The sequence below is a fragment of the Oscillatoria sp. CS-180 genome, assembly GCF_028330965.1.
Lineage (GTDB): Bacteria > Cyanobacteriota > Cyanobacteriia > Phormidesmidales > Phormidesmidaceae > Halomicronema.
Window position 1 is genome coordinate 1 of record NZ_JAQMUB010000021.1, and the last position, 57671, is coordinate 57671.

Annotated in this window: 47 protein-coding genes and 2 tRNA genes (1 of these 49 running past the window's edge); 31 read left to right on the top strand and 18 right to left on the bottom strand. The window is 48.8% G+C overall.

All coding sequences use genetic code 11. The features are described 5' to 3' along the window. Positions 1 to 250: 250 nt before the first annotated feature. Positions 251 to 958, bottom strand: coding sequence for a ribose-5-phosphate isomerase RpiA (gene rpiA / locus PN498_RS03235; protein WP_272061242.1), 708 nt, complete (start codon positions 956 to 958; stop codon positions 251 to 253). A gap of 104 nt (positions 959 to 1062) precedes the next feature. Then, on the bottom strand, positions 1063 to 1455 hold the full coding sequence (locus PN498_RS03240; protein ID WP_272061243.1) for a nuclease A inhibitor family protein: 393 nt from the start codon (positions 1453 to 1455) through the stop codon (positions 1063 to 1065). Positions 1456 to 2258: 803 nt separating this feature from the next. Here PN498_RS03240 and PN498_RS03245 point away from each other — a divergent pair. From PN498_RS03245 to PN498_RS03260, 4 genes are all read left to right on the top strand, one after another. Then, positions 2259 to 3278: a chlorophyll a/b binding light-harvesting protein gene (locus tag PN498_RS03245; RefSeq protein WP_272061244.1), complete on the top strand. Its 1020-nt coding sequence runs from the start codon at positions 2259 to 2261 to the stop codon at positions 3276 to 3278. Positions 3279 to 3658: 380 nt separating this feature from the next. Next, complete coding sequence (locus tag PN498_RS03250) at positions 3659 to 3793, top strand: hypothetical protein (protein WP_272061245.1); 135 nt, start codon at positions 3659 to 3661, stop codon at positions 3791 to 3793. Positions 3794 to 4083: 290 nt separating this feature from the next. Continuing rightward, the gene (locus tag PN498_RS03255) at positions 4084 to 4839 is read left to right on the top strand and encodes an alpha/beta fold hydrolase (RefSeq protein ID WP_272061246.1); all 756 of its coding nucleotides are present in this window, start codon (positions 4084 to 4086) and stop codon (positions 4837 to 4839) included. Positions 4840 to 5008: 169 nt separating this feature from the next. Continuing rightward, positions 5009 to 5362 (top strand): hypothetical protein, encoded by a 354-nt coding sequence (locus PN498_RS03260; protein WP_272061247.1) that lies wholly within the window; start codon positions 5009 to 5011, stop codon positions 5360 to 5362. Positions 5363 to 5393: 31 nt separating this feature from the next. On the opposite strand, the gene PN498_RS03265 is transcribed toward PN498_RS03260, so the two are convergent. Further along, positions 5394 to 6728 (bottom strand): TrkH family potassium uptake protein, encoded by a 1335-nt coding sequence (locus PN498_RS03265; RefSeq protein WP_272061248.1) that lies wholly within the window; start codon positions 6726 to 6728, stop codon positions 5394 to 5396. Between the two features lie 274 nt (positions 6729 to 7002). Between PN498_RS03265 and gcvT the strand changes: the two genes are divergently transcribed. Both gcvT and gcvH read left to right on the top strand, forming a co-directional pair. Next, the gene (gene gcvT, locus PN498_RS03270) at positions 7003 to 8109 is read left to right on the top strand and encodes a glycine cleavage system aminomethyltransferase GcvT (protein ID WP_272061249.1); all 1107 of its coding nucleotides are present in this window, start codon (positions 7003 to 7005) and stop codon (positions 8107 to 8109) included. 238 nt (positions 8110 to 8347) lie between these two features. After that, positions 8348 to 8743 carry a glycine cleavage system protein GcvH gene (gcvH, locus tag PN498_RS03275; protein WP_272061250.1) on the top strand — a complete coding sequence of 132 codons (396 nt, stop codon included), beginning with the start codon at positions 8348 to 8350 and terminating at the stop codon, positions 8741 to 8743. A gap of 199 nt (positions 8744 to 8942) precedes the next feature. Here the strand turns inward: gcvH and PN498_RS03280 are convergent, their stop codons facing one another. Beyond that, positions 8943 to 10004 (bottom strand): Gfo/Idh/MocA family protein, encoded by a 1062-nt coding sequence (locus PN498_RS03280; protein ID WP_272061251.1) that lies wholly within the window; start codon positions 10002 to 10004, stop codon positions 8943 to 8945. Positions 10005 to 10616: 612 nt separating this feature from the next. On the opposite strand from PN498_RS03280, the gene PN498_RS03285 reads away from it, so the two are divergent. From PN498_RS03285 to fba, 6 genes are all read left to right on the top strand, one after another. Beyond that, positions 10617 to 11651 carry a polysaccharide deacetylase family protein gene (locus PN498_RS03285; RefSeq protein ID WP_272061252.1) on the top strand — a complete coding sequence of 345 codons (1035 nt, stop codon included), beginning with the start codon at positions 10617 to 10619 and terminating at the stop codon, positions 11649 to 11651. Positions 11652 to 11781: 130 nt separating this feature from the next. Continuing rightward, positions 11782 to 12894: a glycosyltransferase family 2 protein gene (locus PN498_RS03290; RefSeq protein ID WP_272061253.1), complete on the top strand. Its 1113-nt coding sequence runs from the start codon at positions 11782 to 11784 to the stop codon at positions 12892 to 12894. 592 nt (positions 12895 to 13486) lie between these two features. Continuing rightward, the gene (locus PN498_RS03295; protein ID WP_272061254.1) at positions 13487 to 17497 is read left to right on the top strand and encodes a S8 family serine peptidase; all 4011 of its coding nucleotides are present in this window, start codon (positions 13487 to 13489) and stop codon (positions 17495 to 17497) included. Positions 17498 to 17774: 277 nt separating this feature from the next. Next, positions 17775 to 19673, top strand: coding sequence for a glutamine--fructose-6-phosphate transaminase (isomerizing) (gene glmS / locus PN498_RS03300; protein ID WP_272061255.1), 1899 nt, complete (start codon positions 17775 to 17777; stop codon positions 19671 to 19673). 29 nt (positions 19674 to 19702) lie between these two features. Next, on the top strand, positions 19703 to 19837 hold the full coding sequence (locus PN498_RS03305; RefSeq protein ID WP_272061256.1) for a hypothetical protein: 135 nt from the start codon (positions 19703 to 19705) through the stop codon (positions 19835 to 19837). A 319-nt stretch (positions 19838 to 20156) separates the two neighbouring features. Then, entirely contained in the window at positions 20157 to 21236 is a 1080-nt protein-coding gene (gene fba, locus PN498_RS03310; RefSeq protein WP_272061257.1) for a class II fructose-bisphosphate aldolase, read from the top strand. A 219-nt stretch (positions 21237 to 21455) separates the two neighbouring features. On the opposite strand, the gene PN498_RS03315 is transcribed toward fba, so the two are convergent. Next, positions 21456 to 21947: a DUF427 domain-containing protein gene (locus PN498_RS03315; RefSeq protein WP_334312219.1), complete on the bottom strand. Its 492-nt coding sequence runs from the start codon at positions 21945 to 21947 to the stop codon at positions 21456 to 21458. A 155-nt stretch (positions 21948 to 22102) separates the two neighbouring features. On the opposite strand from PN498_RS03315, the gene PN498_RS03320 reads away from it, so the two are divergent. Beyond that, complete coding sequence (locus PN498_RS03320; RefSeq protein ID WP_442951396.1) at positions 22103 to 22690, top strand: lysostaphin resistance A-like protein; 588 nt, start codon at positions 22103 to 22105, stop codon at positions 22688 to 22690. Here the strand turns inward: PN498_RS03320 and PN498_RS03325 are convergent. The 3 genes from PN498_RS03325 to lysA all read right to left on the bottom strand — a co-directional run bounded on the left by PN498_RS03325 (position 22687) and on the right by lysA (position 25931). After that, positions 22687 to 23436, bottom strand: a complete 750-nt coding sequence (locus PN498_RS03325; protein ID WP_272061258.1) for an isoprenyl transferase — start codon at positions 23434 to 23436, stop codon at positions 22687 to 22689. The two genes, PN498_RS03320 and PN498_RS03325, sit on opposite strands and share 4 nt — an antisense overlap. Continuing rightward, on the bottom strand, positions 23433 to 24362 hold the full coding sequence (gene cdaA / locus PN498_RS03330; RefSeq protein WP_272061259.1) for a diadenylate cyclase CdaA: 930 nt from the start codon (positions 24360 to 24362) through the stop codon (positions 23433 to 23435). Before cdaA ends, PN498_RS03325 begins: the two co-directional genes overlap by 4 nt. 147 nt (positions 24363 to 24509) lie before the next feature. Then, positions 24510 to 25931, bottom strand: a complete 1422-nt coding sequence (gene lysA / locus PN498_RS03335; protein ID WP_272061260.1) for a diaminopimelate decarboxylase — start codon at positions 25929 to 25931, stop codon at positions 24510 to 24512. A gap of 108 nt (positions 25932 to 26039) precedes the next feature. Here lysA and rimI point away from each other — a divergent pair, with 108 nt between their 5' ends. From rimI to PN498_RS03350, 3 genes are all read left to right on the top strand, one after another. Next, a complete protein-coding gene (rimI, locus tag PN498_RS03340; RefSeq protein ID WP_272061261.1) occupies positions 26040 to 26627 on the top strand; it encodes a ribosomal protein S18-alanine N-acetyltransferase in 588 nt (195 codons plus the stop codon). A 228-nt stretch (positions 26628 to 26855) separates the two neighbouring features. Beyond that, on the top strand, positions 26856 to 29321 hold the full coding sequence (locus tag PN498_RS03345; protein WP_272061262.1) for an ATP-dependent Clp protease ATP-binding subunit: 2466 nt from the start codon (positions 26856 to 26858) through the stop codon (positions 29319 to 29321). Between the two features lie 207 nt (positions 29322 to 29528). Continuing rightward, positions 29529 to 30008 carry a hypothetical protein gene (locus PN498_RS03350; RefSeq protein ID WP_272061263.1) on the top strand — a complete coding sequence of 160 codons (480 nt, stop codon included), beginning with the start codon at positions 29529 to 29531 and terminating at the stop codon, positions 30006 to 30008. Positions 30009 to 30111: 103 nt separating this feature from the next. On the opposite strand, the gene PN498_RS03355 is transcribed toward PN498_RS03350, so the two are convergent. Then, positions 30112 to 30516: a ribosomal maturation YjgA family protein gene (locus PN498_RS03355; RefSeq protein ID WP_272061264.1), complete on the bottom strand. Its 405-nt coding sequence runs from the start codon at positions 30514 to 30516 to the stop codon at positions 30112 to 30114. Between the two features lie 306 nt (positions 30517 to 30822). On the opposite strand from PN498_RS03355, the gene ispG reads away from it, so the two are divergent. Continuing rightward, positions 30823 to 32049 carry a (E)-4-hydroxy-3-methylbut-2-enyl-diphosphate synthase gene (ispG, locus tag PN498_RS03360; protein WP_272061265.1) on the top strand — a complete coding sequence of 409 codons (1227 nt, stop codon included), beginning with the start codon at positions 30823 to 30825 and terminating at the stop codon, positions 32047 to 32049. Between the two features lie 235 nt (positions 32050 to 32284). Further along, positions 32285 to 33568, top strand: a complete 1284-nt coding sequence (gene ctpC / locus PN498_RS03365) for a carboxyl-terminal processing protease CtpC (protein WP_272061266.1) — start codon at positions 32285 to 32287, stop codon at positions 33566 to 33568. A gap of 39 nt (positions 33569 to 33607) precedes the next feature. Here the strand turns inward: ctpC and PN498_RS03370 are convergent, their stop codons facing one another. The 4 genes from PN498_RS03370 to PN498_RS03385 all read right to left on the bottom strand — a co-directional run bounded on the left by PN498_RS03370 (position 33608) and on the right by PN498_RS03385 (position 36105). Beyond that, positions 33608 to 33790, bottom strand: a complete 183-nt coding sequence (locus PN498_RS03370; RefSeq protein WP_272061267.1) for a hypothetical protein — start codon at positions 33788 to 33790, stop codon at positions 33608 to 33610. Positions 33791 to 33820: 30 nt separating this feature from the next. Further along, positions 33821 to 34381: a GspH/FimT family pseudopilin gene (locus PN498_RS03375; RefSeq protein WP_272061268.1), complete on the bottom strand. Its 561-nt coding sequence runs from the start codon at positions 34379 to 34381 to the stop codon at positions 33821 to 33823. 64 nt (positions 34382 to 34445) lie between these two features. Next, positions 34446 to 35828, bottom strand: coding sequence for an AtzE family amidohydrolase (locus PN498_RS03380; protein ID WP_272061269.1), 1383 nt, complete (start codon positions 35826 to 35828; stop codon positions 34446 to 34448). Between the two features lie 73 nt (positions 35829 to 35901). Continuing rightward, complete coding sequence (locus PN498_RS03385) at positions 35902 to 36105, bottom strand: DUF4089 domain-containing protein (RefSeq protein ID WP_272061270.1); 204 nt, start codon at positions 36103 to 36105, stop codon at positions 35902 to 35904. 245 nt (positions 36106 to 36350) lie between these two features. Between PN498_RS03385 and PN498_RS03390 the strand changes: the two genes are divergently transcribed. The 6 genes from PN498_RS03390 to PN498_RS03415 all read left to right on the top strand — a co-directional run bounded on the left by PN498_RS03390 (position 36351) and on the right by PN498_RS03415 (position 45790). Then, on the top strand, positions 36351 to 38195 hold the full coding sequence (locus PN498_RS03390; RefSeq protein WP_272061271.1) for a hypothetical protein: 1845 nt from the start codon (positions 36351 to 36353) through the stop codon (positions 38193 to 38195). A 222-nt stretch (positions 38196 to 38417) separates the two neighbouring features. Next, positions 38418 to 40175: a hypothetical protein gene (locus tag PN498_RS03395; RefSeq protein WP_272061272.1), complete on the top strand. Its 1758-nt coding sequence runs from the start codon at positions 38418 to 38420 to the stop codon at positions 40173 to 40175. Positions 40176 to 40659: 484 nt separating this feature from the next. Continuing rightward, positions 40660 to 41121: a type II secretion system protein gene (locus tag PN498_RS03400; protein ID WP_272061273.1), complete on the top strand. Its 462-nt coding sequence runs from the start codon at positions 40660 to 40662 to the stop codon at positions 41119 to 41121. 213 nt (positions 41122 to 41334) lie between these two features. Further along, complete coding sequence (locus PN498_RS03405) at positions 41335 to 41784, top strand: DUF4399 domain-containing protein (RefSeq protein ID WP_272061274.1); 450 nt, start codon at positions 41335 to 41337, stop codon at positions 41782 to 41784. A gap of 450 nt (positions 41785 to 42234) precedes the next feature. Then, a complete protein-coding gene (locus tag PN498_RS03410; RefSeq protein ID WP_272061275.1) occupies positions 42235 to 44907 on the top strand; it encodes a TIGR03960 family B12-binding radical SAM protein in 2673 nt (890 codons plus the stop codon). Between the two features lie 115 nt (positions 44908 to 45022). Then, positions 45023 to 45790, top strand: a complete 768-nt coding sequence (locus PN498_RS03415; RefSeq protein WP_272061276.1) for a hypothetical protein — start codon at positions 45023 to 45025, stop codon at positions 45788 to 45790. Here the strand turns inward: PN498_RS03415 and PN498_RS03420 are convergent. Then, positions 45773 to 46927, bottom strand: a complete 1155-nt coding sequence (locus tag PN498_RS03420; RefSeq protein WP_272061277.1) for an extracellular solute-binding protein — start codon at positions 46925 to 46927, stop codon at positions 45773 to 45775. The genes PN498_RS03415 and PN498_RS03420 overlap by 18 nt on opposite strands. Before the next feature lie 1014 nt (positions 46928 to 47941). Between PN498_RS03420 and PN498_RS03425 the strand changes: the two genes are divergently transcribed. Further along, positions 47942 to 48310: a hypothetical protein gene (locus PN498_RS03425; protein WP_272061278.1), complete on the top strand. Its 369-nt coding sequence runs from the start codon at positions 47942 to 47944 to the stop codon at positions 48308 to 48310. Positions 48311 to 48947: 637 nt separating this feature from the next. Next, positions 48948 to 49214 (top strand): hypothetical protein, encoded by a 267-nt coding sequence (locus PN498_RS03430; protein ID WP_272061279.1) that lies wholly within the window; start codon positions 48948 to 48950, stop codon positions 49212 to 49214. Between the two features lie 10 nt (positions 49215 to 49224). Here PN498_RS03430 and PN498_RS03435 read toward each other — a convergent pair whose 3' ends face one another. Beyond that, positions 49225 to 50001: a TrmH family RNA methyltransferase gene (locus PN498_RS03435; protein WP_272061280.1), complete on the bottom strand. Its 777-nt coding sequence runs from the start codon at positions 49999 to 50001 to the stop codon at positions 49225 to 49227. A 167-nt stretch (positions 50002 to 50168) separates the two neighbouring features. Further along, positions 50169 to 50252, bottom strand: a tRNA-Leu gene (locus tag PN498_RS03440). 258 nt (positions 50253 to 50510) lie between these two features. Here PN498_RS03440 and murA point away from each other — a divergent pair. The 3 genes from murA (at position 50511) to PN498_RS03455 (ending at position 52953) form a co-directional block, all read left to right on the top strand. Further along, positions 50511 to 51857, top strand: coding sequence for a UDP-N-acetylglucosamine 1-carboxyvinyltransferase (murA, locus tag PN498_RS03445; protein WP_272061281.1), 1347 nt, complete (start codon positions 50511 to 50513; stop codon positions 51855 to 51857). 157 nt (positions 51858 to 52014) lie between these two features. After that, complete coding sequence (locus PN498_RS03450) at positions 52015 to 52893, top strand: M48 family metallopeptidase (protein ID WP_272061282.1); 879 nt, start codon at positions 52015 to 52017, stop codon at positions 52891 to 52893. Next, positions 52872 to 52953: transfer RNA gene (locus tag PN498_RS03455), tRNA-Leu, on the top strand. Before PN498_RS03450 ends, PN498_RS03455 begins: the two co-directional genes overlap by 22 nt. 279 nt (positions 52954 to 53232) lie before the next feature. On the opposite strand, the gene PN498_RS03460 is transcribed toward PN498_RS03455, so the two are convergent. Further along, positions 53233 to 54756 carry an alpha-amylase gene (locus PN498_RS03460; protein WP_272061283.1) on the bottom strand — a complete coding sequence of 508 codons (1524 nt, stop codon included), beginning with the start codon at positions 54754 to 54756 and terminating at the stop codon, positions 53233 to 53235. A gap of 164 nt (positions 54757 to 54920) precedes the next feature. Beyond that, positions 54921 to 55166, bottom strand: coding sequence for an NAD(P)H-quinone oxidoreductase subunit L (locus PN498_RS03465; protein WP_272061284.1), 246 nt, complete (start codon positions 55164 to 55166; stop codon positions 54921 to 54923). Between the two features lie 883 nt (positions 55167 to 56049). Between PN498_RS03465 and PN498_RS03470 the strand changes: the two genes are divergently transcribed. Together PN498_RS03470 and PN498_RS03475 are read left to right on the top strand one after the other, a co-directional pair. Continuing rightward, positions 56050 to 57420: a hypothetical protein gene (locus PN498_RS03470; protein WP_272061285.1), complete on the top strand. Its 1371-nt coding sequence runs from the start codon at positions 56050 to 56052 to the stop codon at positions 57418 to 57420. 102 nt (positions 57421 to 57522) lie between these two features. Then, positions 57523 to 57671: the start of an esterase/lipase family protein gene (locus tag PN498_RS03475; RefSeq protein ID WP_272061286.1), read on the top strand. It continues 442 nt past the right edge of the window; 149 of the gene's 591 nt are visible here — the first part of the coding sequence; its start codon is at positions 57523 to 57525; its stop codon lies beyond the right edge, outside the window.

The following is a 57671-nucleotide window of genomic DNA, read 5'->3' on the forward strand; positions in this document are numbered from 1 at the left end:
CAACATGACTTGGAAGGGGATTTCACCCCTGGTACAACTGGTTGACGGGATTTACCCAAAACACGTTTCTGTGCCGAAAGAGGAATTGGCCGAGTATGAACAATACTGGCAACGCTCAGCAATCTTGCCGAAATGGGACGTCTTGGTTGCTCCTTCTTAGCTGGTATTTTATTTCTTGGCTTATCCCTAAGTCCTTAGGCGCTATTAGGTGCATAAGTTTGAACGACTAACGCTATCAATTCTTGCGTAATTACAAGCTGCGAACCGAAGCTTCGCCGTCTTTGACTTCGCCAACCAGTACATCGGACGCAACCCCGACAAACAGACCGTTTTCAAGAACACCTGGAATGTTGTTAAGGTTCTTTTCTAAACCCGCTGGATCGGTGATGGCATCAAACTTAGCGTCTAGCACCATGTTGCCTTGGTCTGTGATGACAGGACCGTCCTTGTTAACGCCCATGCGGAGTTCTACGGTAGCGCCTAGCGTCTCTAGCGCACGAGTTACTGGAGAGACTGCCATGGGTAAGACTTCGACAGGTAAGGGAAACGTAGACCCTAACGGATCAACCAGCTTAGAGCTGTCCACAACCACAATGAATTTCTCTGCCAGACTATCAACAATTTTTTCGCGAGTGTGGGCGGCACCACCACCTTTGATCAGGTTGAATTTGGGATCGACTTCATCCGCACCATCGATCGCAATATCAATGTGATCAATTTCATCTAGCGTGACAAGGGGGATGCCATACTTTTTCGCTAAGACGGAAGCCTGGAAGGATGTGGGCACACCTTTGATGTTCTTCAAGTCGCCCGATGCCAAGCGATCGCCCAAAAACTGAATGGCAAAAGCAGTGGTGGAGCCTGTGCCTAGCCCGATAATGCTGTCAGACTGAACCTCGGCTGCTGCTGAGCGTCCCACTGCTTGCTTCATCAGCTTAACTGCATCCATCTCCGCCATAACGTTGTCTCCCGAAAATGACTAAGTCCGGTAATAGCATGACCTAAAGCGGTTACGGTTTCTAGTGCTAGCAGAGAATTTGTAGAGCAATGACGGATGGGCAGTCAGGTTTCAACGCTTTGGGTTTGTAGAACGATGTACTGTGAAGCGACGTCGCTGACGATCAGAATATCGACAGTGATAGTGCCAATGCGGAACACTCGGACGCGATCGCACTCTTTTTCCAAAAGCTCTAGTAAGGTCTGATGCTGTTGGGCGATCGCTTGGCCATCGCTACCATACCCTCGACAGCGCCGTTGAATTTGCTGCATGAGATCCTGGACTGAACTCTCACGAATAGGCGCGTCACTTTCTCGCCGGAGCCGCTGCCGAATTTCGGTTTCGCGATCGGTTTCTAAAGTCCAAGTTGGCAATGTCCAGGGAGCTTCCGTTTCACTGGGAAACCAAAGGCCTTGAATAAGGGTTCTGATACGGTTAGTCAACCTGTCGATAGACATGGAAAAAAGGAGCAACGATAGCGCTAGATCCAGAGTTTTCAAGGTTACGGAAGTTGTAACACAGTCTGCGGATTTCCATATAATCGTTGACCAAAGGGATAAAAAGCAAAGGATGTTCGAGAATTGGCAAAACTGACATCTTGTATGCCGATACGGCATCTGCTGCTTTAGGTCGCTGTTTATCCTAAGCCTGGTGCCGCTACACAGAATTCAAACTGCAAAATACTCTACTCTTCGAGAACGGAGGCGAACGAGAAGAGCAAAGCTCTACAAAATTCAAAACTAAGGTGAAAAAGCTTTCTCAGGGTTTTGAAGGGTGAGCCTATTTATGCCGTAGTGTGCTACTCGCCCATAATGCCGAGCCATCACGATTTTGGTATGAGCAGTTGCTGCCATACGGGTACTGCTCTGATGCAATAGCACTGCTCTAATGCAATGACTTTCTATTAACGATTGTCTAGAAACCATTTTGAAAGAATTGCTTATTAACTTTATTTCTCAACTAGCATTACGAATAGTTGACGAAATTTCATGAGCTTTGCGCACAGCGTAGAAGCTGTGATGAACCTATCCTTTCCTCTGGTTACGAAGATGTTGATTGCTTAACCTCTGTTCTGTAAGCTTTTCTGTGCCCTCAGTAGAATCGCGTAGAAATGACTTCATCTCTTTCGAAGGCGGGATGACATAAAAATTCATTTTTCACTATTGAGAACAACTTTGATCTATTCTATGGTGAGCTTGTTGGGAATTGAATTCAATAAGCTCTCTCAGTTGGACTTTTGTTGTTAAGGATTCAGCTTGCTATGCAAACCTATGGCAATACAGATGTCTCGTATGATTGGTGGGCCGGAAATGCCCGCTTTGCTAATCAATCCGGGCTGTTCATCGCAGCCCACGTTGCTCAAGCCGCATTAATTACTCTTTGGGCTGGCGCATTCACACTCTTCGAACTTTCTCGGTTCGATCTCTCCATTCCGATGGGCGAACAGGGGCTTATCTTGCTGCCACATTTAGCCACCTTAGGGTTTGGTGTGGGCGATGGTGGTCAGGTCGTTGATACTTACCCTTATTTCGTCATTGGCGCACTCCATTTGATTTCTTCAGCAGTGCTGGGAGCGGGCGCACTGTTTCATGCCTTCAAAGGGCCCGCTAATTTGAAGAATGCAAAGGGTCAAGCTCGTAAGTTTGATTTTGACTGGGACGATCCGGCCCAGTTGGGACTGATTCTAGGCCACCATCTTTTGTTTTTAGGAGTTGGTGCGTTGCTGTTAGTTGCCAAGGCTACTACCTGGGGTGGTTTGTATGATGCCACCACTCAAACCGTGCGGTTAGTTCAGCCAACACTTGATCCACTGGTCATCTATGGCTACCAGACGCATTTTGCTAGCATCTCTAGCTTAGAAGATCTTGTCGGTGGGCACGTTTATGTCGGAACTTTGCTCATTTTGGGTGGGGTGTGGCACATTCTAGTACCGCCGCTTAAGTGGGCTAGAAATGTCCTTGAATTCTCCGGAGAAGCTATTTTGTCTTACTCCTTGGGAGGTATCGCACTGGCTGGTTTCGTTGCGGCCTACTTCTGTGCAGTGAATACGCTGGCGTATCCAGTCGAATTTTACGGTCCACCTCTGACAATCAAGTTGGGCATTGCTCCCTATTTCGCGGATACGGTTGCTTTACCGCTTAATGTCCATACGTCACGCTGCTGGTTGGCTAATGCCCACTTCTATCTAGCGTTCTTCTTCTTACAAGGACACTTATGGCACGCTCTGAGAGCAATTGGTTTTGACTTTCGCCGAGTCGAAAAAGCGCTTAGTGTGGAATAACTAAATGGCAACTATAGCCGTCGCCAGTTCCATTAGAACAAAACGGCGAGCCATCGGGCTATGGGCTAAGCACTCGGATGCTATGGGGTGAATAAGCCTAGATGGCTAAAGCTATAGTTCGTTGCCCTAAGCCTTATGGGGGCATTTTAGTTCCAACCTGACTACCTGACAAAGCCAGTGCCCCCTTTCCTAATACTCACCCAATTTTATGTTTGATTCGAGTTGTTGCCCCTGCTGTTCTGACCGTCTGCTCCATCATGCCACCAGAGCCGGAACCTATTGGTTTTGTCCCACTTGTCGGCAGGCGATGCCACGATCTCGCTCTAGCCTTGGCACGCCCTCAGAGGCCTCTAGAGGCACGATGGTTTTGCAGGATCTCAATGATTGAAAAGCAAGTGGTCTTGCTAGGTGCCTGGAGTCGTGTTGAGTGTTGCGATCGCCCAATCAAACTCGTTCATCTCACGGTCAATAGCGTCAAAACCGATCTTGAGCTGATTATCCTGCTGGCGTCCTAAGCCTTGTCGAGAAACTTATAGCGGCGTGCATTTGAGTCAAGCACACCTTATTCCCTGTTCCCTTAAAACATTGAGATGTACTTGACCCAGCTGCACAGGGCTATTAATGCCTTCAGTCTTGCGGTATAGCCGTCGCCAGTTCCGTTAGGACAAGACAGCGAGCCATCTGGCTATGGGCCTAAGGACCTGAATGCTATTGGATGCACAAGCCTAGATGGCTAAAGCTACAAATGCCAAAAATCTTTGCGTCAGTTCCGATTAAATTGTTGCCGATTTAGAGGACAGTTCTTATGACAACCAAGACGTTGAGTAATACACCGGATACTCTTTGGCTAAGCGTCAATCCTAGTTTCAAACGACTGGAACAGCAGTTGTTGGTTTATTTGAACGCCCGTAAGACAGTTTCGCACTGGGGGTATTTCCAATCGCCCGATGAACCCAGCGAATTAGAGGTTGCGTTGACGCTGCTGCACGACTATATGAAATTGCGCGATCGCCCCGTTCATCTCATCGGTCATGGTACGGGTGGACTGGTAGGGCTGCTGTATGCCCGCAAGTATCCCCAGCGTGTGCGATCGCTCACCCTGTTAAGCGTTGGCGTTAATCCGGCAGTAGATTGGAAAATCCACTACTACACACAGTTGGATCTATTGCCATGCAGTCGCAACCAAATTTTGACTCAGATGGTGCATAGCCTTTTCGGTCATCAGTGCGAGCATTGTTTGTCGGGTTTGCTGAAACTACTGGAAGAAGATCTCGTAGGTTCGCTCTCTGTGCATTCACTGGTGCGACGGTTTAGTTTATTTCCTGGCAGTGTACCTATACCCCTCATGGCGTGTGGCGGGCAGGAAGATCCTATTGTCGATCCGCTACAGCTCCAAGGCTGGCAACCTTGGCTGGGTGAAAGCGATCGCATCTGGCTCTGTCCTGAGGGCCGTCACTTCTTCCATGCGACTCACCCTCAATCTACAGCGGCAGCCATCCTCAACTTTTGGAACGACATTGATGCTTCTGTTGACGTTGCTCTGACAAGTTCAGAACGATGACTAGGGGCAGAGAAAAACTGTAGAGAAGATGGACAAACTCCTTTTGGTTGAACCTCTCGATGAACCCAGCCTCTAATTGTCAGTACTATCTCCATCTCTAATCCTTTTTCACCCTGCTGCCTTTGAGCCTTTGGTCTTTTGCCACAACACCCTCATGACGTAACCCATCATGGCCTACCTACTTCACAATTTTCACAACATCCTACCGCTGGTTTTTCCAATAGTGATTTGGGGTTTGCTGCTACTGTTTCTTCTATCGGGTTTATGTGCTCTGAATGATGGAGTGCAGCAGTTGCGACGGCTACATCAGATCCCCTGCGATCGCTGTGTTTACCACACAGGCAGCCCCTATCTTCGGTGTCCAGTGAATCCCCTATCGGCGTTTTCAGAGAACGCCCTTTGCTGTCAAGATTACGAACCCATCCCGAAGGCAAAGAAAGCGGGGGGCACTTTGCGACCTGTTGGGCTGACACCCTTCTGCTCTGATACCTCTTTTCCCAAAGACTCTCCAATACCGAATTGATTTCAGCAAAACGTTGGACGCTAGCGCTCAGCTATATTGCGATGTCCTCTTTTGCATGGCGAATGCTCTGCTTAGTCTGATTAAACAGAGCTAATCCAAAGGTAATCGGTCCAATTCGGCCCACGAACATCAGAAAAATAATCAGGAGTTTTCCAAAAGGAACTAAGTCTCCAGTAATGCCCCTGGAAAGTCCAACCGTGCCTAATGCGGAGGCCGCTTCAAAAACAACATCTTCAAAAGCCTGGCTCTGAAGCAACAGCAGAACAACACTACCGACTAAAAACATGATGAGGTAGAAAGCGAGGGCCGCAAACGCCGCAAAGACCCGCTCCGTAGGAATACGACGCCTGCCGAAGACCACATTTTCATATCCCCGGAGGGATGCCCAGACAGCTCCTAAAGCCGCCGATATGGAAGTTGTCTTGAGTCCACCCCCTGTGCCTGAAGGCGATGCTCCGATGACCATAAGAATAACCATGACCAGTACAGGTGAAGGGGCCAGTACTTCGATCGGATGCGTGTTGAAGCCGACCGTGGTCATGGCAGTCATTGCCTGAAATCCTGATGCTAGTAGCCGCTCACTCAGGGGTAATTCAACAATGGAGGGATCCGTAAAAAATAGAAAGGCCCATCCGCCTACGATGAAAGCAAAAGTGATGTAGATGATAATTTTGGTGGTTAAGCTCAAACTACGTCTACGGCGAGTTAAACCGAGCCAAACATCTGAGACTACAATGAAGCCGATCGCGCCAAACAAGCTTAATACGGTTACCACAACGTTGACTAAAAGATTGTCTCTAAAGCCCATCAAACTATCGGGAAAGACACTAAAGCCCGCTGTGCAGAAAGCCGAAATAGAATGAAAAATGGCTGCCCAAATTGCATTGGGAACACCCTCTCTAGAAAATGCAATATATAGACCAATAAATCCAGCAAGCTCTATAAGTGCAGTAAAGATAATCGTGTGCTGTATGAAGCTCTTAAAATTGAATCCTTCGGGTAGAGAGAATACGGTTTCACCCACTCTTTGCCGCATTGACGATAGCTCACTGTCTCGAAATAAGACAACGAAGGAACCTAGTGTCATATACCCTAAGCCGCCGACCTGAAAGGCACAGGCAACAATAAACTCACCCAAGAAATTGTAAGCGTCTGGGGTATTAACAGTAATCAACCCGGTTGTACTGATGGCTGATGTAGCAATAAATAAATTATCTAGAGGAGTGATAGGATCAGCCTGCCAGCAAATTGGTAAGCATAAAAGTAACCACGTTATCAAAACGTAAGATGCATACCCGATTAAAACAAAACGAGCTGGCTTGCTAATGATTTTCTGAACAAATTTATTCTTAAAAATGCTATTCACAATTTTTTTGAGCTAAAAAGAATTAGTCCAAATTATGGAGCTAAACTGATAGAAAATCAGTCTGTCTATGGACATAATTTTAGCCGGATAGAAACAGATACCCCCCCTTCAAACTTGCTCAATAAAAGCGCTGACACTATTCCTTCATGAATAGAAAAAAGTGAAACTACTAGCAACTGTCCGATAGGATTGCTTCAAATGCTTTGATAGAACCCGTGAAATGCTTCGCAAGCACCTTACAATCAGGGGCAACCTCCCAGTCTTTGTCAGCGCCATGGTCCTTTTACGTACTCCTCTTTATGCTCTTTCTGCAAGCTTGAATGCACGCTTCACGGCATTTTCAGGCTGGGAGATGGCTGTCCAATACAGTGGTATCCGGCAAGAACATCAGGCCGTGCGGCAGAACGCTGGCATGTTTGATATTTCTCATATGGGTAAATTCTTCCTCCAGGGCACGAATGTATTAGCTCAACTACAGCGGCTGGTGCCTTCTGACCTGAGCCGGTTAAAACCTGGAGCAGCGCAGTATACGGTGTTTCTAAATCCTCAGGGGGGTATTATTGACGACCTAATTGTGTACTATCGGGGAACGACGTTGGCGGGCACTGAAAGCGTTGTCTTAATCGTCAATGCGGCCACTACGGAAAAAGATAAAGCGTGGCTGTCGACTCATCTCAACAGTGGGAAACCCAGCGGCATTGTTTTTACAGATGAATCACGCGATCGCGCACTCATCGCAGTTCAAGGGCCAGAAGCGATCGCCCAGCTTCAGCGAATCACGACAGAGAATCTTGCCGCAGTTCCCCGATTTGGACACCTAGAGGGAACCGTTTTGGGCCAACCGGCTTTCCTCGCTCGCACGGGATACACTGGCGAAGAGGGTTTCGAGGTTATGGTTTCTCCTGAGACGGGGCAAATTTTGTGGCAAACGCTTTATGAAAACGGTGTCATTCCCTGTGGGCTGGGGGCCAGAGATACCCTTCGCCTTGAAGCTGCAATGGCGCTGTACGGTCAAGATATTACTGAGCAAACAACGCCGCTCGAAGCAGGGCTCAAATGGCTTGTCCATTTAGATGGTGCCGGTGATTTTATGGGACGAGAGGTACTCGAAACACAGCTAGCTGAGGGGGTTGAAAAACGTCTCGTTGGGCTACAGATGGAAGGCCGCCATATTGCCCGGCATGACTATCCGGTTCTGCATGGAGAGCAACCTATAGGAATAGTGACCAGCGGCACGCTGTCGCCCACGTTGGGGTATCCCATCGCGTTAGCCTACGTACCCAGTTCATTGGCGACTACCGGACAAACGCTAGCCGTCCAAATTCGCGGTAAGGCTTGTCCTGCTCAGGTTGTCAAAAGACCCTTTTACAAGCGTAAGTAAGCTTTGCCTCTCTCCAACTTATCTGTATGGGATGGAATAGAGTTGCTTTTGTTCCTGTCGTGGTCGTAGTGAAATGAACTAATTAGATGGTGACCTTCCGCAGCCATCTACGGGTGAGCGTGCATTTACAGTTATACGTTGTGCAAATAATTTATTCTTCGAGAAGGATTACTGCTCTATAAAGCGGATTGTCGTGAGACACTTGCTAGGAGCGTGTGCTTGACAGGAAAAATGGCTTATGGCTCTTGAGTTTCCCGATGATTTAAAGTATTTGGATACCCACGAATATGCCCGTGTCGATGAGGAAGAAGAGGTCGTCACGGTTGGTATCTCTGCCTTTGCAATTGATCAGCTTGGAGATATTGTCTTTCTGGAGTTGCCAGAAGTTGGAGATACTGTCGAAAAGGGGGAGACCTTTGGCACCATCGAGTCTGTCAAAGCCGTAGAGGATCTCAAATCACCGGTGACGGGAGATGTGTTGGAACGCAATGATCCTATTGTTGAATCACCCGAACAAATCGTAGACGACCCCTATGGGGATGCCTGGTTCCTCAAGGTGAAGGCAGAAAACCTTGAAGACTTAGACGATGCTATGTCTGCTGATGAATATCGCGATCAGGTCGAGGGCACCTAGTATCGCTATGGGGGATTCAAAATTAAGGCGGATCAGTTTTCCCAGTGTTTTGAATGGTGAGCCTATAGCGGCGTGCATTCGAGTCAAACATATCCCATTTCCTGTTCTCTATTCCCTGCTTCCTTAAGACACTGAGATGAGACTTGACCAAGCTGCACAAGGCTATATTTCTGCGGTAGTGTACCAGTGACCAGAATCCTTAGGTGGCGAACTCTGCAACTGCGATCGCACAGCCGCCGTTATTGAGGGAGTGGGTAAGCGCCGTCAACACCCTGACTAGCTCTGTACCAACCCGTCCTGAAGATTGACTAGAGACGTTCTGTTGCTGGATGCACTGGATAAAGTGCTGGCAAACTTCTGCGAGGGGTTCCTGCTGCGGAATAGGAATGCTTTCACGCTGAAGGCCGTTAGGACAAAAGCGATCGCCTTCCACCTCCAATGCTCCCCACTGTAGAACTAGGGGCTGTGGCTGCATTTCGTCAAAGATGAGTGTGCCGCGATCGCCCACAACACCTAAACGCCTTTGCTTGTCTGGATTTGCCCAGCTGACGTGCAGCGTTGCTTGAAAGCCACTGGGATACTGTAACTGTATCCAAACGACATCGGCGATGCCTTGGGAACCATGGGAAAGCTGACTGGATAGAGCACGATTAGGTTGCAGCCAAGTTTGTCCCTGTGCAGAAACTAATGCGGGTGTTTCCCCGAGCCAATGGTTAAAGATTGCAATGTCGTGAATGGCCAAATCCCACATTGCATCTACGTCACTGCGAACAGGCCCCAAATTTGTTCGAGTGGCATAGCCATAATGCACATTGCCTAACGCCTTGGTTGAGAGCAGTGATTGACCCTGTGCAACTACGGGATGAAATAAGTAGGTATGGTCCACAATGAGCTGACGATCGTGCTCGGCTGCTAGAGCGCACAGCTCATGGCACTCTTGGATAGACAGCGTTAACGGTTTCTCGACCAAGACGTGCTTATGAGCTTTTAAGGCTGCTTTGACCAACGCATAGTGGGTGGCGGCAGGCGTTGCGATCACGATCGCATCAATATCAGTTCTGGCTAATACCGTTGTTCCGTCTGTCGCAAGGTCAACGGTGTCGGCTAGCTCAAACTGATTCCGAATCATTGAGTGACGATTAGCGTTGGGTTCCACAACCGCCGCAACGTTAACAGTTGAAAGACTCAAAAAATTTCTAAGAAGATGGTTGCCCCATCGCCCGACGCCAAATTGGGCTAATCGAATGCGATCGTTGTTCATATACTTTAGACAGAAAATTTCAAGTGGGATTTTGCTTCGTGAACCATGAAGAAATCCAAGGGCTAGGATTGAAAAAAATCTTCAATCTTTGCTAGATAATCGCAATCTCTCCTGATATTCAGGGTGCCCAGATTAAGCTGTTGTTCATCCAACGGCTTGGAGAGCCTTTTTTTGGTTGCTAAGGTCTCGGTGCCTGTTAAACTAAATTCCAAAGGTCTTCAGGATAGTTTTGATTAATCGGTAAGAAACTAATACGCTGAATTTTAGAGGGCAACTTTCTCAAAAGAAAATTCTATTGAGCAATCGAGCACCAGCGTTTTAATCTTTTGAGAATATTTTTGAAAATTCACACAACAAAGCTGAGTTGATCTCTAGGGTCATCATCACAGATTCAGCCTTTGGGATGAGGCAACTTAGCTACCGATATAGTTCAATACTCCAAGGCCTGATAGATGGCGGTGTGTCTATGCACGGTTGCTATCGGCATTTTGAATCATGAAACCAATATTTCGAAAAATTGCTAAGGGAACGAGAGAAATTCCGATTGAATTGAATAGATTTCTCTCGAAAAAGTATCCTGATTTTGTTACCAATAGTTCTTCAGAAAGCCTGATGAATCAGGTTCCAGTCTTTATGTTTCATACGATTCACTATGAATCGTTCAAGGAACAGTTGGACTATCTAAAACGGAACAATTATTCTACGCTTTCCCTTAGAGAGTTTTTAGATTTCCTGAAAGGCAAATATCAACTAACTCAGCCGTCGGTCTTGTTGACGTTTGATGATGGCGAGAAAAGTTGGTACACCACTGCTTTTCCCCTGCTGAAGGCGTATGGCTTTAGGGCTGTTGGTTTTGTAGTACCACACTATATTCAAGCAAGCCCTGTTGAGCAAACCAATACCAAGAACTGGCTCTCCTGGCCAGAACTGATCGAGATGGACGAGTCTGGTGTTTTCGAAATTGAATCTCACAGCTATTACCATTCAAGAATTTTTGTGAGTTCTAAACTGGTTGACTTCTATCATCCAGGCTTTCCTGATGCATTGACGTTGGATGTGCCCTGGCTTGAAGACCAAGGGCGCTATACCAATACTCTGAGCTGGGGGACACCGATTTATGAGTGCGCTCCTAGGCTCAAGGGACAGGCTCAATATCGTGATTCAGTAAAAGTCCGGCAGGCTTGTACTGACTGGGTTGCATCTCAAGGTGGGGAGCGCTTCTTTGAAAACGCTAATTGGCGAAAAGAACTGCTACAGCAATTTCATTTAGCTCAAGAGAATTATGCCTCTGAAAAATTGGAGCATTATGAGTTGGATGAGCAGAGAAAATTTCACATGCTAAAGGACCTGACTGTGTCTAGAGAAATCCTTTCGGAAAAATTAAATAGACCAGTTAACCACTTGTGCTATCCGTGGGGTGTCGGCAGTGAGGAGGCCGTTTCTCTATCAAAAATAGCGGGGTACTCTAGCAACTTTTGGGTGTCCCTAGATCAGCGTAACTCTAATTTACCTGACGACTCTCCTTACTACATTCCTCGCTTGAAGGACGACTATCTTTTCAGACTTCCTGGCGACGGAAGGCATTCACTTTGGCGAATTTTTCGAACTAAGTTGAAGCGTAGAAGCAAGTCACTAGAAATCTATTAACTGCTTATATGAAGACTGTCTGCAATGCCCCTTGCCCAGTCTTGTTTAGCTGTCGGAAATACGAAACATCAGCCTCCCTATCATCAGTGCAAACAAGCTCCCAACGTGTACTTAAAACAGGGTTTTAAAGATGGCATTAAACACTCAGCTCCCAAAAGTGACCATCGGTATCATTAATTTCAACGGTAAGTCCAGCCTGCCGAGTACGATAGACGCTGCTAAAGCTTTGAATTATCCTGATTTCAATATCGTTGTCGCAGATAATCTGTCTACTGACGGTAGTCAAAAATGGTTGCAGGAACAGCATCCCGGCATAAATTGCTTATGTTTAGATTGCAATCGAGGCCCAGCTGCAGCTCGAAATGCTATCTTCAAAGCCACCGATGCTGCTTATGTTCTGTTTCTGGATAACGACATCGTGCTTGAGGCAGACACCTTGTCTCGTTTGATGCAGGTGATGACGATATCTCCCCGAATTGCTGCGTGTCATCCAGAAATCTGCGATCGCACTGACCTTTTTGTTCATCGCTATAATGGCAGCACCATTCACTATCTGGGTGCGCTAATTCCTCGCCCACAGCCTTCTGATAATCGCCCTCAATACGAGCTTTTCGATATCGTTTCAGGAGGTGCACTGTTAGTCAAAAGCAGTGCTGCTGAAGAAATTGGTTATTTTGACGAGGACTATTTCTTTAATTGGGAAGACGGAGATTTTGTGGCGAGGCTGACACTCGCAGGATACTGGTGTGTGAATGTGCCGGAGGCTATTGTTCACCATATGCAAAAGCCTCGGGGCACCTCAAAAGCCTATTACATGGTGCGCAATCGCTGGTTTTTCATGCTGAAGCTCTACGATTGGAAAACGTTGCTTTTGATATCGCCTGCTCTATTGGTCTTTGAGCTTTCTCAAGCTGCATTACTCCTGATTAAAGGTGAGTTTGTCACCTATTGGAAAGCAAACTTTGCCGTTCTCCAGAGTCTGCCTCAAATTTTAGAGAAGCGACGGGCGTTTCAAGCCTTGAAAAAGAAGCAGGATAAAGACTGGCTGCACGCTGGTGATGTTTACGTCTCCGCTAGCGTCGTCGATGCTCAATCCGTTCTTTCGCGGTTGATGGCAATTGTTTTTAGCCTGTTCTCTGCCTACTGGCGTCTTGTCAAGCCGCTCTTCAAGAACAATAGAGTGACTCAAAACCTAATGCAGAGCGACTTAGTTCTAGAGAACCCTGGAACATCACAGCGCTGATCATGGCGGCATATATTTGAGTCAATCACGCCCCATTCTCTATTCCCTGCTCCCTTAAGATGCTAGATGTATTTAACTAAGCTTGCACAGGGCTACAGGACCTACGTGCGATCGCAACCGGTTTAGCATTTATCCCTGAGATCATCTCATCTATCGTCTCGAACATCTTGGCTGGTCGGGGTGCGGTTCCGCATACCGATTTGCATTTTCATGCAACGGGTTTGGAGTGTTTTTGCCTGTTTCTACTGAGGTGAGCAGTTCACAATGGCTCTGTACAACACGGAGAGATCCTGGTTGTGCAGGCCAATCTTTCATGTCATGGTCTGCCATACCGTAAGCTCTTGCTCCGTGGTATCGGTTACGGTTCATTCAGGTTTGATAGGGTTGAAACCGCTTTGTCGTAAGGATCTTGCTGATTCTCCATGAAGCTGTACCTAGTTAACACCATCCATTCCGCGTTTTCTCCAAATTGCAGAGACGTGAAATAGGTGGCTTCTATGTCAGCTCAAACCGAAGACGGAACAAGTGTTTTCAGCTAGTAGAACCTGAAAAGTCAGAGACACATCGGAACGCAAGACGATAAAGGTGTAGTATGTCTACTTTTCAAAGTTCGCTTGAGCAATCTTCCGATCCATTAGGGTTAGAATCACTTTCTTCATTGGAACAAGCTTTAGCGATTGGGCAAGACTGGGTTGATCAGTTTTTGTCAGATGCCAACTGGCTTGAGAGCCTTACATTGCCTTTTGGTCAAACTTTTGACTTAGCAGCTGTCGGTGCTCTGTTCCAAGATGTTCTGTCCGGTAATTGGAGCGCTTTACCGAGCATCGAAATGCGCTCTAGCGACGACATCAATGGAGCAAACGGTGCTTTTGCAGCTACAACCAACACCATTTACTTAGCTGAAGATTTTGTTGATCGCTATGCCGACACCCCTGAACTCATTGCAGAAGTCTGGGTAGAAGAACTCGGTCACTTTGTAGACGCCCGTATCAACACTGTGGACAGTGCAGGAGATGAAGGCGCTATTTTTGCTGCCTTGATTCAAGGACTGACGCTCGATCAAGGTGACCTGGATGCTCTTCTGCATGAGGACGACAGCGTTGTTTTGAATCTTGATGGACAGGTCGTTGAACTAGAGCAGGCAACACCCGGCGTCAACCCGGCTTTCGATCTCATTGGATTAACGCAACTCCGTAACGACAATGACTTCGCGGGCATTGATGGGAGTGGATTCAGCGTTGCTGTGATTGACAGTCGAGTTGATTTTTCTCATCCCGAACTGCAACCTAACTTCAGGGCATTCGTTAACTTCACAGATGCTGAACAGCCTGATTTTCACGGAACGCACGTGGCTGGAAGCGTGGGCGCTCGCGACGAAAACTTAGGCGTTGCCCCAGATGTGGGATTAATTGGTTTGAACGTTTTTCCCAGCAATGCAAACCTAGGTGCTCGCAACGACGATATCTACGATGCGCTGAGCTGGGTACTCGACAACCATGAAGAATACAATATCGTCGCAGTCAACATGTCGCTGGGCAGCGGATTTTACTCCTCGGAGTCCCAGGTAATTGGAGACCCCACTCGTGAAATCATCAACCGTCTGGAGGGCGAAGGCATAACGGTTGTCTCAGCCGGGGGCAACTCTTACAAGGAAACTGAAGTGCAAAATTTCGGTGCCCCTGCTATTTACAGCACATTAGCAGTCGGGGCGGTTTGGCAAGATGCCTCGGAAAGGAATATCCAATGGGGGTCAGGTGCGATCGACTTCACGACGGGGGCAGATCGAGTCACAAGCTTTACCCAGCGTTTAGTAGCAGAAAACACTATTTTCGCACCTGGTGCCCTCATCACTAGCACGGTTCCTGGGGGTGATATTGGCTTGAGCGGTGGTACGAGCATGGCATCCCCCATCGTGGCAGGTGCAGTCGCGCTGATGCAGGAGGCTGCTCAACTGTTTGGAGGACGGCTGTTGACCCCGGCTGAAATCGTAGAGATTATGCGGTCTACGGCAGATGACATCTTCGACGGTGACGATGAAGACAACAATGTCAACAACAGTAACGAATCCTATCTGCGTTTGAATATTTACAGCGCAGTTTCTGAAATTGAACGGCGATTTCAAGATATTGCACCTACAGGAGATCCCAATGGCACCTTACGAGGCGCTATTATCGGGCCTCGATTGGATGGTTCGCCGGTCAATTCGGTGCTGGAGGCGATCGGGACGGATGGAGGCAGCACCTCAGTAGGTGATACCGATGTCGATATGATTCGCTTTGAGGTTGACTCCCCTGGTCGGGTCACTTTGGAACTGGGGACCCACCCCAATACTCCAGATGACTTCGATACTTATCTACGTTTGTTTGACGAAGATGGTCAGGAACTGGCCGCAAATGATGATATCCAGCCTGGAGTCGAGCAATTTTCTCGGATTACGGCGGATCTGGCTACAGGAACCTATTTTGTTGGCGTCAGCGGATACTTAAACGATGACTATGATCCAACCGTTGCAGGCAGCGGGGAACCCGGTGACACGGGCAGCTATGCCCTGCAATTGAGTCTGGAAAATGATGATCCAAATGGATTGATTTCGGGAGCGGTTCCCATTGTTTTTAGTGACAGCCGTGAACCCGTGGTGAATGGTGGCACGATTGGTTTTGACTATGGGGAACTGGTTGGGGTTGCCGATGTTGACCTCTTCGAAGTCCGTGTTCCCGATGATGGCATGCTACTGATCGATATCGACACACCGTTTGAAACTGATTTTGTCGATTCTTATCTCAGAATTTTTGATGAGAGCGGTAATGAACTGGTTGCCAGTGATGATGATTTGGCTGTAGATATTTCAGGTGAACCGGATGAGTTCACCGATTTTCGATTCCCCGGTCTGGTGTTTGAAGATCCCGACGATCGCGACTTTTTCTTTGGACATACAACAGACAGCTTTGTCTCTGGCACGGTTCAAGGGGGAGACGTCTATTACATCGGTGTTTCCGATTTCGATAACCAAAACTATGACCCCAACACCTTGAACAATCGCCGCGAAACGGGAGACGGCGGTGCTTATGATCTACACGTTACCTTTGCCAATAACGACCAAAATGGCAGTATTACTCAAGCTCTAGACGACTCCATCATTCCGCTGCCTGTCACCCAACAGGCTGGCACGATTGGCACTGATACGGACTTTGATAGTGGGCAGGTGTTTGATGTGGGCGATCGCGACGTTGATTTCGTCAAAATCAATTCGCCTACCGCAGGCATTCTAGAAATTGATATTGACTCCTACTCAGAGCCTAGTATCAGCGATACAGTTGATGCGGTTGCTTTAATTTTCGATGACCAAGGTAATCTTCTATCCCTCAACGATGACAATGAGGGGTCTTTTGACCCACTGCTTCAGTACGAGATTGCCGCCAATACGGACTACTACGTAGCTGTCACTGGGTACGGTAACGAAGATTTTGACCCGTTCCAATTGGCGAGTGGTACACCTGGAGACACGGGCGACTATCTCTTCAGTAGCCGTGTGTTACCGCTGAATCAAGTTGGCACGCTGTCTAACGACACTATTGGTGGTGGCTCAATTCAAGCTGTCGGTATAGGTTCCATCGTTCCTGGCTTCATCGGTCAGGACAATGGATTCTTCCGAGGCCCTGCCGATATTGATATCTTTCGTTTCACGCCGACCCAAAGCGGCATTGTCAATATTCAAACCCTTACCTTTGATGCCTTTAGTGCAGATACTTTCTTGCGGGTCTTCAATGCCAACGGAGTTGAGATTGCGGCTAATGACGACGCTGACTTCCTGACGACGGGAAGTGCTGTCAATGTTTCTGTCACGGCTGGCAGCACCTACTATATCGGCGTTAACGGATATAGTCCACAGGCACAAAACTACGATCCGTTTACCGGAATTGGAGCTGCTCCTGGTGTTCAGGGCGGTTACACTCTCGTTCTGAATCAGTCCTCAACAGCACCGATACCCACGTTTGAAGCTGATGATTATCTAGCCTCTAACCCTGACCTGATTCAGGCCTTCGGCTATAACCTTCAAGCGGCAACCGATCACTATCAGCGGTCCGGTCAGTTTGAGGGACGCGCTATTGACTTATTCCCGGAAGATCAATACTTCGCTTCCTATAGTGATTTGGCGGCTACTTTTGGCAATAATCCAGTTGCGCTGACCCGCCACTATATCGAACATGGTTTTCGTGAAGGGCGTGATCCTTTGCTCAGCTTTGACGGAGGGGCATATATTGCGTCTTATGGGGATCTAATTAATGCTTTTGGCTATAGTCCTGCTGCAGGTAAGGAGCACTACCGTCGCCAAGGTTATCCCGAGGGACGCAGTATCACCTTCCAAGCGGATGAATACATTGCGTCTTATGGTGACCTGATTCAAACGCTTGGATACAACCTAGATGCCGGAACCCAGCACTACATCACTCAAGGCATTTCAGAAAATCGCAGCCCTGACTTGTTCGATGCAGCGAGTTATCTCAACCGTTATGCAGACTTGCAGATCGCCTTTGGTACTAATCTGGATGCTGCTACACAGCATTACATTCAGACCGGTTTCTTTGAAGGTCGAATAGCTTAAGTCGCCGCGCTATAGGTGCATCTCTAAACAAAATGTAGGTCTGATTTGGCCTCCCTGCTCCTTAAATAGTGGGCAGGGAGGAATCATTTTCGGTCGGTTTGATGCAATGACGAACTATAAATGAGAAACCGAGTGGGCGACGCGAAAGTTTCGGGAGGACTGTTACGATAAATTCTTCAAGGGTCTCCTGAGTGCAATAGAGTATGGCTCAGCTAGACTCAGCGAATAAATCCACCCGGCTGGTGCTTGGGAAACTCAGCGAGAAGGAGCAACCTCTATGTGCGGAATCGTCGGATACATTGGAACACGCCCTGCTAGCGACATCCTGATGGAGGGACTACAAAAATTAGAGTATCGCGGCTATGATTCGGCGGGTTTGGCTACGGTTTCAGAGGGCGAACTTCAGTGTGTGCGGGCCAAGGGAAAGCTAAAAAATCTGTCTGAGAAGGTCGCTGGGCAAGAAAATTTAGCTCGTTTAGGCATCGGGCATACTCGTTGGGCAACTCACGGTAAACCAGAAGAACACAATGCCCACCCCCATACCGATACTTACAGTCGCATTGCGGTGGTTCAAAACGGCATTGTTGAGAACTACCGTGAACTGCGGGAAATGCTGAAGCAGAAAGGACATCAGTTTCGATCTGATACCGATACCGAAGTCATTCCTCACCTCATTGCTGAAACGCTAAAAAATCCCCCGGCGGAGACCGCGATCGCTGACAATCCTTTCTTTGAAGCGGTCCGAGTCAGCGTCAACCAGCTGGAGGGAGCGTTTGCCCTCGCAATTATCAGTGCAGACTATCCCGACGATTTGATTGTCGTGCGTCAGCAGGCTCCCCTCATAATCGGCTTTGGGCAGGGTGAGTTTTTCTGTGCGTCGGATACGCCGGCGATCGTACCCCACACGCGAGCGGTGCTGCCACTGGAGAACGGCGAACTGGCCAAGTTGACGCCTTTAGGAGTGGAGATTTATACCTTTGAGGGCGATCGCCTCAAGAAGCGCCCCTTCTCCCTGAACTGGAACCCCATCATGGTGGAGAAGCAGGGCTTCAAGCACTTCATGCTGAAGGAAATCTACGAGCAGCCGGGAGTAGTTCGCACTTGCTTAGAGACCTATTTGGACAATGCTTGGTCTAATGAGAGCGACACCTCTCCTGTGACCCTAAATCTGGCAGAGGATGTGCTGGATGCCATTGACACTATTCAGATTGTGGCTTGTGGCACCAGCTGGCACGCTAGCTTGATCGGTAAATACCTGATCGAGCAGCTGGCTGGGATTCCAACGCTAGTGCAGTATGCCTCGGAGTTTCGCTATTCGCCCTCGCCCTTGACTCGTAATACGCTAACCATTGGTGTGACGCAGTCTGGTGAAACGACGGATACCCTGGCAGCCCTTGAAATGGAGCAGAAACGGCGAGAGGCAGCTGATGATCCAGCCCTGGCTTCTAGAATGGTGGGCATTACGAATCGGAGCGACAGCTCGATTGCTCGACTCGTTCCTCATATCATCGACACCCAAGCGGGCATCGAAATTGGGGTTGCTGCAACAAAAACGTTCACGGCTCAGGTTATGGCTTTCTATTTCTTGGCGTTGGACCTAGCCTATCGTCGCGGCACCTTAAAGGGCGATCGCCTAGAGCAAATCCTGATGGGGCTGCGTCAGCTTCCTGCCCAGATAGAATTGATCCTGGAAAGCCAAGAGCGCTATATCGAAGAACTGGCCCATAGCTTCAACGAAACCCAGGACTTCATCTACATCGGTCGGGGCATCAACTTCCCCATTGCGTTGGAAGGAGCACTGAAGCTGAAAGAAATTAGCTATATCCATGCGGAGGGTTATCCGGCTGGAGAAATGAAACATGGCCCGATCGCGCTACTGGACGAGAAAGTGCCTGTGGTGGCGATCGCGATGCCGGGAAGTGTATATGACAAGGTACTCTCCAATGCTCAGGAGGCCAAGGCACGAGATGCGCAACTTATTGGCGTTGTGCCTATGGATGATGAGGAAGCAGAAGAGACCTTTGATGAGTGTCTTCCCGTCCCACCTGTGGATGAACTGCTGTCCCCCGTTCTCACAGTGATTCCCCTACAGCTCTTGGCCTACCACATTGCTGCCCGTCGTGGTTTGGACGTAGATCAGCCGCGAAACTTGGCAAAGAGTGTGACCGTAGAATAGGCACAGCGACGTTTGGACATAGTCCCGCCATGATTACCACAAACTTGACGCTGGTTGATGGGCTGTATGAAGTAGAGGAACTGAGGGGAAGGAGTCTCTTGAAATCACCGCAATTTCCTGAGCTAGTGTTAGAGATGAGCCAGGGGCTTAAGCCTGAAGGGTAAGCGCGATCGCGACTGTCCGTACGGCTAGCCGTCGCCCGCTCCATCAGGACATTGCTGGCATCAAATCAGCAAATCAAGACTTTTACTCAATTTTCATACGAATGTGGGAAAGACATCAATGTCCAGTGCAAGTAAGCAAAGTGGCTGTACTGAGGTGTCTCGGAGACTTTGCGACATTTATTTACTCTTAACAGAGACTAAAGCTTTAGCTCACAAAACGTCATAAATGGGGGGATTCTGCCTTAGTATGAGTAGGTAAGTGCACCTATTGGTGTTGAGTTACGATTGCCGACGGCAAGAAAAAGACTAGGAGGATTTTATGGCGCTCGTCCCCATGCGGTTAATGCTGGACCATGCAGCTGAGAACGGTTATGGCATTCCAGCATACAACGTCAACAACCTGGAGCAAATCCTGGCGATTATGCAGGCTGCTGACGAAACCGATAGTCCGGTAATTCTGCAAGCTTCTCGTGGTGCTCGTAAGTATGCGGGTGAGAACTTCTTGCGGCACTTGGTTCAGGCAGCGGTTGAGAGCTATCCCCATATTCCGGTTGTAATGCACCAGGATCATGGAAACAGCCCTGCAACTTGCTATTCCGCTATCCGTAATGGCTTCACCAGCGTTATGATGGATGGCTCTTTAGAAGCTGACGCAAAGACTCCTGCTAGCTTTGAGTACAACGTCAACGTGACGGCTGAGGTCGTCAAAGTGGCTCATGCGATCGGCGCTAGCGTTGAAGGTGAGTTGGGCTGTCTCGGTTCTCTAGAAACTGGTGCTGGCGAAGCTGAAGATGGTCACGGTTTTGAGGGAACTCTCAGCCATGACCAGCTGCTGACTGACCCCGATGAGGCTGTTCAGTTTGTAGAAGCGACTCAAGTAGATGCTTTGGCTGTTGCGATCGGTACTAGCCACGGCGCTTACAAGTTCACCCGTAAGCCCACTGGTGAAATCCTGGCTATCAGCCGTATCGAAGAGATTCACCGCCGTCTGCCCAACACTCACTTGGTCATGCACGGTTCTTCTTCCGTTCCTCAGGAATGGTTGGACATGATCAACGAGTACGGCGGTCAAATTCCTGAGACTTACGGTGTACCTGTTGAGGAAATCCAGAAGGGTATCAAGAGCGGTGTTCGCAAGGTCAACATTGATACTGACAACCGTTTGGCAATCACGGCTGCAATTCGTGAAGCGGCTGCTAAGGATCCTTCCAACTTTGATCCTCGCCACTTCATGAAGCCTGCTATCAAGTACATGAAGCAGGTTTGCCGCGATCGCTATGAAGCTTTTGGTACTGCTGGCAACGCAAGCAAAATCAACCAAGTTGGGGTTGAGGTCTTCGCGGCTAAGTATGCTGCTGGCGAATTGGATGCCAAGATTAAGACTGCTGCTGCTGTATAAGCCTTAGCATTAGTTGATTCTTTCAAAACCGAAAAGCCGATGCTAGTATTGGCATCGGCTTTTCGGTTTTCATAGCTTTATCCATCTAGGCTGAGGCACCTAGCGGCATCCAGGTGCTTGGTCCCTAACTGGATGGCTCGCCGTCTTGTCCTAATGGAACTGACGGCTATGCCAATGTTCTCGAATCCACAATCGAAAATCTAAAACCGAGAATTGGCATTACCATCCCCAGGTTCCCAGTCCACCTTTGAACGGTCCCACAATATCGCTCGTAATCCAGCCGCCGTAAAAATCCCCTTCTTGAGCGCGAACCTGCTCATCGTCAACGTAGCAAGCGTCCATTTTGCTGGGATAAAGGGCAATACAATTTTGAATGGCGGCAAATCGGTCTGTGGGTTCTGGATATCGCCATATCGCGTTGCTAGCTCGGCGATCGCCAACAACCACGTCGAAATACTGGGCTACACCTTTCCACTCACAAAAGGTTGAGCGCTGTACAGGTTGAAGGTACTGCTGTTGCACGTCCTCTAGGGGGATGTAATAGGCGGGAGGATGGCTGGTTTCCAGAACGCGGACTGTTTGACGAGAATCTGCAATAGTTACGCCATTGAAGACAACTCGGATATGGCGCGAAGAGTTCTCTACCCTGGGAGGACGCGGATAGTCCCATACCGATTCCTGACCCGGACCCGGCTCAATGCGCTGTACCATGATACTTTTTCCAAATCACCTTGATATCTGTATCTGGCATTGTGACATAGGGAATAAGACTGGTCTTTGACCCAACTCGGCTAAAACTTGAGCAAATGCCCATGCAAATGACAAGAAATTCTGTAAGGTTGTGTGTAGTCGACTAAGCATCTGATGTGGCAAACTCTAACTCCAACGAACCTCAAATGGAACCGTTAAGTCGCGTCCAGATATTGGTCGCGATGGGGGTTACAGCCTTGGTGCTTTTGCTGATTGCCCGATTCTGGCTTTTGTTTGATTCGGTGGCACTACTGTCCGTTTCGTTCAGTGCCGAGATCCTGCTAGTCGGTATGGGCATTGGTTTAGGGATTACTGGCGCGAGTGCGATCGCCTATCAGGTTTGGCCGAGCTATCGCAAAAGTGCCGATGTTTATCTCAAAATGGTGTTGCAGCCCCTAGTATGGACTGACCTGATTTGGATGGGCCTATTGCCTGGACTCAGCGAGGAGTTACTATTTCGAGGCGTGATGTTGCCTGCGATCGGTATGGATACCAATGGTTTAGTGTTCTCCAGCTTGTGTTTTGGGGTTCTCCATCTCAGCGGTTTGCAACAGTGGTCCTATGTGGTCTGGGCCACTGTCATTGGGTTCATTTTAGGGATCAGCGCATTGCTCTCTGGAAATCTGTTGGTCCCCATCATTGCGCATATCACTACCAATCTTCTAGCCAGTTTTGTCTGGAAGGTCCGATCAAAATCGCCTTAGACCTTGCCAAAACGACGATGTCGTTTTTGGTAAGCACACAGCGCCTGATGGAACTCAAGCGTGTTGAAGTCTGGCCATAGGGCATCTGTAACATAGAGTTCTGCGTAAGCTAGCTGCCACAACAGGAAATTACTGATTCGCATTTCGCCGCTAGTGCGAATTAACAGGTCAGGATCGTCCAAGCCTGCCGTGTAGAGGTGGTGAGCAAACATGGATTCGTCGATGTCCTCAAGCGCCACTTTGCCCTGCTGCACTTGCTTGGCGATCGCCCGACACGCTTGCACAATCTCTTGCCGTCCACCATAGTTCGTTGCGACGGTAAACCGAATGCCAGGGTTATGGCGTGTTTGCTGAACGGCTTTGTCGATCTCTGTCTGCAAAGACGCTGGCAAAGACTGCAAATTGCCTACAAACTGGATGCGGACGCCCTCCTCCATCATTTCAGCCAGTTCCTGACGTAGAACCCGTTCAAACAAGGTCATCAGAAAATCCACTTCTTCCAGAGGTCGTCCCCAATTCTCAGTGGAAAAAGCATAGGCCGTGAGCGCCATAACTCCCCAGTCGCTACAGGTGCGCAGTAGCTTTTTCAGCGTGTCAACTCCACGCCGATGGCCCATGATGCGAGGCAGTCCCCGCTGTTGTGCCCAGCGTCCATTACCGTCCATAATCACTGCCACATGGCGAGGCAGCCGTTCGGTATCTAAGTCAGAGGGTAGAGAGGAAGTTAGAAGTGGCTCAGCGGTCATTTTTTTCCACGAGAAGCGGACGACGAAAAGAAGGGCAGGCGTTGTAGGAGCGATCGCCCCTGACTCCGCAACCGTTTGCTGAGACTTCTCAGTTGAGGGGTTACAGAGTCTCGGTCAGCCGATAAGGATAATCGAGCGCTCAACAACTCCCTTAGTTTACTGCTGGTTAGGGGACGAATTAGCCTTCCACCTTCCGCCACTGAAATTGACCCGGTTTCTTCTGAAACGACGAGGCAAATGCAATCTTCCACTCGTTCTGTAATTCCCATTGCTGCGCGATGGCGGGTCCCTAATTGTCTTGATGCTGACCGCTCTGAAATCGGCAAAATCACTCCAGCCGCAACGACACGAGTGCCCCTTACCAAAACAGCTCCGTCGTGCAATAGCGTACTGGTTTGGAAAATGGTTTGTAAGAGTTCCCGTGAAACTTCTGCATTGAGTTTGACCCCAGGCACTGAAAAATCCCGTTCGTCAATCGGACGGTCTGTTTCAACAATAATGAGTGCTCCGATGCGATTCTGTGACAGCTCCTTGATCGCATCAACCAATTCGTCAATGACATTATCAGGCTGCGATGTCATCATTTCGCGATCAGCGATGACCAATAGCTGGCCTAAACGTCCTCGGCCAATTTGTTCTAACAGTCGCCGAAATTCTCCCTGCAAGATAAAGGCCATAGCAACAGCTGAGCCAATGACGAGTTTGTCCAGCACAAACGCTAGCAGAGCCAAGCCGACATTGCGGCTGATGGTGGAAGCCAAAAGTAACACGATGAATCCTCGAACCATCCACAGGGTGCGGCGCTCACCGATGAGCACCAAGATGGTGTACACCAGTAGCACGACCAGCACTCCATCCAGGAGCCTTAATGGCCATCCCCTTAAAATTTCGAGGATTAGCTGCCCTCGCTCCCAGAATTGCCCCATGTGCAGTGCCGTAGCGTAAATCTAACTGCTGTCATCGACGATCATCAAAGCCCGCTAGAGGCTGATAGTGCTTCTAAGCTTCTTCCACCGTAAACTCTTCTTTTGGCTTGAGACATTCCCTAAAAAGGGAAGCGTCCCAATTGCGAACTAACCGTCAGTCGGCGTGGCAGTGGGTGCGAGTGCCTCAGGCAAACAATCGTGACGAATTAGATCCTGAAGTGTTTCCCGTTTGATAATCAGGTGCGCTTCACCATCTTTCACGAGAACTGCTGCGGGTCTAGGCACTCGGTTGTAATTGGATGCCATGCTGTAGTTATAAGCACCGGTTCCTGCGACTACAACAATGTCGTTTGGCTGTACTGAAGGTAAGCTGGCTTCCTGAATGATTACATCCCCAGATTCACAGTGCTTGCCAGCCAGAGTCGTTTTTTCGGTTAGAGGGGCTGACATACGATTTGCCACCAGTGCGCGATAGACCGACTGATAAGTAATTGGGCGGGGATTGTCTGACATCCCACCATCAACGGCAACGTAGGTGCGAATCCCCGGTACAGTCTTTTGACTGCCCACGGTGTAGGCCGTGACGCAAGCGGAGCCAATGAGCGATCGCCCAGGCTCACAAATCAAACGAGGAAGAGACGCACCCAATTCTTTGCAGGCTTGAACGACTGATTCAGCGACTGTTTTTACCCAAGTGTGAATGCTGGGGGGGTCGTCTGACTCGGTATAACAAATACCTAAACCACCGCCTATATCTAACTCAGAGATCGGCAAGCCATATTCTCTCGCAACTTGAATCCACCGCACCATAACTTCCGCTAAGTCCTGGTGGGGTTGAAGTTCAAAAATCTGTGACCCGATGTGAGCATGGAGACCAATGCATTGTATCTGAGGCTGCTGAGCCACGTATTTAAAGACGTCTTCGAGTTGGTCTGGATCAAAGCCAAACTTGCTGTCCAAATGCCCTGTCCGAATGTACTCATGGGTATGACACTCGATACCGGGTGTTAGTCTTAGCAAGATCGAGGCGGTTGTGTCAGATTCTTTGAGACATTGCGTCAAAAGCTTCAGCTCAAACCAGTTGTCGACTACGATGCGACAGCCAACATCGATTCCCATCTGTAGCTCTTGCGCTGATTTGTTGTTGCCGTGAAAGTAAAGATGATTAGCTGAGACGCCAGCTTGGGTAGCAGTGAGCAATTCGCCCCCAGAGACAACATCAATTCCGAGGTCTTCACTGTTAACAACTGCACAGACGGCTAGGCAACTCCACGCTTTCGAGGCATAGATTACCAAAGATTCTCCTGGATAGTGCTGAGTCATCGCATCTCGGTACTGCTGGCAGGCTAGTCTGAGAGTGCTTTCGTCCAGGATGTAGAGGGGTGAGCCGAATCGCTCGATTAATTCCGGAACGTCGCATCCCCCAATGACTAAATGGTCCTGCTCGGAAACTTCTGCTGAAAGGGGTAGCAGTTTTTGATTGGGGGAAGTCATTTGCTCTGTAGAGTCAGCAGCATTGGCTGACAGGTAGCTGAGGCTGTTTGGTGTGGAATCGAGTGTAGAAACCATGAGAGTTGTGACTCTGATGAACTAGTCAGGTTGAGAGAATTCAGTTGGTCTGTAACGGTATGCCCGAATCATCAGTGTACAATCGAGAGCCTTAATGTTGCCGACACTATGATTTACGTGACTTGTCGTCCTTTGGCACTCCGAGACCTGTCTCAGATTGTGGCTTTGGATGAACGCTGTTTTGGCGGACTTTGGAGTCAATCAGCTTATCAAAGAGAAAGAGAAAGCCCAAACAGTGATCTGTTGGTACTTGAAATTGAAGACACGGTTGACCAAACCGATTCACTCATTGGCGTTGGGTGTCTATGGGCCATCTTAGAGGAAGCGCATATTACCGTGCTGGGGATTGATCCGGCTTACCAGCGTCGAGGTCTAGGCCAGTGGTTACTGACGAGATTATTGCTAGCGGCGAGCGATCGCGGCCTCACTCATGCCACGCTGGAAGTCCGCCAGTCTAATCAGAAGGCCCAAGCGCTCTATCAAAAATTTGGATTTAATGTTGCTGGTGAGCGAAAACGATACTACGCCAATGGGGAAAATGCGTTGATTCTTTGGAAAAATGGGCTGCAAACCCCAGAATTTACCAAACAGCTTAGCGTTGCTCAGGCTAAGCTAAGAGAACAAGTGGCAACCAGGGGATGGTCCGTGAGAGAAGTGCTATTAGCTACAGAAGACGCACAGCTTTTGCCTGACTAAATATGGCTTACGGCACTGCCTTTCAATCCAGACAATCAGGAGTCTTCAGGGAGAAAATTAAGAGAAGGCAATAAAAGTTTAAGAGACTTTGAGGGACTCCGCCTGTCCTAATCCCAAACAAAGTTTACAGGGTGCGGTTTTCACCACTGTGTACAGTGCCACAGTTCACCAATACCCCTGTGCTAAGATCACCACTAACCAGCGCGCAGCAGGTATTTGGATTTCCACATGTTTGAACGCTTCACAGAAAAAGCCATTAAAGTCATTATGCTCGCCCAGGAAGAGGCCCGCCGCTTGGGTCATAACTTCGTAGGGACCGAGCAGATTCTCCTTGGTCTTATAGGGGAAGGTACAGGCGTTGCTGCTAAAGTTCTCAAATCGATGGGCGTCAATCTCAAAGATGCGCGCATCGAGGTCGAGAAGATCATTGGTCGCGGCTCTGGGTTTGTTGCGGTTGAAATTCCCTTCACCCCTCGCGCTAAGCGAGTTTTAGAGCTGTCCCTTGAAGAGGCACGTCAATTAGGTCATAACTACATCGGTACGGAACATTTGCTGTTAGGGCTGATTCGCGAAGGCGAGGGCGTCGCTGCCCGCGTGTTGGAAAACTTGGGTGTTGATTTGTCCAAGGTCCGCACTCAAGTTATTCGAATGTTGGGTGAGACCGCAGAGGTTTCCTCTGGAGGCGGCCAAGGTCGTACTAAGACACCTACTTTAGATGAGTTCGGTTCCAATCTGACTCAGATGGCGGGTGAGGGTAAGCTTGATCCGGTTGTCGGTCGTCAAACTGAAATTGAGCGTGTCATCCAGATTCTGGGCCGTCGAACGAAAAACAACCCGGTCCTCATTGGTGAACCAGGAGTCGGCAAAACTGCGATCGCTGAAGGACTGGCTCAGCGCATTACCAACGGTGATATTCCCGATATTCTTGAAGAGAAGCGTGTCGTGACTCTGGATATTGGTCTGCTCGTTGCAGGTACCAAATACCGGGGTGAGTTTGAAGAGCGACTCAAGAAGATTATGGATGAAATCCGCTCTGCCGGAAATGTCATCCTGGTCATTGATGAAGTTCACACGCTAATTGGTGCCGGTGCTGCTGAGGGCGCCATTGACGCTGCTAATATCCTGAAGCCTGCTTTGGCACGGGGTGAGTTGCAGTGCATCGGTGCGACCACGCTAGACGAGTATCGTAAGCATATTGAGCGCGATGCTGCTCTGGAACGTCGTTTCCAGCCCGTGATGGTGGGTGAGCCTAGCGTTGAGGAAACAATTGAGATTCTTCATGGTTTGCGCGATCGCTACGAGCAGCACCACAAGCTCAAAATTACTGACGATGCCTTAGATGCTGCTGCTAAGCTATCGGATCGATACATCTCAGATCGATTCTTGCCCGATAAGGCGATTGACTTAATTGATGAAGCGGGTTCTAGGGTTCGCCTCATCAATTCGCAATTGCCGCCTGCTGCGAAGGAGCTGGATAAGGAACTGCGTCAGGTTCTTAAGGATAAGGACAATGCGGTTCGGTCTCAGGACTTTGATCGAGCGGGTGAACTGCGCGATCGTGAGATGGAAATCAAGGCCGAAATTCGCAGTATTGCTCAGAGCAAGAAATCCGAAGGCGAGAATGGCGACGACATGCCCTTCGTCGGTGAGGAAGATATTGCTCAAATTGTGGCCTCTTGGACGGGCGTACCCGTGAACAAACTCACGGAATCTGAGTCCGAAAAACTGCTGCACATGGAAGATACCCTGCATCAGCGGTTGATTGGTCAAGACGAGGCTGTGAGGGCCATTTCACGGGCTATTCGTCGGGCACGAGTCGGACTTAAGAACCCCAACCGACCCATCGCTAGCTTTATCTTCTCGGGTCCAACAGGGGTAGGTAAGACTGAGCTAACGAAAGCATTGGCGGCCTACTTCTTCGGTTCTGAAGACGCCATGATTCGGCTTGATATGTCCGAATTCATGGAGCGCCATACGGTTTCCAAGCTTATTGGTTCCCCTCCTGGCTATGTTGGCTATAGCGAAGGCGGGCAGCTTACTGAGGCTGTGCGTCGTCGCCCCTACACGGTGGTCCTGTTTGATGAGATTGAGAAGGCACATCCTGATGTCTTCAACATGCTGCTTCAAATTTTGGAAGATGGTCGCCTAACTGATGCTAAAGGACGCACGGTAGATTTCAAGAACACGCTGCTGATCATGACCTCTAACATTGGTTCGAAGGTGATTGAGAAAGGTGGCGGCGGTTTAGGCTTCGATTTCGAAGACGATCACGCAGAATCTCAGTACAACCGCATCCGTTCCCTCGTGAATGAGGAACTGAAGCAGTATTTCCGTCCTGAGTTCTTGAACCGCTTGGATGAGATTATCGTCTTCCGTCAGCTCACGAAGGATGAGGTTAAGGAAATCTCTGACATCTTGTTGAGAGAAGTCTTTGGTCGTCTGACTGAGCAAGGAATCGAGCTTCAGGTGACTGATCGATTCAAGGATCGTTTGGTGGAAGAGGGCTACAATCCTAGCTATGGTGCTCGACCGTTACGTCGTGCAATTATGCGGCTTCTGGAAGATACTCTGGCTGAGGAAATCTTGTCTGGTCGCCTGAAAGAGGGAGATACAGCAATGGTTGATGTTGACGACTCTGGTAAGGTCGTTATCAGTCCCGGCGAACGTCGCGAACTGTTATCAGCAGCTGATTAGGCGCTGGCGATTCCAGAAACTAATTGACATTGAGCGGCAACTTCTTTCTAGAGGTTGCCGTTTTGTTAACTTTCTTGAAGTCGATTCTCTGATACCTTGCGTTGTCTCTTCAGCAACCTCAATAATAATCAGCATAGGTTTTCGGTGATATATCTCTTCGAAATCTGATTGCAAAATTTAGCGATAAGACCAGCTGGGAGTATTGACATGGGTCTGATTAAGAAAGTTTTTGGGGGTATTTTTGCCTTCATCGGTGGCATCTTTGGCGGTCTCTTTAAGGGAAAGAAAAACGAATTCTTTATGGAGCTTGAAGAGGCAGCTGCTCCCGTTTTGGAAGCTGTTGAAGCGAATACACCTTCTGTTCCAGAGGCGGCAAAACCAGCAGCAGCACAAGCTGACGCAACGCTTGCTAAACAGAAAAAAGCAGCTCCTGCTGCCAAGAAATCTGCTAAATCAACGACAGCTTCTCAGCCGCCGGCTGATCTAGCACAAGCATCGTCTCTTGCAGAAGCGACAGCCCCCATGTCAGCTCCTGTTAAAGCTGACATGCCCACGGTCAAAAACTTCTCGACTGACTATTTGGTGAACCCTAAGGTGAACCGTTCGCCGCGTCGCCGTCCAGGCCCTAGCGTCGGTCCTTTCAAAGAAATGGCTCGTGATCTTAAGAAATCGCCTTCTATGGGCTAGCGCGGTTTCCCTGAAAGCTTCATAAGAACTGAATGATAGCCAAGCAGATTCTCTAGTCTGCTTGGCTATTTTCCTGAAATGGACAAACCAGACAAACCAATGGTTATGAAGAAATGCGATGCCTCACACTTCGAGCCTGCAGCCAGCGTAGCCAGAGCCAACCGATAAAACAGCCGATCGCGTAGTAGGGAAAGTCGTCCCAAGTAAAAGTGTTTCCTAGCACCAATCGTCCTACTAAAGTTGCTCGAATGGCTTGCAGCCATGCGGGTTGCCAGAGCTGTAGACATTCAAGAATACAGGTGGCAATCAAAATAGATAGAGCAACGGTTACTGGACGAAGACTAGGGATGATGATGGCGAGAAGCAGCATCCAGAAGATTTCATAGGGAATGCCTCCGAAGGTGTCATTGAGCCAAGCTTCACCAGCGCCTTGATAAAACTTGGTCACCAACCCAAAAGGCACGATAAAGGCCATGCTCAACAATAGATTGCGACGATATTGACTCATAGGAATACGTATTGATATCAATTTATCTGAAATATTGGACTAATTTTGGGAATTTTGCCTCTTTCCGAGCGTTGGGTTGCGATCGCAGTCACGATAGCGCCTAGATTATCGTTGGCTTGCTGGATAGAATCAGCCCCTACAGACAATAAGCCTAAAATCTCAGGCGTCCTTCATTAAACTTTTGGATTGTTAGGCGATCGCCTATAGTCTTCCCCACAAGCTTTTAGCATTCTCTGCTCCGAAGGGGGTATTTCTGTGGCACTCTGAGAGTGGCGTATTCAGTAAATCTATTGAGACTTAAGGGCTATGCAAACCCTTCCTTCCCCTCCTTCTTTGTCCACACCTACCGAAGCCGAATTTGACACAACGATTCATCGTCGGAAAACTCGTCCTGTTAGAGTCGGCGACGTCATTATTGGTGGGGGTGCTCCTGTTGTCGTTCAGTCGATGATCAACGAAGACACGCTGGATATCGAAGGATCTGTCGCTGCCATTCGTAGACTGCACGAGATGGGTTGTGAAATTGTGCGGGTGACCGTACCCAGCATGGCTCATGCAAAAGCGCTTGCTGATATCCGGGAAAAGCTTGAAAAAACTTACCGTCGCGTACCTTTAGTTGCAGATGTGCACCATAACGGTATGAAGATTGCCTTAGAAGTGGCTAAGCATGTTGATAAGGTTCGCATCAACCCAGGACTATACGTTTTTGAGAAGCCGCAGTCTGGTCGTACTGAATATACCCAAGCAGAGTTTGAGGAAATTGGCAGCAAGATTCGCGAGACATTGGAACCTCTTGTGGTTTCCTTACGGGAGCAGAACAAAGCAATGAGGATCGGCGTGAATCATGGTTCTCTTGCTGAGCGCATGTTGTTTACCTATGGCGATACCCCCGAAGGGATGGTGGAATCGGCTTTGGAGTTCATCCATATCTGCGAATCTCTTGACTTCCGTAATATTGTTCTCTCCCTCAAAGCGTCACGGGTACCCGTCATGCTGGCAGCGTATCGGTTGATGGTGAAGCGCATGAATGAATTGGGTATGGACTACCCTCTGCATTTGGGAGTGACAGAAGCGGGTGATGGTGAATATGGTCGCATCAAATCGACTGCTGGTATTGGTACCCTGCTAGCTGAAGGGATTGGTGATACCATTCGTGTCTCTCTCACAGAAGCGCCGGAAAAAGAAATCCCAGTTTGCTACAGCATCCTGCAGGCACTGGGACTTCGTAAAACTATGGTGGAATATGTCGCCTGTCCTTCCTGCGGACGTACGCTGTTCAACTTAGAAGATGTCCTGCATGAGGTCCGTGAGGCAACCAAACATCTCACCGGTTTGGATATCGCGGTTATGGGGTGTATTGTGAATGGACCTGGAGAAATGGCAGATGCTGACTACGGCTATGTCGGAAAAACGCCTGGATATATATCGCTCTATCGAGGACGCGAGGAGATCAAAAAGGTCCCCGAAGATCAGGGTGTTGCGGAGCTGATCAATTTGATTAAGGCAGACGATCGCTGGGTTGATCCTGAATAGTTTGGCCTTGGATGTTGCTTATGGCGGGATGAGTTTTAAATTTGAGATCTTTAAATTAACTCCGTCTCCCTTGTCATATCGGGTGTAGTGAAACCAACTCATGATCTCAGGCCTTTCTTACTGTTTACTCAGACAGCCTGACTATGATGTATATACTTGTTCACAACCTGATCTAGCGAAGCGCGTCTATTGAGCTTGTGCTAAATTGGGCATAATTGCCGACGGAAATAATTTTATGGCGATCGCAAAGCGAGGATTGATTCTAGGGGCAACGGCTGTGGCTGTTGCTGGCGTCATTGTGACAGGTGCCGGACTTCACCTTTCTCAGGGCAAAGCTTTTTTTGAAGAAAGTCCTAAAGAAGTCATTGATGAAGTTTGGCAATTAATTGACAACACGTATGTCGATGCCACTTTCAATCAAGTTGATTGGGAAGCGGTGCGAACCGACTACTTGGGCCGTGAATACACGTCTCAAGATGCTGCTTACGAAGCGGTTCGCGAAATGCTGGAACTGCTTGAAGATCCCTACACTCGCTTCATGGATCCTCAAGAATTTCGCAACATGCAGATCGACACCTCCGGCGAGCTGACTGGGGTTGGTATTCAAATTACTCAAGAAGAGGAAACAGACGAAATTGTTGTCGTCGCTCCCATCGAAGATACCCCCGCTTTTGAGGCGGGATTGCGCTCCCAAGACGTCATCGTCAAGATCGATGGCGAGAGTACTGAAGGGATGGAACTCAATGATGCTGTCAGCAGAATTCGAGGCACTGTCGGCTCTACGGTCACGATAACGGTTCGCCGTGATGACGAATTAATTGACTTTGATTTGACTCGTGCTCGTATTGAAATTCATCCGGTTCGTTTTTCCATTAAAGACGAACCGGAAGGCCCGATTGGTTACATTCGCCTGACCCAATTCAGCAACAATGCTTCGGGTGAAATGCGTGATGCGATTGAAACTCTGGAATCCGAGAATGTAGTGGGCTACATTCTCGATTTGCGATCAAACCCAGGAGGGCTTCTCTATTCCAGTATTGAAATTGCTCGCATGTGGTTGGATGATGGACCGATTGTCTCTACCGTTAACCGCCAAGGCATCGTGGATGAAGAGATAGCCAACAATCGAGCAATGACAGACAAGCCGCTGGTTGTTCTGGTTGATGGAGGCTCTGCCAGCGCTAGTGAGATTTTGTCGGGTGCCCTTCAGGATAACGATCGCGCTCAGCTGGTCGGAACACAAACCTTCGGCAAAGGTTTGGTCCAGTCTGTTCGTAGCCTGCCAGACGGCTCCGGCGTCGCGATCACAATTGCCAAATATCTTACGCCTAGTGGACGTGATATCAATCAGCAGGGTATTGAACCCGATATCACTGTCGAGCTTTCTGACGAAGAACGTGAATCACTGTCGGTGGATCGAGAGCGTATTGGGACATTGGAAGATCCTCAGTACGCTCGGGCACAGGAGTTGCTGCTGCAAACGGTTCGCTCTGGGCAAAGCACAGCTGAACTGCAATAGTTTCTGAGGAGGATAAAGGGACACGACAAGGCAGTCCGTCTACCTCGGCTGACACTTACCTGCTCGAATTAGACCAACTCGCTTAGCGATCGCGTCGCTCTGAGTTTCAAAGGGACCCCATTTTTCGGTGTAGTCGTTTGTCTCAAGCTCGTCAACAGTTGAAATTTCGCACTGGCCGGATTGCCCTTTGACAATGTACCAGGCGCTATTTTTGTCACCCATTGTTTAATTCCTTATTGGTTTTCTCTTGACTTAATAACAGTATCGACCGTTTCTATTAGGGTAAAGCTGTTCTTCGCCCTTGCGAGTCGCTCCAATCAGGGTGGACACAACAACGCATCGGTTTTTAGCAACACCATCTCGGCTATCTATCGTAAGGGTGCTCAAGCGATAGCGGACATTGCCTTGAAAACCAAAGCGGACGTAATAGGTGCCTTCTTTCTTGGCCAACGTTGTGTCATTTGGGTCTAAGACAAGGTTTGGATGAAGGGCTTGCCAATTTTTGACGTCTTTCCAGTCCGTTGTATTGGCATGAACAGCCCATTCAATTCGATTGTCGGTCTCGCGTAAGCTAAACCGCCAAGAATGGCCATGGGCGATCGCAGCGCTCTGGGCTTGCTGGATACCTGAGCGCAGTTCATCACGGGCAACAATCACCTGCTGATTAGCCCAAAATTTAAGCCAGGAGGGAATTGCGATCGCCGCCAAAATGCTGATGATGACGACAACGATTAATATCTCAATGGCTGTGAACCCCGCGTTGGATGAGCAGTTGCGCCGCTGGGCGCATTCTCGGCTTCGAGAATAGATCATGTTCGGCACCCTAATTCGTTTCAGAGTGCCCTGTCCCGATTACCGTGGCGACTACGACTTAAGGCTAAACATGAAATGGAGCGATGACGTGGTGTTTCTCTAACCATCGCGCAACTTTCAGAATCACCGCTTCTTGATAAGGGGCGGCAATGATTTGAACACCTACTGGGAGCGCGCCTGGTTCAGCGACGGGCGCTGAGAGAACTGGCAGCCCAATAAAGGATAAGGGTTGCGTATATAACCCCAGATGAGGTCGCACTAGAATCGACTGTCCTGCAATATCCATTGTTTTCTGATCGATGAACGGAGCAACGCAGGGGGTTGTCGGAGCAATGAGCACATCAACCTGATCAAAGATTGATTTGACCTGAGTTTGAAACCATCGACGAAATCGCTGAGCTTGAAGATACCAACTAGCAGGAATCATGGCTCCAGCCAGAAAGCGATCGCGGGTCTCTGGATCAAAGTCCATCAGACGAGTTTGCAGTCGCTGAAGGTGTAGCTGACTACCCTCACTCGCGGTCATGAGATAGGCTGCTGTCCGCGCTTTTGCAGCCTCTGGCAGGGTCGCTGTCTGTGTAATGTCTAGCGCTGTTTTAACTTTGGTCAGGGCTGACTCGACTGCTGGCTCCATTCCCCGCTCAAAATAATCCCCTGCGATCGCAATTCGCAATGACTCAATTCCTTGCTCTAGTTCAGGCAAGGTCAGTGCAGGTTGTCGTTCGGTACAGACCGGATCGCGGGCATCAGTTCCCTGCATTGCATCAAAGCTAGCGGCAATATCACGAACTGAACGAGCCAAAGGGCCAATGTGATCCAAGCTGGCTGCAAACAGAAAAGCTCCAGCCCGTGAGAGTCTGCCATAGGTGGGCTTCAGACCATACACGCCACATAAACCTGCGGGCACTCGAATGGAACCATTTGTATCGGAGCCTAACGTTAATGGCACTAAATTAGCGGAGACTGCTGCAGCGGATCCACCTGACGAGCCGCCTGCGACTCGCTGCGGATCGTGGGGATTCGGTGTGGCCCCATAATGGCTGTTAACGGTGACAAAACCATAAGCGTACTCGTCCATATTGAGTGCGCCAACCAAAATGGCTCCGGCTTCTTCAAGCCGGGTAATCGCGGTAGCATCCTGAGACGCAGGGGGATTGTCCCGATTGATCAATGATCCGGCCAATGTCACTTCACCTGCAATATCGAACAAATTTTTGACTGCGAAGGGGACGCCACACAGGGGACCGACGGACTGACCCGACTGCAGCGCCTGATCAATTGTCTGTGCTTGCCGGAATGCCCTATCCCCAGTTGTCAGCGTAAAACAGTTGAGGCTGGAATTACGGTCGTCAATGTCTTGGAGCGCTGCTTCCACTATCGCTTGAGCTGTGGTTTCTCCTTGGCGAATGGCTGTTGCGATCGCAAGTCCATCTCTAAACGCAAGCATTCATTAGTCTCCGGCTGTGCTTAATGGCAATTTCGGCTGAAACAACGAGGGTTATTTGCAAAACGGTTTACTGTTACGGTTTGAAGGTAGGCATTGGTTCAATATCTGTGGGTAAGTCAACTTCCAGCAAAGGCTGAGCGATCGCAATAATACGCTCAACGTCTTTAATGACTCCCGGACGAATTTCAGGCGGAATCGGTAAGTCCAAAAGGGCTGCCATCTGGTCTATATAAGCTTGAACTTCAAACTCTTGGTTTAAGTGAGGTGTGTTTGACATGGCTCTTCTCAGGTCAAAGCATCGTTTATAGGACTTATGCTGGCCCTTGCATTCTCCGATCCTGGCGGACGTTGAATCCAGCTTCCCCATATTTGGAGGTTAAGGAGCTAAAGCCAGTTGTCCTCATTCAGAGAAGATAACCTGTGGGGCGAGCAATGGGATAGGTGCGGCTGAGAACGTATTAATACTACGTGCGGCTTCATGATTTGGCATATGAGATAATCGCTTGCATTGCGCGTGGTGCAGTGCTGAGCGTTGGTGAAGCCTCGCCTCGGGCGTTTGCACCCAACTGGATAGGAGGAGAGTCTTGCATGCGATCGCCCGCCCCTATGATCCTCAAAGGAATTCAACAGGCTTTTGCGCCTACACCTCGTTCTCTCAAACATCCAAAAGTTCGCTTTTGGTTTTGTCTAACGCTGGCGTATGCCGCGATGGTGGCTGTCTTAGTGTGGGATTCGGTTTCTGGGGAACCGTATGCGATCGCTGATGATGCCCGTCAGCATGTGGTTTGGATGCTGCGCTTTACAGACGCTGAGCTTTTCTCAAACGATTGGATCGCCGATTACTTTCAGTCAGTCTCCCCCATAGGCTATGCCTGGCTTTATAGACTGTTTGCCTGGCTCGGTATTCCACCCCTCGCTTTTGCTCAAATTTTGCCTTCTATCTTGATTGTGCTGACGGCGATAACTGCTTTCTTGGCCTGTTTAGAGCTATGTGCATTACCTGCCACGGGTTTTGCTGCCGTTGCCATGTTGAACCAATCCGTTGAGTTTGTGAACGCCGTCGCCTCTGGAACGTCAAAGGCCTTTGTCTTTTTGTTTGCACTCCTGTTCCTAGTGGGATGGCTGCGGCGATCGCGCTGGCTGACTTGGCTATCGATTGCTCTGCAAGGGCTTTTCTCTCCTCAGACAGTCCTAATTGCTTCTGGTGTGATGGTGTTGGGACTAGCAGAACGACGGGAGGGACGCTGGCAGATCAAAACAGAGCGTTCGTATTGGATCCTAACGGCGGGAGGGTTAATTGTCGCCGCGACCGTGATTCTTAGCTATGGGCTTACTTCCGGTCAGTTTGGACCAACGATGACCGCTGAACAAGCACTGACCATGCCCGAATTTTTCCCCAGGGGACGCAACCAATTTTTTCGGTCTGATCTGGTGGAATTTTTACTGTATGGGCGTAGTGGACTGCGATTGGATATTGCACTCACTCCGGTGACCAACCTCTTGGCGCTGTCGTTGCCTATCTTGTGTTGCTATCCGCACAGATTCCCTTTAGTGCAGACGGTGAAACCTCGAATTCATCTCTTCACTCATCTTTTAATCAGTGCGCTGGGCTGGTTTTTCCTGGCCCACATGCTGCTATTCAAACTGCATCTGCCCAGCCGCTACACAGGTCGCTTCTTCCTATTGGTCTTGGCTTTAGCGGGAGGAATTGCTCTTATCATCTGGGTAGATGCATTGCTGAGATGGGCGATCGCAGCCTTGTCTCCTTCAGCAAAAGCATCTGGCCAATTCAAATCTTGGCTAGTGTCAGGGCTATCAACCGGACTTGCGATCGCCCTCATGCTCATCTTGGTGCTCTATCCTGCAACCATGTCCGGCTACCCCTCTACGTCTGTTGCCAAAGGGCGCGAGATAGAGCTGTACCAGTTCCTAGCCAACCAACCAAAGGACAGCATGGTGGCAGGACTCTCAGCCGAAATCAGTAACATTCCGAGTTTCTCGCTTCGCTCTGTTTTAGTGAGCTCTGAGGTTTCGATTCCGTATCATGTTGGGTACTACACGGTGCTGCGTCAGCGGACTCAGGATGTGATTAGGGGACAATACACGCCTGATGCTGCAATCCTCAAAAGCATCATTGCTCAATACGGCATTACGCACTGGCTGCTGAGTGCGACGTCCTTTGATGTAGGTACGGTGAACGGCGATCGCTGGATACAGCAATATCAGCCAGAGGGTGGTCAGGCCATCAGCGTTTTGACGAGTCAGCAAGTACCAGCCCTTCAGCGCCTAAGCTCGTCCTGCACAGTCTTTCAATCTGACCAGCACCAGTTGATCGATGCCCAATGTTTGCTTAGTGCAGAAGATTAAACAGGTAGAGGCTAACGGATGCAGACGGTAGCTCGGCTCTTGCCGAACCATGAGGTGATCGGCCCCTAGACTGTCTGAATGCTGATAGTTTTGGTTTGTCTGAACCTGAAGAGCTACGGCCACCAAACCTCACAATCATGCGTCAAGAGTTTCACCACTAGCGCCGCTTGGAAAACCACTTCAACAGCTGCAATGTCCGAAAATAATTATTCTCTATTCTCAATGCCTCTCAGCGCTTTGACGGGTCAAACAAAGCGGGCGTACCTGTTCTGGTTGGTTGCTACGCTGGCGTTTGCGGCTTACTACGGTGTGTTGGCCGTGCACCAAGCCTTTGAGAGTCCCTATGTCATTCAAGACGATGCTCGTCAGCACATTTTTTGGATGCAGCGATATGTTGATGCGAGTCTATTTCCCGATGATCTGATTGCTGATTATTTTCAAGGCGTTGCGCCTCTGGGCTATCGCTTACTTTACAAAACAGCGACTCTGGTTGGTCTCCAGCCAGCCTTCTTGGGCAAAATTCTTCCTCCTATTCTGGCTTTTATCACGATTTTCTACTGCTATCAGGTCAGTCTGACGCTTTTTGCCATTCCTTTTGCCGCGTTTATCTCATCAGTTAGTTTTAATCAGAGTTTGTGGCACTCTAGCGAACTGGCCTCTGCCACGCCTAGGGCTTTTCTATATCCTCTTTTCTTGGCCTTCCTGTACTATTTGCTTCTTAACCGAAACCGAGTTTGCTTGGCTGTCATCGCATTGGAAGCTTTGTTTTATCCCCATGTGGCCCTCATCTCTCTGGGTATTTTGACGGTGAGGTTGGTTCGATGGCGCGATCGCAAACTTTCCTTTTCCAAAAAGTCCGCAGACTATTGGTCTCTAGGAGCAAGCTTGCTCTTAGCCGGCGGCATTATTCTATTCACCCGCAGTTCGTTTGATTTTGGCGAGGTAGTCACTCGGAGTGAAGCCTTGAGGATGCCTGAATTTCAGGCGGATGGTCGCAGCGCTTTTTTCACCCCCGGATTACAGTTTTGGCTTTATGGCCGGAGTGGAATTCTGCACGATCGCTGCTTTACTCCAGCAACGCTAGTTGCTGGTGCACTATTACCTGTACTTCTGTGGCTGCCCGCCAACCAGTCTTATAAAAGAGTCGTCAGCTCAAAAGTGGGCTTACTTTTACAGGTTTTGCTGGTTTCTTTTGGACTGTATGCGTTATCGCATCTGTTGCTGTTTGAACTGCATTTACCTAATCGGTATACGAGCCATACCCTTCGCGTTGTGATCGCTTTAGCCTCAGGTATGGGCTGGTTAATTCTTTTGGATAATTTTCTCAGAGTTGGTCGAGCGATCTCGTCCTTTCTGAGTACAAAAATTAGCAGTGTCCGATTTGCAAAGTTCACCTCTTTTGCTGCTCAAGGCGCTAGCATTTGCGTCTTAGCGCTGTTTCTGGGAGGCGTCGCGCTTTATCCAACCCTATTTTTTGAGCAATTCCCAAAAGTTAGTTACGACAATCTAAGCCCTGGAAAACCAATTTATGATTATCTGTTAGGCCAGCCCAAAGACGCCAAAATCGCCTCATTGTCCAATGAAGCTAGCAATATACCAACCTTTGCTGCCCGTACAGTATTAGTCTCGCCTGAGCACGCTTTGCCTTATCACAAAGGATATTACAGCCAAATTCAACAGCGCATTAGCGATCTGATTAGCGCGCAGTACACGACTGAACCTGAGGTTCTTTTGCAAACTGTCGAACGTTATGGCATTGACTATTGGTTAGTAGATAAAAACGCTTTCCAAACCGCTTATGTCGCTGAGAATAAGTGGCTAATGCAGTTTCAACCAGCGGCAGCTGAAGCGGTTCAGACGTTGGAGGCAGGCGAGCAGACAATTTTAGAGCGATCGCTGTCTGCTTGTAATGTCATTGAGACAGAGAACTGGTTGCTCTTAGAAAGAAGCTGTATTCAACAATTTGTCAATGCTTTTTAAGCAAAGTCTGACGCCACATAACAGTGTTGAAATAATATTTAATCAACCGTAATCAATAAGTCTTTAAATCTGTGCATCTTTCTTGAAATAGCGATAAAGTCGCTGCACTGATTGACCGTTTTCCTCATAAAGAAAACATAAAGTTCGTTCTAGTGAATGTGTTGTGCTCTTGAACTTGCTGCTGTTCTTCAGGTTTGTCCAGAAAAGTTTCCGCATAGGTACTTAGCTGGGTCTGATGATCTGCGGAAAACACGGGGTGTTTTTCTCAGGTGCGTCAAGACACAACTGTGCATCCTACTGAGTTCCGTTGCTGAATCGATAGCAACGCAATTTTTAAACAAGACTTCTAATTCTCTATGAGAGTTCCGGTGGAAACCGCAAATCCACGGACTGCAATTTCTGACCGATTGCAGCTTGGAAGTCTGCCTTCGTGCAATCAGGGGTGCAGATTCGTTGCCGTGCAGTTAGCCCAAAATTAAAATCAATGAACACTCGTTGGAGAACCCAGAACGGTTTCACCCTAATTGAGTTGATGGTGGTCATGGTTGTTTTGGGTGCCCTAGCAGCTATTGCTTTTCCAGCCTATTCATCAATGATTCGCCGTGCCCGCTATGCCGAGGTAAAGCATCAGATGGGCTCAATAGCAGAAGAGGCACACATGTATCGAGTGGAATATGGCGAGTATCCTGAGGAAACTGGTGTAGGTCAACAACCTGATGGCATCTCAAATTGGCCTGAAGTTGGGGAGGTCCCGATGGATGGACAATATGATTACGACAACTGGTCGGTAGACAATAATCAGTGCTATGTCCAGATTGGATTTGTTGCTGAAGGGGCTGACTCTCCATATCCACAAGATACGGTTAACACGCAACCTTTGTCATTCAAGGAATTCGATGACAGTCTAGTCATGGGAATTGCACTTGAGGGTTGTTCGGCTGAATAGAGCCAGTCTGCAGTGCGCCTAGTATTTACGTTCGATGGATCAATGTAATCCACATCTCGCTATGACAACTAATTTATGCTTGAGGCCATCTCCTGCAGCCCAGTGAGCTGTAGGAGATAATTTTTGTTTTTTTGACTCAGACCATCCCAATGTTCCGTTACTGGAGGATGATTACATTGGTAGAGATGTCATGTTTGTTCAGGAAAAGGTCTCATGAAGCGCATAGCTGCTTTGTTTTGTGCAATAGGGTTAGCGATCGCCTGCTTACTATCTGTTCCCGCTTCTACTCGGGCCGAGAGCTATCGTTCTTCGGCTCCTGAAGATGCCACAGTTTATTTCATTTCTCCTCAAGATGGTGATACTGTCTCTAGCACGTTTATGGTCAAATTTGGATTGATGGGGATGGACGTTGCTCCTGCTGGGACAGACAAAATGGGGACAGGACATCATCATCTATTAATTGATCTTGCAGACTTACCTGAACTAGATGCATCCTTGCCTGCCACTGAAAACATCCGTCATTTTGGCGGTGGGCAAACTGAAACAACGCTGACATTGCCTCCTGGAGAGCATACTCTACGGCTCCTGTTGGGCAACTACGTTCATATTCCTCACGATCCGCCCGTAGTATCTGACCAGATCACCATCACGGTGGCGGAGTAAACAGGACTGACATAGCTGAATCTGGCTTTAGCCACTTAAATTCCAAACCGGGGGAAGTCGAATTCAACGTTCCCCTTATTTGGGGAATGCCAGGGGCCATACGTAAGTCCTAAATTGAGGACGGGTACAGCAATGCTTGTGCTACGAGGCTTCTAGAATCAATTGATAACGTGTTCTAGAACTTACGTATCGTTTTGCGAAAGTTTTGGTCATCTCAGCGCCTGGACTCGTGGTCTATCAGGCTTGGTTTTGTGGGTTGGGTTGACGTTTAGGAAACCCAACAAAACCATTGACAATGCTAGGTTTCACTTCGTTCTAACTCAACCTACACGCATGCCTATGTCTGGTTTTGACAAAGCACTAAAGGTTCAAAGATCATTCTAGAGTTTCAAGAAAGCTTTTCGTTATAGTGGTTTCTGCACTCGTTCTGTCTGCTAAAGGTTATCTGCTGTGCCTGTTGCTGTTGAATCGCTTCTCAATACTGAGATCAACAAACCTGCCCGCTATCTGGGTAACGAACTGGGTGCTGTTCACAAGCCGTGGGCAGACGTTCAAGTGCGGTGGGTACTCACGTATCCGGAAATTTATGAGGTTGGGGCCTCTAATTTGGGGCATATCATTCTCTACAGTATTTTGAATGCTCAGCCACGTCAGCTCTGCGATCGCGCCTATCTGCCGGCTTCTGATTTGGCACAGAAGCTGACGGCAACCAATACTCCTCTGTTTGCCGTAGAGTCGCGGCGATCGCTCTTAGAGTTTGACATCTTGGGGTTTAGCCTTGCTTACGAACTGGGTGCGACCAACGTTTTAGAAATGATGACGCTGGCTAACGTCCCATTGACTTGGCGAGAGCGGGATGATGTTGGTGCTTGGGACGTTACTCAGGGGAGCTATCCGCTCATTTTTGCCGGAGGGCAAACGGCAACCTCAAATCCAGAACCCTATGCCGAGTTCTTCGACTTCATTGCCTTAGGTGATGGTGAAGAACTGCTGCCTGAGATCGGGCTTGTTCTCGAAGAGGGAAAAGCATCTGGATTGAGCCGAGACGAAATTCTGCTGGACTTGGCTCAGGTTCCAGGAGTTTACGTGCCTCGGTTCTACGACATGGCTGAAGATGGCTCTGTGTACCCTAATCGACCGGATGTGCCGCCCCGAGTTCTACGGCGAGTTGCAACTCCCATGCCGCACTATGCGATTGGGTTAGTGCCCTATGTGGAAACGGTGCACGATCGCCTGACGGTAGAAATTCGTCGAGGTTGCACACGAGGCTGTCGGTTCTGTCAGCCAGGAATGCTCACCCGTCCAGCCCGTGATGTCGATACTGAAGCGGTCGTGGATGCTATTGAGCAGGGAATGCGAGCGACAGGATACAACGAATTCTCGTTACTGTCGCTAAGCTGCTCAGACTATTTGGCCTTGCCCGCTGTCGGTGTTGAAGTCAAAAACCGTCTCAAAGACGACAACATTTCGCTATCTCTGCCCAGTCAGCGAGTTGATCGCTTTGATGAAAACATTGCCAATATCCTTGGCGGGACTCGTCAAACAGGGCTGACGTTTGCTCCTGAGGCAGGCACCCAGCGAATGCGGGACATCATTAACAAAGGACTGACGAACGAGGAACTGCTGCGCGGCGTCAAAACGGCCTATGAGCAGGGCTGGGATCGGGTCAAGCTGTACTTCATGATTGGACTGCCCGGTGAAACCGATGCCGATGTGTTGGGCATTGCTGAAACAGTCCGCTGGCTACAGCAGGAGTGTCGTCAGCGGGGTCGAAAACCGCTCAAAGTCAACCTAACGATTTCAAACTTCACTCCCAAACCCCATACACCATTCCAGTGGCACAGCGTTTCAACGAGTGAATTTCTAAGGAAGCAGGAACTCTTAGGCGCAGAATTTCAGAAGATGCGAGGCATCAAAGCGAACTTCACTGATGTCCGTATTTCAGCCATGGAAGATTTTGTGGGGCGGGGCGATCGCCGCTTAGCTACTGTTGTTCATCGGGCTTGGAAACTAGGGGCGGGCATGGATTCCTGGTGGGAAAGCCTGGATCGAGCTTTTGGTGCCTGGACGCAAGCAATCAACGAAGCGGGACTTTCCTGGAAGTATCGCCAAGTTGAGGCCGGTGAGTGGAACATTATGGAAACCTCAGTGGATGATCCCACTAGCAGTTTGGATGCCCCATTGCCGTGGGATCATCTAGACACGGGCATCGACAAAAAATGGCTGCAAGAGGATTTGCATCGGGCACTAGAGGCTGCTACTGTTCCTGACTGCTCGTTTGAAGGCTGTTCCCACTGCGGGGTTTGCGGTCCTGACTTTGGTCACAATATTGTCGTTCCGCCACCCTCGATCCCCGCATTCTCAGGTCATTTTCAACCCAACCAAAACCGAGCGCAGCGAGTACGAGTTTGGCTGGGCAAACAAAGCGAATTGGCTTTATTAGGCCATCTTGACCTGGTGCGATTATTTGACCGAGCGGTTCGCCGGGCGGCGCTCCCCATTGCGTTTACTGGAGGGTTTCATCCAGGCCCCAGAATTTCACCGGCCAACGCTCTGCCACTAGGCGCAACCAGTTCCGGTGAAATTGTAGATTTCGAGCTAACAAAGGTCATGGTCGTTGAGGATTTTCGAGAGCAGTTAGCCACTCAACTGCCAGCCGACATGCCAATTTATCAAGTAGCAGACATTCCCCTGTCTGCTCCGTCAGCGACTAAATCTTTAGAGCAGGCGGATTACTTGCTGGCGCTGGAACTAGAAGGAGACGAAACGTCACCACCTGTGTCAGACTGGCCGATCTGGATCGCCTCGGTTCTAGCTCAAGAGACCGTTCTATGGGAGCACACTACTAAATCGGGGAAAAAGAAGCAGGTGAATTTGCGCGATCGCCTCGATCAGTTGGCACTGGCTGATGAGGAACTTTATTCTTTTATTCCAGAGTCACTAACCGGGAACCTAACCGGCTCACGCGCTATCATTCGCTATGTGGGGAGTTGTCGTAATGATGGCACTTTGCTGCGACCAGAGCATGTTGCTTTCATGCTAGAGCGAGTGGCTGGTAGGCCCTTGAGACTACTCCATACGCACCGACTGGAATTGCTTCTGGGTGACACAAAGCGTCAGTGACCTGAGATGTTCTTAACGTGAGTATCGAGTTCGCATTGAAAGCTAAAGCGGGCACTTGTTTAGCGACGTTCCTATAGAAGCTTGCATTACGTCTGCGATTGAAGTGATTTAAAACATGCTGTTACAACGTTGTTTATGCCGGGTGAACAGGCTGCTATCGCTGCGCCCCGTTTTGGGAATGGGTGGCGCGATCGCTTTGGCAATGTGCAGCACAGGAGCGATCGCCCAAACAACCGAAGAGACCCCAGAACCACTAGAAGAAACGGCCCAAATCATCATTGATACGGGAGATTTGGAGATGTCTTCAGAAACGGACCTGCTCCTCGAAACGCTACTGACGGTGCCCTCTAGATATGACCTCCAGCCTAACTTTGACTTAGAGGAAGTCGCAGACGCTGGGCCATTGGTTGACGAGGATGATGTTGATCTGTTTGAGCCGACGACGCCGAGTCTATGGTGGCGACGCGATCAGATGCCGACTCGCTGGAGCACCTTGGATGCAACGACGTTTCAGATAGATGGTGGTTACCGCCTCATCCGCAATTGGACTTCGTTTTATAGCGAAGCGGCTGATACTTATATCGTCGATGTCCGCGTTGATCCCCAATACTGGAATCGCTACAACTACTTCCAGCAGTACGCCATTCTGACTCAGTTAGGAACGGCTGCAATGAGCTATGGCTATCACATCAGAATTTTTAACTCAGCTACTTTGGTGGGCATTCATGCCTGCGGATTCAATGACATTTCGGAATTGGCAGACACACCACAGGTCGAAGTTCCCGTTCCTGAGTTAGACGATTTGCAGTGTTCTGCTGCCATCGGTCCCTTCATCAGTTTCGTGAGTCCGGTCTTTGAAGAGGACCTATTTGCTCCGCCGTAAGGCTTGCCATAGCTGTGTGTAAGTGGCGATCGCTTCTCTTGGGAGGGGCAAGATAAACTCACTCTCTTGTAATTGTTCTGCGTTGGGGATCAGGACGCTTCCCAGAGAATCATTCAAAAGTTCGCTACCGATGTTGGCATCTAACAAGAGTGGAGATAAGCCTTGAGAAAACAAGCTCAAAGGCGTCAGAACATCTTGCTGCCACCAGTAAGAGAGCCATGTTTTGTCAGCCGTCGTCAGGGATTGCGGATCGTCACTGCCGATTTGTGGGTTAGGCTTTGCCCATACATCCGCCGTCAACAGCGTGCTGGGTTTTGGAGAAACAGCCCCTAGTTGCCGATATCTCGACAGCACCGGTTGAATATCGGTTGACCAACCAGCAGCCAACCAGACATCTCCCATAATCAGAGACTGCAAGTAATTGTCCGACGCATACACTCGAACCTGTGACGAGAGCTGATTGAGACGGTCAATCACATCACTGTGAGCTGTGGGATCAAGATCATTGGCTGAATATCCTAAGGATTTCAGAACGATCCCCAAGACTAAGCGTGGATGGTTAGGAAGTGCAATACGTTCTTTAAACTCTGGCCTTAGCAGATCTTCCCAAGCTGTAGGCTGCCATCCCAGTCGGTCGAAATGCCGCCGAGAGTAAGCTATTGTTAGATGCCCCCAACGGTAAGGAGCGGCCCACCAAGTGCCTGCTTCCATTGGTAAACCTTGATCATTCCTCTGCAAGAGAGTCCGCCACTGAGCAGGTAAAGTAGACCAGCCTGGTATATCCCGAGGCTCTTTTAGAGGACTGATTAGCTGCTGTTGGATGGCCGCAGTAAGCCAGTAGTCGCTTAAACCTACCCAATTGGCGGTATTGACGACGACTGCATTGTCAGTGTCAGCAGCCTGACTCAGTGATGCTTGCCAATCTTGTAATTGCTTAAATAGGTCTGCCAGACTTTGCCGTGTGGTCAGACGTAGTTTCATACGGTCTGACAGGGTGTTCTCGACATCCGACAAGAGTCGCGGCGGTACAATGCCTTTCAAAGCTGCAACGGTCAAGGTATTGTCAGCATTTTGACGACATGCCGACTGGGCGATCGCTAGCGCCATCAACCCAACCAGCAAACTTCTTCGATTCATACAGTGCGGTAATCGTGAGGGGTGAAATTAAACTCAACCACTAAGATTGAGTCGGTAACTCAGAACAACTACTGCCAGCGTATCAAATTGTGTTCTTGCCCCCAGCAGCAATTGGGCAAACAGGACTACTATCAATGGATCAGAAAGCAGTCAAACCGAGTGCTCCGCAACTATTCACGAGGGCTTATAGCGATCCTAATTTAAACCTTGAATGAGATTTTCCAAGGAAAACCTTATTTAAAAAGCCTTCTCGCCTCCCCAAATCACCTGGAATGGCTATAGGGTTAAAGGAAAGGGGACCGCTGAAATTGAGTAATGCACCGTACCAACACACCACACAAATCGTTGTTCCTCTGGTCAAGAATTGAAAAAAGAAAATTATATTTTTTTCTTTATTGCGCTTATTGTCTTTTAGGTTCTATTAAGAGTGGATAAGCTGTTCGGGTTTTGTTCTGAGTTGCCTGTTTTTATTGCATTTGACCTAAAAGTTTCATTCAAAATTTCATTTTCATTTGCAAGGAATCAAGCCATCAGCGAAGCCAATAACACTGCTCTCTGCTAACAACTAAGCATGTAGTGATGACAGATTTCTTTTGCCGGTGAACCTTCATGAGCACTTCAAGATATCCGTCTTTGGGAAGGTAAAAAAGCTCGGATAGGCCGTCTACGTCAGGGATAGCATTGATATATAGAGATAATGAGTAAAATTTGCTCTAAGTCCTGTAGTTCTTGGCATCCCTCAAGCTGTAGCTTTAATCTAGTGGCCTCCTGAGGGGCTAAGCGATGAACTTATATGTACTGCAAATACGCAATGTTGAATATTCATTTTTAAGCTGGATAAGCTTCTATAGACACAATCCCCTCTGCTAAAGTCATTCGACATAAATAGCCGAAAAAACAGAATCTTAAATTGACCTAAATATGTCAACAAATTTTAAATGATTATCTACATACGACCTATTGAAAAATTCCAGCTATAGGATGTAATTAATTCTATTGAGAGCTTAGCGTCATATGGAACCTATTCAGGAACAGGTCACTTTGCTGACCCAAAAAGTTGACGCACTTCATCAGGTGGTTGAACAGGTTGACTCTCGTGTGTCCGAAATTCTCGTGAAATCCCAATCTCAGCCCGAATCTAATATTTTGGATGATGAGCGTCATCCACATATTATGTCGAGTAGTAGCGGGCAGCGAGGTGAGGCTCTACTGGTTCACAAAGACATCTTGATGGACTCAGCGTACATTGACCCAGAAACGTCTGGTGACGATACCGTTTTATCTCCGGAGGTGCAGATTCAGAGACTAACAGCCCAACTGACAGCTGCGTACAATCGCATTGCAGCTTTAGAAGAGCAGCTGCTAGCTATTCGTACTCATTAAACGCCAGCAACAAGGCAGCAGACGGAGGATATTGCCTTGATTGCTTGTTCGAGTCGTTTTAATGACTTCTATTGTTTGAACACGTCTGTTTTTGGAAGCCGGGGTGCACAACTTAATGAAAGGCCATGAGTTCAACGATAGAGAGAAGAGATTATTTCTAGGTACTGAGATCTCTATCTTGCTGAGTGGTCTGAACCCAATCACTACGAAGTACTCAACATCTCAACACAAACGCAGCAGCGAGATACGAGCTGCGATCGCCCCCAATCTATTTTTGAAGACCTAAACATCTCCTCATCCCTGAAAATCGATCTTGTTGGGTGAACCAGTACAGCAATGTACTACGTCCAGAAAGGGATAGCCGTTGCCAGTTCCGCTAGAACAAGACGGCGAGCCCGTGAACAATGCGCTCAGCACCCGGATGCCATTGAGTGCACAAGCCTAGATACGAAGGCTGTGTTTTCTGAGCACGTGCGTAATTCTTGTGAACCGTTAGGGTTTCCTATCGAGATATTTGAAGTCTCTGTTGTCACATAGAATTACGCTCCACCTGCGAGAGAATTTAGAGCTAAAGTGATGACGATGTAAAAACTTGTCATGTTGACGGGTTTACTTTCTCGAAGGTCTACCAGCGACTATGAACAATAAGCAGCAAGCCAGCCGGGAGATAGCCGCTCGGAAATTTATGCACTCCCTTGAGGAGCTAGAAACGGTATTCCAGTCAGACTCTACGACTTCTAAACCGTCTGCTGCTATTGATATCGATCCCCCCCAAGTCGACCCTGATAAGACTGCTCAATTCCCCCACGCTGAAAACTCTGAAAGCTTGGGGGCATTACTCGATGAAGCGGTTCAGGATATTGATCAGTTCATGGCGCAGCATTTGAACGACTTGAATGAATAGTGTGGTGAGCTTATTGCCGTTGGCGAACAGCTTCAAACAAAATAACGGCTGCCGCAACGCCAACATTCAAGGACTCAACTGAGGCCGCCATAGGAATTGCGATGGTGTGATTCGCTTGTGAGAGTGTTTCAGGGGAGAGTCCACCACCTTCGTTGCCCATGACGAGAACAGTTGGTTGGGCAAAATTGATGTCCCAATAGGCAACAGCTCCTGCTGATGCCGTCGCGAGAACCTGACAGCCTTGCTGCTGCCAGGTAGATAGTTGGGCTGGCAGTGTATGGGTGACCTGTTTGCTGACTCGGAACCACTGTCCTGCCGAAGCGCGAAGAACTTTGGGATGGGCTAAATCAACGCTGTCATTCGTGAGCCACAGACCGTCACTGTTCACAGCAGCGGCGGTACGGATCAGCGTGCCCAAGTTGCCGGGATCTTGGATGGATTCAAGGACGATCCCCAAGTGGGGCATTGTGTGAGGCAACGTTATTTCTTGATAAGGTGCGATCGCAACCACGCCATCCGGAGTCTTAGTTGTAGCAATTCCTTGTAGAATCTCATCGCTAACAGCTTCTTGTCGTTTTGTCCGGTGCTGAAGCTGCTGCCAGAGGGAAGCATGTTGGGCTTGCCAATGTGGGGTGGCACAAACCGCTTCTAGGGGATAGTCAGCTGCGATCGCCTCTTGAATGAGATGAGTTCCTTCAACTAAGAACTGCTGAGAGGACTTGCGATACTTCACCTGATGAAGCTTACGGAGTTCTTTTATCCAGGGGTTTTTCAGACTTGTCAGCATAGTCCCCTTAACCCCACGACATTAATACCTTTACAAAAACAAATAGATACCATCGACGGCAATCAAATATCGTTAACCCCCAATCAGGTGGGAAGTTGATTCAATCGCCTCGATCAACTTCTGCTCAATGGCATTCTCAGGGAGTTGAAAACTAATAATTTTTGTAATGCGGAACCCGGGACTTGAACCCGGAAGTTCTTGCGAACACTAGAACCTGAATCTAGCGCGTCTACCAATTCCGCCAGTTCCGCTCAACTAACCTGCGTCAAAACTACTCTATTTCAACAGCAGTTTTTTATCATCTTCTACGACTTGCTGTTCGTCAACCCTAGTCTAAGAGAAATGTTCTATGGATTGAGGTATTACGATGATGTCTCTCTTAGGTAGTACTGAAAACATTTAGAGAAAATGGTTGAATTGTGTAAAATCTAGACGAAAATTCACATCTGAGTTGTTGTGCTCAGGTTTTGGAGGGTAAGCCCATCGTCACATCCACTGGTATTCAACAGATGTCTAATTCCCCTGAAGCAGATGACTCGGTGCTGGAGATTAGGGGACAACATCCCCTCTCAGGCCATATTAAGGTGAGTGGCGCTAAAAATTCTGCGCTGGTCGTTATGGCTGGAACGCTTTTATGCTCTCAAGCCTGTCGCTTACGAAACATTCCAGATTTAGTTGATGTGGAGCGGATGGCGGCTGTGCTGACTGCTCTAGGCGTCAAAGTGACTAAGGAGGCAGATTGCCTAGATGTCGACCCGTCTGACATCAGCCATACTCGGGCTCCCTATGAAATTGTTAGTAAGTTACGGGCTAGCTTTTTCGTAATTGGCCCCTTGTTAGCTCGGATGGGGGTAGCTCGTATTCCCTTACCAGGCGGCTGTGCGATCGGTGCTCGTCCCGTAGAACTTCATGTTCGCGGCTTGCAGGCGATGGGAGCTGATGTTCAAATCGAACACGGTACGGTTCATGCTTGTATTCCAGGAACCCGAGGTCGCCTACAGGGGGCCAAGATATATCTTGATTACCCTAGCGTTGGCGCTACTGAGACGCTGATGATGGCTGCGACTCTGGCTGACGGCGAAACGATTATTGATAATGCCGCTCAGGAGCCTGAAGTGGCTGATTTGGCTAACTTCTGTCGAGCGATGGGTGCTCGCATTCGTGGCGTAGGGACAAAAACCCTAACTATTGTGGGAGTTCCCAGCCTTCACAGCACTGAATATGCCATCATTCCAGACCGCATCGAAGCCGGAACGTTTCTCATTGCCGGAGCTATCACTCGCTCAACATTGACGCTATCACCAGTGGTCCCTGAACATCTGGGAGCTGTGATTGCGAAGCTCCGCGAGGCGGGATCAGACGTCCAGATTGAATCTCACAACCGCGTTCGACTGCTGCCCGGTGAAGAGATCCTCCCTACGGACATCCAAACGCTGCCCTACCCTGGATTTCCTACTGATATGCAGGCTCAATTCATGGCGCTGATGACTCTAAGCAATGGCAACAGCTTGATCACTGAGACGGTTTTCGAAAATCGACTGCGCCACGTTGCTGAATTTAATCGGATGGGGGCCAATATTCGAGTCAACGGAAATTGTGCTGTGGTCCAGGGATCTTCCATACTCTCTGGAGCGCCTGTTATGGCAACTGATCTGCGAGCGTCTGCAGCGCTAGTCTTAGCTGGGCTGGGGGCACACGGTACGACAGTCATGAGTGGCTTGCATCACTTGGATCGGGGCTATGAACGGCTGGAGCGCAAGCTTACTCAAGCGGGTGCTCGTATCACCCGAATTGATGGTCAGTCGTCAACGTCGCCTTCCGACGTTACGCATTCAACAGTGCAGCCTAGCCATTAAGGGGATATCCCTAGCGGTTCAGTCAGTTCTTTACGCTTCTGCCCTTGGCGGATTAAGTCAAGGGCGGATGACTCCGTTGTCGCGATCGCGATTAAACCGTCATGATAGGAGTGAATGCTTACAGCTCTCCTACTCAATTTGCTACTGATATCGCCACATGGAACTCATTGACCAAAAGAAGGTTTTGTCCGGCTTGAAGGCGGATGCTTTTAGGCATCCCCTTGATTTAGAAGCGACTTCGGCCCTGCGACAGCTGCCAGGCTTGGATATTATTATCCGGACGCTGCTGGGACCCATTGCAGAGCAGGTTTTCTATCTCGACAACATTTCCTCTAGTGTGCTGGTGGGAGAGCAACAGTTACCTCACCTTCACAAGCTGCTTACTGAAGCCTGCCAGATTCTTGAGTTGGAGATGCCCCAGCTGTATGTGCGGCAGCACCCTGTCCCTAATGCCTATACGTTTGCTATGCGGGGAAGGCAGCCGTTTATTGTCATTCATACATCGTTGATTGAATTGCTAGAGCCCGCCGAGATTCAGGCCGTTATTGGTCACGAGCTGGGTCATCTTAAGTGCGACCACAGTGTGTACCTGACATTGGCTAACCTAATAACCCTGGCGGCTAGCCAGTTGCCTTTTGCAGAAATTTTAATCCCTACATTCCAATCGCAGATTATGGAATGGGTTAGATGTGCAGAGTTCACCTGCGATCGCGCGGCGCTGCTGGTCGTCCAAGACGCAAAGACGGTTGCCTCTGTTCTGATGAAATTATCAGGGGGGTCGCCCAGCCTCTCGCCACAACTCAATGTCGATGCTTTTTTGGAACAGGCGCGGGCCTATGATGCCGCCGTTAGTTCAGAGGTGGGCGAATTGGTCAAACAGGTCCGCTCGCAGGATTTGTCCCATCCCTTACCTGTGCTCAGAGCTAGGGAAATTGATCGATGGTTTAGCAGCCCAGATTATCAGGCTTTGCTTAATGGCAGCACAAGGAAGTATAATCAAGAAATGTCATCTAAGGGCGGATGGCGGAATTGGTAGACGCACCACACTCAAAATGTGGCGGCTTCGGTCGTGAGAGTTCGAGTCTCTCTCCGCCCATGTCAAATCTAGGGTTAAATTATGGCGACGCTGAAGCGATGGGAATCGCCTCGCCGTTCGGGGCGTAACGACAAGGGTCGTGGCGGTACTGCACGACAAAAGCAGCTTCGCAAGCGCGAGAAGCTGTTGAGGAAGCGTTTGAAGTCATCTAGCGAAAAAGGTGGAAGAGAGGTCACAGACCTCTCTTTTTTTTGCGCGATGCGTTGCCCGTAGTGGTATTGCTTTGCGAATGAGCCCTGTTGGACAAGCTGGGATAGAGAAGGCGGTGGTTTTGGTTGCTCATGGTTGTGAGTCTTGATGTAGGGCGATCGCACTCATCGGTTCGACTAAAACCCTGAACTGTCCCTCTGCATTCACGGTGATAACGCGATCGCACAGAGTGGATTGGGATGCAGACTGAATAATGTCACAGTAGTCGCCTGCCGGCAATTGGGTTTGAAACGTGTGGACTAGGGCAGTTTCTTCGCGGTTAATGACAATAAAGCCGCGCTCGCCTCGACCAAAAGCAATCTGATTACGTCCGTTGCTCCACCAATCAGTGACTTCAGGAACCGCTTGTGTAGCTGCGCGGAAAGCCACCATAGCAGTCACGGCAGGCTGCCGATGTTCGCAGATCCAGGCATCGCCGCAGCCTAAACCATCTGGTTCATAAACCCTGCGAGTGCGACCGTCTGCCATGGTTGGTGGTCCCTGTTCTGATGTCTCGAAGGCATAACTTGACATGATGCGCGGTTTACCGTAGGGATAGGCCAGCATAAATACCATCGACAGGGTGTGAAGTTGTCCATCGTGGTAGGTCAGGTAAGTGCCCCCGCCACCGTGCCCCCGCTGCTTATCGTGATTGTCAATGAACACAACGGCTTGATGACTAGGCACCAATTCAGCGTTCTGTTCGAAGGTTTGCAGATCGGCCAGGGTAAGATTGCCCACATTGAGGAAGGCTTCGCCCACCAGACGGCCATACTCAAATTCGACAACGTCTCCAAGCGCGTAGTAACTCTGCTTTTTAATCGCCTCAGTTCCTGGATCAATGACCTCTTGATAAATAAACGGATCGAGTTCGGTGCGATCGCGAGTTTGCTGCAAAATAACCGCGAGATCGTCGCTGCGGATATGCTTGGCGGCGTCAATTCGAAACCCTGCAATGCCGAGGCTAACCAAATCGACAAGATAGTCAGCCAGTTGAGACTGGACATGGGGAGACGCGGTATTTAAATCGGGTAGGCTTACTAGTTCGCACTGCGTTACCTGCTCAGCGTCTTGATAGTTTGTGATGGGACGACGGCAGGGATTGAAGTCTTCTGACTGGTATAGACCAGGATAATCGTAGCGGCTAAACTTAGTTCCGGCTGAACCAATCGTGTTGTCTAACGCAGCCATATGATTGATAACGGCGTCAGCATAAATTTCAACGCCAGCTGTTCGGCATCGCTGAACCATATTCCTGAGCTGGGCGCGATCGCCACTACGACTGACAAGCTGATAGCTCACAGGTTGATATCGCTGCCACCAGGGAAATCCCTGTTCTGCGGCGACAATATGCTCCTGAGGTGGCGAAATTTGAACAGCGTGATAGCCCTGTGGACCTAAGAATGCTTCACATTCCTGAGCAATGTCATCCCAAGTCCATTCGAACAGGTGAACAATTACTGAACTTTGAGCTAACTCTGATCCTGCTGAACGAGACAACATCTTTGATGCTAAAGGTTTGAACCCTAGCACCATCAGAGAGCACACAATGCTAAATCCACCTGTGGCCCAAACGTATCGTTGCCATAATCGTGACCCAAACCGAGCATTCATGGGTCTTATTCTCCTAGACGCCTGTAAACCCTTGTAATGAAAATTCCCAAATCGGAGCAATCTCAATAGCGATCGCTCTCAGTTGTTTCGAGGGATGAACAGGCTTGAATGAGAAAATCAGAAAAACAAAATCGGCCTGGCTTGTACGTCGCTTCCACGCAGGATTAGGAATTCAACGAACGAGGGTGGGGACGGAAATTGAGAATCGGACTGAGTACCAAAATGCCTGGAAAGAAAACAAACATTAAGCCGTAGACTAGGAACCGTTCTACTGAAGCCATCGTGTTCCACCGGGCTTTGAGATAAAACAGAATGGCAACAGGGATGGCAAGCAGATAGACGAATGCTAATCCTCCGTATGTACCCAGGGCCAAAAGCGTATTGGATGAAACAGGTAGGTCTTCTAACATGACATTCTCACAGTTATGGCGCTTCGATTCATATTTCGTTCCGTAAACATATTCTAAAGGCAAGGCGAAATCCTGCAGAAAGATGTTCGATAGGGGAGTTTCGTCTGTAATATAGATATTCCTGATAACCAATGATGGTTATCAGGATTCTAAGGGGGCGTGGCGGAATGGTAGACGCTACGGACTTAGAAAACTGGGCCTCAATGGAGAAATCTGTTGAGTGTAAGCTCTCAAACTCAGGGAAACCTAAATCCACCCAAGGCAACCTCCTGCGGTGGACATGGCAATCCTGAGCCAAGCCAATTAGTACTCCTGGGTAACTCCAAGTGGCTAGTTGGAAGGTGCAGAGGCCCGACGGGAGCTACCCTAACGTTTAAGGCGAGGGTAAAGGGAGGGTCCAATTCTCAAAGCCAGCGATCGCTAGCATTGCTTCAGTGAACTCGTTTGGCAGCAGTGAAAACTGCGAGAGGATGAAAATCCGTTGACCGTTAAGGTCGTGAGGGTTCAAGTCCCTCCGCCCCCATGCACAAACCATCAATGCATTGAGCTTGAAGCTGACTTCAAGTTGGACTGATCGTGAGCTGCAGGAGCTTAATTTCGGCAAAGCATACATTTTGCTCATAGCTATGATGAATTCTGGCAATGCTGAAGAGCTATTGTTTTATGGACGTATCCGTAACTTTGCGGAGTTTTTTGCGGAATAGCTAATTAGTTCGTTGAAGACTTAGGGCAGACTTGATCCGTTAAAAATACTGGATCATGCTGTGATGTCTACAGAAAAACACTCTGTAGAATTGACTAAAGTACGATGCTGATGCCCCAATTTCTGCTTTCTGAGAGGGGCAATGTTGGATGAAGAGTCCCTTCGGGAATATGTATGTACATGCCAAGGGTTGCAAATTCTGTGCTGGAACATAGCCAAGAACGAGATTCTGAACGCTACCATCGGTCACGTTTGACACTACAGGAAGCTCAAGAGGATATCTTTAGCTTTCTCCTAAGCATCGTAAAAGAATGGGAACCTGAAGAGGTTCTAATTCAGTTCAAGCAGCTCTTTTTTGAGTACGGAGAAACGGTTAGTTCAGATGTCTCTTCGGCTATTTACACGCTTCTTTTCAGCAACGATCGCAAGGAATTCCACAATACTCTCAAGCGGTCTTGCTACATTCTGATTAACAACTGGGAAGTCGCTAGGCAATACGGTCCAATTCGTTCATTGGTGCGTCAGTTCGAAGATCCAAGCCTCTTTAAATATACTGTTTCTCCAACGTTAAAGCGTCTGCGAGAGTGGATGCTTGATTTCATAGACAGCCAAGACTATGAAGAACTGAAGCTGTTTATCTCTCGTTTTCAAGACGACCTACAAAAAGGCCGCTGGACAACTCGCTACACGTCCTATCTGCTGGTACCGCAATACATCAATACTGATAATCCAGTGGAGCAGCGGGAGGCTGCTAGAGAGCTTTCTCGGAAGCTTAAAGATCGTTACAAAGTAGAGCTGGCGCTTTATACGGCGCATTCCCAAAACGGCTATCTAACCCATCAAAGAAAGCCTAAAAATCCTACGGTCTTAGGGGATGGCGCACTCAGACTAGTGAAAGCAATTGTGGCTCGGAAGGGGCAGTTCAGCTATAAGAACTTAGCTCACCTTTTTTTGGAGCAAGTCAAAGATTTGAACTACTCCAGTTTCAAAAAAAGCTTGGTCCAGTACCTTACGTATTCTGTCAAGCAGCCTGATGTGGTCAAAACATTACGTCAGCATTTAAGTCAGAAGTTGGACATACTTTACGTGGAGTATGACCAAGATATTGTTGATTATTCGCTACAGCTCAGAACTTGTAACCGGGTAATCGATTACTTAATGACAGAAGACCAGCGATCGCCCTCCTCTCTTTTTACCTTGATGCTGTCTCAAGGCAGCTCTATCTTGCTGGCTATTTTGCTGCTTAAGCTCGTTTTGATTTCTAGAAATTCTCACCATTACATCGAAGCTAGAATTGCTGATCTGATTCGTTACTATGAGCAGTTTCCTAAGAATCAATGCAGCTGGGTCATCAATTTCTTAGAGGTTTTCCAAGTGACGTTCGCTATCCATGCGGAAAATGTTGAATATAACTTAGTCTCCCCTGCGAACAAAGACACGGGCGAAGCACGGTATCAACCTAGAGTTTGGACTCAGGAAGAATTGGAAGCCTGCCGTATTTTCTCGCGCATGATTCTAGGGAAAGAGACCGAGGATGATTCCTCTTCGTAGATCCAATTGACGTTAAACCGTCCGCTAAACTGTCACACGTCCTCCTGTTTATCCACGCCTGGGTCACTATTGTGAAGTGGAAAGATTAAGGCAGTGCAGCCCATGGCTCTCCATCCCCATCCGATTCTGCTCATTCATGGAATTGATGATACAGCAGTCGTTTTTGACAAGATGGCGGCGTATTTGAGCGATCGCCTCGCGGTTCCTGTTCATACGCTCAATCTTGCTCCTAACAATGGGGACCTAGGTTT

What these genes read in the sequence shown, in the direction of transcription:
- PN498_RS03370 (WP_272061267.1), bottom strand. Translation starts at nt 33,790, where the DNA reads ATGGGTGACAAAAATAGCGCCTGGTACATTGTCAAAGGGCAATCCGGC.
- PN498_RS03355 (WP_272061264.1), bottom strand. Translation starts at nt 30,516, where the DNA reads ATGAGTCAATATCGTCGCAATCTATTGTTGAGCATGGCCTTTATCGTG.
- PN498_RS03450 (WP_272061282.1), top strand. Translation starts at nt 52,015, where the DNA reads ATGGAACTCATTGACCAAAAGAAGGTTTTGTCCGGCTTGAAGGCGGAT.
- rimI (WP_272061261.1), top strand. Translation starts at nt 26,040, where the DNA reads ATGATTTACGTGACTTGTCGTCCTTTGGCACTCCGAGACCTGTCTCAG.
- cdaA (WP_272061259.1), bottom strand. Translation starts at nt 24,362, where the DNA reads ATGGGGCAATTCTGGGAGCGAGGGCAGCTAATCCTCGAAATTTTAAGG.
- PN498_RS03460 (WP_272061283.1), bottom strand. Translation starts at nt 54,756, where the DNA reads ATGAATGCTCGGTTTGGGTCACGATTATGGCAACGATACGTTTGGGCC.
- PN498_RS03465 (WP_272061284.1), bottom strand. Translation starts at nt 55,166, where the DNA reads ATGTTAGAAGACCTACCTGTTTCATCCAATACGCTTTTGGCCCTGGGT.
- PN498_RS03415 (WP_272061276.1), top strand. Translation starts at nt 45,023, where the DNA reads ATGCTGTTACAACGTTGTTTATGCCGGGTGAACAGGCTGCTATCGCTG.
- gcvH (WP_272061250.1), top strand. Translation starts at nt 8,348, where the DNA reads ATGGCTCTTGAGTTTCCCGATGATTTAAAGTATTTGGATACCCACGAA.
- ctpC (WP_272061266.1), top strand. Translation starts at nt 32,285, where the DNA reads ATGGCGATCGCAAAGCGAGGATTGATTCTAGGGGCAACGGCTGTGGCT.
- PN498_RS03345 (WP_272061262.1), top strand. Translation starts at nt 26,856, where the DNA reads ATGTTTGAACGCTTCACAGAAAAAGCCATTAAAGTCATTATGCTCGCC.
- PN498_RS03295 (WP_272061254.1), top strand. Translation starts at nt 13,487, where the DNA reads ATGTCTACTTTTCAAAGTTCGCTTGAGCAATCTTCCGATCCATTAGGG.
- PN498_RS03435 (WP_272061280.1), bottom strand. Translation starts at nt 50,001, where the DNA reads ATGCTGACAAGTCTGAAAAACCCCTGGATAAAAGAACTCCGTAAGCTT.
- rpiA (WP_272061242.1), bottom strand. Translation starts at nt 958, where the DNA reads ATGGCGGAGATGGATGCAGTTAAGCTGATGAAGCAAGCAGTGGGACGC.
- lysA (WP_272061260.1), bottom strand. Translation starts at nt 25,931, where the DNA reads ATGGTTTCTACACTCGATTCCACACCAAACAGCCTCAGCTACCTGTCA.
- PN498_RS03240 (WP_272061243.1), bottom strand. Translation starts at nt 1,455, where the DNA reads ATGTCTATCGACAGGTTGACTAACCGTATCAGAACCCTTATTCAAGGC.
- PN498_RS03425 (WP_272061278.1), top strand. Translation starts at nt 47,942, where the DNA reads ATGGAACCTATTCAGGAACAGGTCACTTTGCTGACCCAAAAAGTTGAC.
- PN498_RS03420 (WP_272061277.1), bottom strand. Translation starts at nt 46,927, where the DNA reads ATGAATCGAAGAAGTTTGCTGGTTGGGTTGATGGCGCTAGCGATCGCC.
- PN498_RS03290 (WP_272061253.1), top strand. Translation starts at nt 11,782, where the DNA reads ATGGCATTAAACACTCAGCTCCCAAAAGTGACCATCGGTATCATTAAT.
- PN498_RS03400 (WP_272061273.1), top strand. Translation starts at nt 40,660, where the DNA reads ATGAACACTCGTTGGAGAACCCAGAACGGTTTCACCCTAATTGAGTTG.
- PN498_RS03305 (WP_272061256.1), top strand. Translation starts at nt 19,703, where the DNA reads ATGATTACCACAAACTTGACGCTGGTTGATGGGCTGTATGAAGTAGAG.
- PN498_RS03280 (WP_272061251.1), bottom strand. Translation starts at nt 10,004, where the DNA reads ATGAACAACGATCGCATTCGATTAGCCCAATTTGGCGTCGGGCGATGG.
- PN498_RS03405 (WP_272061274.1), top strand. Translation starts at nt 41,335, where the DNA reads ATGAAGCGCATAGCTGCTTTGTTTTGTGCAATAGGGTTAGCGATCGCC.
- PN498_RS03250 (WP_272061245.1), top strand. Translation starts at nt 3,659, where the DNA reads ATGATTGAAAAGCAAGTGGTCTTGCTAGGTGCCTGGAGTCGTGTTGAG.
- gcvT (WP_272061249.1), top strand. Translation starts at nt 7,003, where the DNA reads ATGGTCCTTTTACGTACTCCTCTTTATGCTCTTTCTGCAAGCTTGAAT.
- ispG (WP_272061265.1), top strand. Translation starts at nt 30,823, where the DNA reads ATGCAAACCCTTCCTTCCCCTCCTTCTTTGTCCACACCTACCGAAGCC.
- murA (WP_272061281.1), top strand. Translation starts at nt 50,511, where the DNA reads ATGTCTAATTCCCCTGAAGCAGATGACTCGGTGCTGGAGATTAGGGGA.
- fba (WP_272061257.1), top strand. Translation starts at nt 20,157, where the DNA reads ATGGCGCTCGTCCCCATGCGGTTAATGCTGGACCATGCAGCTGAGAAC.
- PN498_RS03315 (WP_334312219.1), bottom strand. Translation starts at nt 21,947, where the DNA reads ATGGTACAGCGCATTGAGCCGGGTCCGGGTCAGGAATCGGTATGGGAC.
- PN498_RS03430 (WP_272061279.1), top strand. Translation starts at nt 48,948, where the DNA reads ATGAACAATAAGCAGCAAGCCAGCCGGGAGATAGCCGCTCGGAAATTT.
- PN498_RS03385 (WP_272061270.1), bottom strand. Translation starts at nt 36,105, where the DNA reads ATGTCAAACACACCTCACTTAAACCAAGAGTTTGAAGTTCAAGCTTAT.
- PN498_RS03245 (WP_272061244.1), top strand. Translation starts at nt 2,259, where the DNA reads ATGCAAACCTATGGCAATACAGATGTCTCGTATGATTGGTGGGCCGGA.
- glmS (WP_272061255.1), top strand. Translation starts at nt 17,775, where the DNA reads ATGTGCGGAATCGTCGGATACATTGGAACACGCCCTGCTAGCGACATC.
- PN498_RS03375 (WP_272061268.1), bottom strand. Translation starts at nt 34,381, where the DNA reads ATGATCTATTCTCGAAGCCGAGAATGCGCCCAGCGGCGCAACTGCTCA.
- PN498_RS03285 (WP_272061252.1), top strand. Translation starts at nt 10,617, where the DNA reads ATGAATCAGGTTCCAGTCTTTATGTTTCATACGATTCACTATGAATCG.
- PN498_RS03350 (WP_272061263.1), top strand. Translation starts at nt 29,529, where the DNA reads ATGGGTCTGATTAAGAAAGTTTTTGGGGGTATTTTTGCCTTCATCGGT.
- PN498_RS03255 (WP_272061246.1), top strand. Translation starts at nt 4,084, where the DNA reads ATGACAACCAAGACGTTGAGTAATACACCGGATACTCTTTGGCTAAGC.
- PN498_RS03380 (WP_272061269.1), bottom strand. Translation starts at nt 35,828, where the DNA reads ATGCTTGCGTTTAGAGATGGACTTGCGATCGCAACAGCCATTCGCCAA.
- PN498_RS03325 (WP_272061258.1), bottom strand. Translation starts at nt 23,436, where the DNA reads ATGACCGCTGAGCCACTTCTAACTTCCTCTCTACCCTCTGACTTAGAT.
- PN498_RS03260 (WP_272061247.1), top strand. Translation starts at nt 5,009, where the DNA reads ATGGCCTACCTACTTCACAATTTTCACAACATCCTACCGCTGGTTTTT.
- PN498_RS03470 (WP_272061285.1), top strand. Translation starts at nt 56,050, where the DNA reads ATGCCAAGGGTTGCAAATTCTGTGCTGGAACATAGCCAAGAACGAGAT.
- PN498_RS03395 (WP_272061272.1), top strand. Translation starts at nt 38,418, where the DNA reads ATGCCTCTCAGCGCTTTGACGGGTCAAACAAAGCGGGCGTACCTGTTC.